Here is a 57671-nt window from a genome sequence, read left to right as displayed (position 1 = left end):
TTGATTTTCTTATATTTCATTCTTTTTTATTTTATACTTTATTAACATTTTTTCTATACCATAATATATTAAAATAAAAGGTAGATTAAGTATTTTTTCCCAATCTACCTTTAAAACTAGTATTCGTGAAATCTAGCCGAACATATTATATCAATTATTACGTTATACATCAAGCAATTCATTTTTGACATATTCATTAATAGTATCTTCTTCACCTTTAAATATTTCTGCTAAGTATAAGATTACTTCTTGTTGCTCTTCTGGAAGATCTCTTATTGTATCTTTGATTGTATCTATAGTTACATCCTTCATAAAATAAAATCACCACCTTAATATTATTGTGGAATATTATATTATATCAAGCTAAAATAATCCATAGTATAAATATTGGAAATTTGCTAATACTATAGTTGCTAATCTTTTATAGCTTGGCAGGTTGCCAAAAGACAGTAAATTAATTAATGTTTGCTGTCTTTTGTTCTTTTTTCTTAGAATTTCCAATATAATAATAGTGGTTGGGTATTCTTGGTTCATGTATATATACTTAAATGGATTATATTTTATGTATGATCCTTATTTTTTATTAAAATTTATAGTAATCTATAATACTATGTAATAATAAACTTTTATTTGGGTAACATTTTCCTTACTCTACAATATATTAATTAATATAATTGGTATTTTCTCCATGCCTTAATTTTTTAGCAAGAATAGACAGAAAATATTATCATCTTTAATGTTTATTTTTTAATATAAAAAGCAGTGGTTAGAGACCTCCTGACTACTGCTTTTGAAATAAAAAACATAATTTACATTAACAAGTTCCATAATACCTTAGATTAATCATATAATAATATACAAACTTTTGTATTTACACATAAACAATAAGTAGATAACTATTTATATTTACAAATAACTAAAAGGTAGACTAGTATGACTAACTGCTATACCTCTACGATCTGGAATTTGTGAAATTCAGCAAAAATTATTATAATACATAATTTTTTAAATGTAGAATAAATTCTTCATGGAGAGACAATCTAGTATTAAATATTGTAATTTTATAAATATTCGTGGAGGGTTAAAATGAAAATATTAAAAAAGATACTATCTCTTGCTTTCATCTCTATATTTTTATTACATAGTATTAACCAAACTACATATGCTAGCCCAAATAGTAGTTCTCAAACTCCGCTTAAAGTAGGTGTATTCTTAAATAGCTTTAATGACCTATTTATCTCTAATGTGAAAAAAACTTAGAAGATATTCAAAAGGAAAATGAAGATAAAGTTCAATTTACTTTTTTTAATGCAAGTGGAAATCAAGTTACTCAAAATGAAGATATTGATAAAGCACTTAATGGAAATTTTGACCTTTTTGTATTAAATCCAGTTAGTACTAATATGGATCAGCTTCAAGATACTCTTAATAAAATAGTACAGAAGAATATTCCATTAATTTTATATTATGCAAAAACTAATCCAATAATAAATTTTATTAAAAACTACCATAATTCTGTTGTTATTGATACAGATATTAATCAGTCTGGAACTCTTCAAGGTAAAATCCTAGTAGATGCATGGAATTCTAATAAAGAAAAATTAGATAGAAATAAAGATAATATAATTCAATATGTTATGCTAAAAGGTCCATCTAATAGTCCAGAAACAATTGGAAGAACTAAATATGCGATTTCAACAATTAATGAATCAGGAATAAAAACTCAGGAGCTTTTGTCAATACCTTGTAATTGGGAAGAAGAATGCGCCAGAACTTCAATGGAATCAAGCCTATTAACACTTGATGGTAAAATCGAAGCAATAATTTCCAATAATGATGCCATGGCAATAGGTGCCATTAAAACGCTTCAAAAATATGGCTATAATAAAAGTGATAACTCAAGAAATATTCCAGTTATCGGTATTGATGGATTGCCAGAAGCTCAAGAATTAATTAATCAAGGCATTATGACTGGTACTGTTGTACAAGATTCACGTGCCCATGCTAACGCAATATATACCATAGGAATGAATCTAATTTCTGGCAACACTCCTCTCAATGGCACAAATTATAAATTTGATGAAAGTGGAGTTACGATTAATATGCCTTATCATGAATATAAACCACAAAAGCAATAGTTGTTGGATTACTCCTAGCCACAGATTCTTATTTACATCCTCTAACCTTGATTATATAATCTAAATTTTATCTTTAGAAGAAAATCATATTATTAAACAGAATACCCTAGATGGAGGATTATAATGTGGATATTAAAAAAAGTATTAGTTATAGTACTATTAATGAATATTACAGTAAAATTCACTAGAATTAGTACATTTTATGATCTAAATTTGAACAATAGAAATATAACCAATGTTGCCGTATTATTATATACATTTGATCCATTTATGTCATCACTTAAACAAAGTTTAGAAAATATCCAAAAGGATAATGCTGATAAAATAAAATTTACTTTTTTTGACGGCAAAAATAATATAGCAACACAAAATGAAACAATAGATTCTATTTCAAAAAATGATTTTGATTTAATTTTAGCAAACTTAGCTGATACAAGTGAAAACTTTGTTGAAGATATTATTCTTAAGGTTAAATCAAAAAATCTTCCAATAGTTTTTCTAGATGTAGATCCAAAAGTAGTGTCAAAAGTTTCTAAATATTATAATAAAGCTGCTTTTATATTGGCAAATTCTGATTTAGCTGGCACTGTCCAAGGTAAAATTCTAGTTAATCTATGGAATATTAATAAAAGTGCACTAGATAAAAATAATGATAACATTCTACAATATGTTCTATTACATGGTGAAGCTAAAGATCCAGTAACAATCGACAGAACAAAATATGCTATTTCAACAATTAATAATTCAGGGATAAACACAGAACAATTAGCATTTGTGAATGCTAATTGGCTTAAGACCTTATCTAAAGATTCTATCGAATCCTTATTTCTTAGATATGATGGTAAAATTGAGGCAATAATTTCAAATAATGATGATATGGCAATAGGGGCAGTTGAGGCACTTCAAAAATATGGCTATAATAAGGGTGAAAAATCAAAAAATATAGCTATTGTTGGAATTGATGGAATTCCCGAAGCAAAATATCTAATTGATAAGGGACTTATGACTGGTACTGTTATTCAAGATCCTAAAGTTTTAGCAGAAGTGTTCTATAATGTGGGAATGAATTTAGTTAACAATTTAAGTCCCACAGAAAATACAAACTATAATGTTGTTGATGGAGAAATTATAGTTCCGTTTCCTTATGAGGAGTATATAAAAAAATAAAGGGCACAGGATTACGCCCATGCCCTAAAAATTACTTTATATCATAACACCAGCATCTCAAAGTTTCTTTTAATTCTAGGCATTTGCTTGCAGGTTTTGAGTTTCAATCCACACACCTTTATTAGCTCCCTCACGTAACACATAACATCTTCAAAATACTTTATTAGCACCATTATAATTTGCTGAACTTTGTAGAAAATAGTTTGTAATTACATATACTTTTTTTATGTTGTACACTCCACCTCATCATATAACTAAATGTATTACAAATAATAAAATATTTTGCGAATGCAATATTATAAAAGAACAAAAATACCACAAATTCATTTCTTTGAATATTGTGGTATATGAATTCCTTTATAATTTCAAAACAATAAAAATCTAAATTACTATACTGTAAATGTTTAATTCCATTCTTCAATCTCTATCCTTTTATACAAATTGTCATTCACATAAATTGCAACTTCATCATGATTCAAACATATCTTTCTCCAAAGAATTTATTAATAATTTATATTATGAGCATGAATCTTAATAGTTACTTATCATAAATATTTCTGAATATTGTAGTATATCAATCCGTCATTAATATTCCTATATAACTAATTAATTAATATCCTAGCTGCTTTCCTACAATAATTACCTTTATTCTATCCTTAATAAACTGCCCTCTAATAATTGTAAAATCATTGCATATTCTATTTGAACTTTTACAATCTACACAATACCCTAAAGTTGTGCATGGAGTATCTTTTCCTAATCTTTTAGCGTCAATTGGAGCGGAGTAACTTCTAACTCTTCTTTCAGCATCTTCTATGTCTTTAACTATTTTATTTATTCCAGTCACTAGAATAACCTGTTTAGGCCCATAAATCATCGGTGCAACTCTACTTCCATTACCATCAATGTTATATAGTTCTCCCTCTTCAGTTAAAGCATTTGTACTACATATAAAAGTATCAGCAGAAAAATTTTGTATATATATTTGCTTTTTTTCTTCACTTGTAATATCTTCTCTGTACTTATCTAAAAAATTATATTTACCTTCACGAAGAAAATTTATAACACCCATTTCAGAAAGTGTCATCGAATCTCCAACACCTACTACAGAATTTTCATCGATAAGCTCTTTTAAAAGTTTTATTAATTCCACCTCATCATTAATAAAAAATCCTGCCATATTACGTTTTTTTAAATTATTTATAGTTCTTTCAATTTGTTTTTCTCTATACCATAAAACATTGTTATCCATTGAAATATATTTTTCCTTTCTATACTAAAGTTACATACCTTTTAATCATAATTTACTATTATAGCATGAATTATAAATATCTTATTGTTTAGATCATTTATAATTATTTCGAATTATATATTTTCCTATTCATTCGTAGCAAAATAGTAATATCACTACTCTTCGCTTTTTCATTAATTAATTTATGAAAGAGTAATATTGACTTTGATAATAAAGAAATCACTTTTGATAAGGCATTAATAAAAGGTAAATTGGGATGGAAATTAGGAAAATTAAAAACTGAAACATCTTATAGAGCTCTATAATGTAAATCTGCTTTATGAAGTACTGTTAATACACCTATTAAAAAAAGCATGATATAATAGCCCCTTCATAAAAGCCAATTCCAATGGCAAGTCCCATACATGCACATGCCCAAAGACCAGCTGCAGTTGTAAGGCCTTTAACTTCATTACGCCCAACTACGATAATAGTACCTGCTCCTTTAAACGGTTATTCATCTAAATTAAATTATTTTTCTCAGTTTACATATTATATATATTTTTGCTATTGTATGCTATCCTAAATACTATAAAAACATATTATGGAGGCATGCTCATGGATAATTCAAATATGATTAAACTCGTTAATCAATATAAAAATGATTCAGAATCTGTTTATAACACATGGCTCACGTATAACGAAACTAGACTTAAAGCATTTAGATCAATAAGACGTGGAGTAATAGATATCATTAATTCTATTAAAACTAATTGTTTCGGAAATGACTTTAAAGGTTCTCCATTAGAATTTGTCCTTAAGTGCATAACGGAACAAAAGCAAGTTTTTGAAGGTGCGGCACACCCTTTTTTTGGAAACCTAAACTTAGAATACCTGATATTTATGAAAATGAAGAAAACAAGAAGATTTTTGGTCAATTTTTAGAATCTTGTTTGTCAGCTAATAATGAGGACAAGTTAATAAAAGAAATTATAAAATTAGATAGTTATAAGATAAAAGGCTTAGGTCCAGCCGTAGCAAATATACTTTATTTCTTGCATCCTACGCTAATGCCTCCTTTTAATACTGCCATGGTAAATGGATTTAATGCTGTTTTTTCTGATAAAAAGAAACCCGGCTCTTGGACTGATTATTTACATATGAGAGAAGTAATTATAAAAACTAATGAAGAACTAAATCCTTTATTATCAAAAGACTTAGGTGCTATTTCAGGTTTATTATTTGATGTAGGTACCGGAAAAATTTCTTTAAGTGAGAATTGGGAAACTTCACTAAACTTTGAGCAAAATAAATTAGAAAAAGCATTAAATAAACACCGTATTGAAGTAGAAAAAAGCACCTCCATATATTCAGGAATATTGCGTTTAGTTGACTTAGCATCATCACTACGCTCTAAACAATATAACTTTTTCCTAGTTGCCCCTGACTCACGCGAAAAAGAAATAATTGCTCAATTAAATCGACCATCATTTAGAAACTTAGAATGTATTACTTTAAGGTATATGTTATTTTCAAAACTATATGAGAACTCTAATTCATTAAGTACCTTTGGTGATGATTATAAAATACTTTTTAAGATTGCTAATGAAGTTAATACTTGTATTTAATACGCTAAAATAATATAAAGGTAGCTAGATAACTCTATATTATTTCTACTGTTGTATAGTATTACCCTTTTACCAGATATGCCAAATATTTTTATTCCATAGAGCAATACATCTTACTCTATTATTCTAATTTTAATAAAATACACCAAAATTCTTTAGCTTTTGTAATAATATGGCTTTTATTTCAAATATTCTTCTTAACTCATTTCTTCACTTACAAATCTTTCTTTTAATATATTTAATGAATTGTCGCTAACGCTGCAAACTTTAACATAACTTTTTTCCTCTTGCTTAAAAATTACATATATAACAGCTTCAATTAAAAATATAGTTATAATCATCATACCATCCCAAATTCCCATCATATTCAATCATCCTTTCATTTTCATATTTATATCCATTAATTTTGTCTTACCTCATGCTTAAATTCAATTATACTAATTCCCCATCATTTGCCCATATTTTCTATGTCTATAGATTGCATCATCTTAGCCATAGATCCATATCCGTTATTTTGCATTTTATTTTCTTTAATATATTTCTGAAAATATTAAGATTTTGAGGATTTACTTGATACTTATATTGAGCTATAACTTTACTACATAATAACCTCCTTTTAATTAGTAATAAGAGCCTCAGCTTCTAGTGCTTCGGCTCTTACTAGTGTTTTACCATCTATTATAATGGACTCTAGTTTCATCAAATCTATCTACAAATTCATTTTTCTGCCCATCTGGATATCCTACGGGAATTAACGCAAAGGGTTCAATATTTTCAGGTAAATTAAACATGTTTGTTATATACTTTATTCTCTCTTCAACAGGTGAGACTCCAACCCAAACTGCCCCAAGCCCTAGATCTGCTGCCCTTAAAAGAAGATTTTCTACAGCTGCTGACATGTCTTGCAGTGAAAAGTCTGGAAATATCAGTCCATCTTTTCTTGATAAAACCACAAATGTTACTGCTGAATTTGCAACAATACCTGAATAAGGGCTTGTACATGCTAATTCCTTCAATATATCTTTATCATCAACTACTAAGAACTCCCAAGGTCGTTGGTTTGCTGCCGATGGTGCTTGCATTGCAGCCCTTAAAAGTTTTTCTATTTTATCATTCTCAACTGTTCTCTTACAATACCTTCTTATACTTCTTCTATTTAAAATTGAATCCACTTCTAAAGACCTCCCATATGTTAAATTTATATTTATATTAATAAAATTATTTTGCCTGCTTTACAGCTTCTAAAAATTCTTCAGCTGAATCCTTAATAACTAGTTCGTCATTGATATAGCCAAAGCTTTTTCCCTTATTTTGGCCACATAAGCCTATACAGCCTAAATATAAATTTTCTTCTAGTACATTGTTTTTTAATAGTTCAACATCTACTCCTGAACAATTTGGACAAACTTTTATCATTTTCTATTCCTCCTAAAATCTTAATGCCCTTAGTTTACATTACAAATATATAACACACAAGTATGCACTTTTAGGTAATTGAAGTTACCTAAAAGTAAGTAATTAGTTTAATAAAAACTTTGTTAACAATAAATTTATTTAATCTTAATAGACCAATTTGAATTTAACTTTAGTTTTGATATACTATTACTATCTAAAAATTATATTTAATAAGGAGAAACTATGATAAGTTATAATGACAAAAAATTTGTTTGTTATTTAGATTTAGCCTTTGAACTAATAAGGGGAAAATGGAAAGCAGTTATTCTATGTAATTTAAATGAAGGCCCTAAAAGATTTCTAGAGCTACAAAGATTTACAGGTGACATTAGTGCCAAAGTATTAACTGAAAAGCTAAACGAACTAGAAGCAGATAAACTTATTGAAAAAAAAGTTTTTGCAGAAATTCCTCCACGCGTGGAGTATTTTCTCACTGAAAGAGGGAAGAAAATTTTCCCTGGCTTAGAAATGATTCAGCAATGGGCAATAGAAACCTTCCAAAATGATGTAATGGTTGAATAATATATTTCCCAATTCATTAAACTCTGATTTCAAAGATAAGAATAGCCTACAAAATGTGCCATAATTTAACACTTTGGTAGGCTTAATTCGCTCTGTGTTAACAATATCTTTTCATAAAAATCAAATTGATGCTAAGGCTTTTAATCAGTCTATTAAGCTTTTAATTTATATTTTATCAGAATCTCTTGCGAGAAAACGTATAATTTTAAAGGCATAAAGTTACACCAGCTCATTAATAAGTTTTACTTTAAAAATAACTATATGATATTTAGATCAAGAAATCAGCAAGAACCAATTGAACCAGATATAATAAGCTAACATGGCTCTATTAAAAATTCACGTTCCATCCTTATACCATATAGTTAATTCTAGTTTAAATTAAAATTTGTTTAAAATATCCTTTCTAGTAAATCAAGTTTATTTAGTTTTCTATTTAAAAAGAGAAAGATTTTACTCTTTCTCTTTTTTGTAATATGATTGTTACTTTCTTAATCCATAAAAAGCTATCTTATAAAGTTCTTCCAAGTCCTCTGTACTAGTTGCTCTTGGATTTGTAGCAGTACATACATCATCAAAAGCATTTTGAGACATTTCTTTTAATACAGCATTGAATTTATCTTCACTTATTTCAGTATCAGTCAATTTGTTAAATGAATCTGGAATTCCTAAAGTTTTATTCACTTCTCTTATATAATCAGATAAGTTTTCAATGCCTAAGCTCCTTTCTATTAGCGCATACTTATTTGTACCCTTTCTGTTATATTCGATAACAGAAGGAAGTAAAATGGCATTTGCTAAACCATGAGTTATTCCAAACTGTCCTCCTATACTATGTGCTAAACTGTGAACAATACCTAGAGATACATTACCAAATGCCCATCCAGCAATATTAGATGCATTATGCATCGCTTCTCTAGCTTCCATATCTTGTCCGTTTTCATAAGCTTTAGGAAGCCATTTAAATACTAATTTAACTGCTTCAATAGCTAATGGATCTGTTAGCATATTAGCAACATTTGAAACATAGGCTTCTAAAGCATGTGACAATACATCCATACCTGTATAAGCAGTAGCATTCTTTGGCATTTTAGCTGGAAGATCTGAATCAACTATTGCAATATCAGGTATTATCTCTGAAGATACAATTGGATACTTTGCATGAGTCTTAGTATCTGTTGCCACAAAGCACCCTGTAATTTCTGATGCTGTTCCACTCGTAGATGGAATTGCAACAAATCTTGCTTTGTTTCTTAGTGTAGGAATTGAATTTGGTTTAATTATATTTTGGAATTCTAATTCAGGATATTCATAAAATGCCCACATACCTTTAGCTGCATCTAGAGATGATCCTCCTCCTATAGCAATGATCCAGTCTGGCTCAAACTCCAACATGTCTTTTGAGCCTCTAATAATTATATCAACTGTTGGATTCGGCTCTACGTAATCTATAACTTTAACTTCAATACCTGATTCATTTAGATACTTTTCTGCCTTTTCAATAAAACCAAATTTCCTCATGGAAGAACCACCAGTTACAATCATTGCCTTCTTCCCTTGTATTTCAGAAAGATACTCCATAGATCCTTGTCCTGAAACAATAGTATTTGGTATTTTAAACATAGAATAACTCATTATTTATCTCCTTCTCCCATATATTTTAATAATGTTTCCCCAGCAAGTCCAAAGTTCTCAGGTTCTACTTCATTAATAATTATCCTAAAGAACTCTTTAGGAATTTGAATAAGCTCACTTAATTCATCAGTTACCTTTTTTATCATCTTTTCTTTCATTTCTTTTGTTTGTGGTGTTATATCAATTTTTATTATAGGCATAAGTCTCAACCTCCTTTTATTGGATTAATTTATATGGTTTAATCCATTAATATTGGTAAATCGATTTACACACATAGTGTATATAATTATCCAATAACAAACAAGTATGCACTTTTATGTAATAAAGTTTCCTAGAGGTAACCTTTAGTTATACGATATTAAATGTATATAAACTTTTTTGTTATGTGCCAAAACCACAATTTAAAGGTCAGAAATTTCATATATGGTTACATAAAAGTAAGTGTTGACATTAAATAAATAATATTTTATTATTACCGTATGAATGATTATTCATTCAAAAGGAGGTCCTTTAATTAAATGGATAAAAAAGCTTTAATTTTGAAAAGTGCGTTAAAACTTATAACTGAAAATGGATTCCATGGAACCCCTGTATCTATGATATCAAAGGATTCAGGTGTTGCTGCTGGAACAATTTATTTGTATTTTAAAAATAAAGAAGATATTTTTGATGAATTATATATTTATGTAAAAGCAGATTATAATAATGCTATTGTAAATGGCATGTATGAAGGCATTAGCGTAGAAGATGAATATCACTTAAAATGGACAAACATGGTTAAATATCTTATTAATAATCCGGCAGAAGCTAAATACATAGAACAATACCTTACCTCTCCAAGTGCAAATAAGGTGTTAATCAAAGATAAACTTGAAAAATGCGCTGAATTGAGAGATTTATATAAAAGAGCTATTATATCTGGTGTTATCAGAAATATTTCTTATGAAACTGTAATAACTACTATGCTCGGTACTGTGAATCAACTATTTAGAATGCATAATTCTGATATTTTAAATATAGATGAAAAAATCATAGAAGAAGTTTTTCATTTATTTTGGATTGGCATAAAAAAATAGATACTTAAAGAAATTCAATATTTATAAAAGTTATTGAGTTTTTTTATTGAAAGCCTGTAAATGAATATTCATTCAGAATTATAAAAATATGCTTACATAACATTTTAAATTTAGAAAATTAAATATATTTTATTCACTAATATAAAAAGGGGGAGAACTGTTTTGATAGAACATAATAATAAGAATTATGTTTGCCCATTAGATTTAGGCTTTGAAATTATAAGAGGCAAATGGAAATCCATAATATTATTTAACTTATATGAAAGTTCAAAAAGATTTTTAGAACTTAAAAGGGCTGCCATAGGTGTAAGTCCTAAAGTGCTAACTGATAATTTAAAACAGCTTGAATCTGATGGCTTAATAAACAAAGTTGTATACGCTCAAGTTCCACCAAAAGTAGAATACTCGCTTACCCAAAAAGGTGAAGACTTAATTTCCGCTTTAACTATAATTCAAAATTGGTCTAAGAAGTACTATTTAAATATTAAATAATAACACCAGTTATTTAATCAACTAAATTATATGTGTTGAAGTACTACTCCTCCCTCACCTTGCCTAAAATAAGAATACTTTACTTGTTTCTACACACTAGCGAATATTCTTCTTTATCATTGATATTACTTCGCTTAAAACCAGTAATATCAATGACCTTAAGGAAAGTTCAAGTTATTTATCATACCGTTCACCATTCATTATCCTAAATCATATTTAAATGCTTTTATTACAATCAAACTTCCTATTATAGACATTATGTAAATCTCAAATTCATAATTTATTCTTTATTTCAAAAGATAATAAGGGTAGATTATCTTTTCTAAAATAAATAGTCTATCCCTATTGTGCTACAAAATTTACATTCCTCCATATTTATTCATTAATTTCTTATCAATTTAATAATCTAACAAATAATTCATTTCGTTAAGCCTTAGCTTTCTAAGTAAGAGAACCACTAGTTGATGCATCAGGCGAAATACATCCTGGCTTAATTCCTACAGGAATTCCTATGTTGTGCACAAATCAAGAAGATTTAAAAGTACTTCTTAAAGCTGCATTAGAAAAAGGCTGCGATGTTATAGATTTCCCTGTTGAAGGTCAGCAGACAAAAAGTTATAAAGAATTTCTATCTATTACACGAAGTATAACCTCAGAAGATACGAAATACCTTGGAATAGCATTAGTTGGTGCAAAGAAGACAATTAGCAAACTCACTGGAAAATGTGACATGATAAAATAGTAAAAGTGTAGAGTGGATATTACATTTCAAATATATTCCACTTTATTAAATTTATATAATCAATTCCATTCTAGGAATGTATAAACTCAATAATCAATAACTTAAGTAAACCTATGATTAGTCCCAAAATTGGGCAATACGTTTTGCATCTTCATAACCTTGTTCTCGACCGCAAGCTGCGATTACAGGTCGTATTCTAGGATCAACTGGGTTTCCGCCAAGTTGTTGTAATGCTTCATAAATTTTTTTGTCAGGTTTCACTAATTCGACTTCAGAACCAGATTTCTGCAAACTTTGAATCTGGTCTTCAATCTTAAACGGGGTTTGTACTGGAAGCCCCACCGATAAAATAAGAACTTTGCTAGCTCCTTCAGCTATATCAGCGTTCTCCATTGAATGAGCTCCACCATCTAAATACTTACGAGAGCAGATAGTAGTTGGCGGCCATACTCCTGGGAGAGAAGAACTCGCAGATGCAGCTTTAATCAATTCAATACCAGAGTTAGATCCCAAAACAACTCTTTGAGATGTCGCAATATCAACAGCCACGATACGCAAAGCCTCCGCCCATTGACAGTCACCTATAGTATTTCTAATACGCGATAATTGTTCGCTCTCAGCCATGGTTTTTGATTCAATGGCCAACTTTCCTATCCTATCAATCCATTCTTTTGGTGTCTTGGAGGAAACAGCTATTTCATCATATTTTTCAAACAGCGAACCAAGATTCCCCGAAGGACTCTCTTTCTGCGATTGATATTTTAGATTTATTAATTTTTCCCAAATATCATCCCAAGAAATTCTTGAGGCAATCACAGCTCCAACTTGGGATCCAGCTGAAGTGCCTACAACCAAATCAGCAAAACGTGTATCAATTCCACCATCAGCAAGACCTGCTAAGTAGCCTGTTTCCCAGCCAATCCCCATACTTCCGCCACCTCCGAGAACAAGAGCCTTTTTGTGTGCAAGTTGGTTATCATTTATTTTTAATACTTCATTCATTGTTATTCTCCTTTAAATATTATTTAATTCTATCTTTATATTTTTTTATTTTATTATTATTTTCTATCTCCTTTCTATATTATATATAGCTTATTTTCTCTATCTGAATCATCTATCTCATAATAGCAAAATGAACATGACAATAGTTTGTCATGTTCATTTATATTTATTTAAAATATTTTCTACACGAATTTTTAAATCTTCTATAACATGTTTAGGTGATAAAACTTCTACCTTATCTCCAAAGCTTAATATAAGTTGCATTATGAATTCATAATTTATATATGGCATATCTATTTTTATTCGATTATCATTAGTTATTTCATAGGAACTAAATTCAATATAATCAATTAACTTATATTCAAGAGAACGATCTATTAACATAGTTACAGTATACCTATCATTAAAGAAATCCTTTTTTTTAAGTTTTTCTTCCGGAATATCTCTAACATTAAAAATAGTATCTGACAATATGATATCCGTCATTCGTGTAAGTTTGAATAATATAAAATCATTTTCTTCTTCACAGAAGCCCAAAACATTCCATGCTGATAATCTAAATATAACAAGATATGGTTCTATATTTCTTTCATAAATACCAGTTTTTGAATAATAACGAAAAGATAGTTCTTTTCTTTCATTTATTGCTTTTCTTATTACTTCAATTTTTTCCTTTAAGCTAGCCTGATGAAATGAAGCTAAGTCAATAATAATGTTGTTAACTGATATAACATCTTCTTGTTTTGGGTTAAGCTTTTCTAAAAGTAAATCAATATTTTTATCTATAAACATGCTTTGTATACTTTTTAGTCCAATTAAAATACTCTCAAGTTCATTTTTAGTTAATACACTTTTATCTAATTTGTATTCCTTAACAATCCCTATTCCACCATCTCCACCTTGAAAAGTTATAATTGGTACTCCAGCTTTACAAATATCTTCAATATCTCTATAAATAGTACGTATCGATACTTCAAATTTTTCAGCTAAATATTTAGCTTTTATTTTCTCACTATTTAAGAGAATTGTTATTATTCCAAGTAAGCGATCAATTTTCAATTATAAACACTCCTTTACATTGAAACGACATTTATTGTGCTAATTTCATTTAAAACTTAGTATAAATTTAACTTAGTTAGACAAATTTTCTATCGATAACTTTTTTATTATCGTTCGTTAATTATAGCACAAATTGTAAATGTTAAATTATTTAATTTTTAAAGAACATCCTAAGTTTATCTCTATATTAGCTAGGACAAATTTAAGATGCCCATTTTTTACACGCCTGCATCACTTCTCAACAAACCATATAATAAACCTAACTATCACTCTCTATAATCATATAAATGAACCAAATTTCTATAGTAACTATTTTTCGTTATATTTAAGGTGCAGCCTTTAATACAATTACTACACTAATCACCAAAGAAAGTGTTAAATAAAAATTTACTTACTAAAGTATCCTGGGTATTGTCTTTCTTACACCCTTGTTGATGTTTTTTTTTGTATAAAATATCACTATATCCTTTTATGAATATTATAATTGTGATAATGCTAGATAAAAGGTCTGTTATAGGTTGAGCGAACCATAGTCCGTCTTGACCAATTACCTTTGGTAAGAAAAATATAGTTAGTGCTAATATCACTGATTGCCTTGATATGCTTAATAATACGGCCGTTTTAGGTTTACCTGTAAGCATCATGAATCCAGCTCCAAATGTAGGAATAGAAACAAGAAAAATAAGCACTGTATATTTTTTTAAGCCATTTATAGAAATATTCACAAGTTCAGGGTTCTGCGTAAAAAGACTAACTGCGAATTTGGGAAATAGCTGCATAATTATAGTACCAACTGCCAAGAATCCAGTGCTAAAAAAAACAGCAAGGGCAAGAGTCTTCAGCGTTCTGTCATAGTTCTTTTTGGCATAATTATAACCGATGATTGGCTGGAAGCCCTGGGCTATTCCATAAACTGGCATCAAAAATAACATTGTAATGGAGTTTAGTACAGTCATTGCTCCAATTGCCAACTCTCCACCATATAAGTTTAAAGAATAATTGCTTACAATTTGTGCAATACTTATGGATATTTGATTAGAAAATGGAACTAATCCAATTAAAAAAATATCCTTTATAATTAAAAGATGTAATTTAAAATTGCTCTTTTTAAGCATTAAGGTATTTTTTAATTTTATCAAATAATAAAGTCCAAGAATTACTGTAGTAAACTGAGCAAGTACAGTTGCAATAGCTGCTCCTTTTATGCCCATGTGAAATACATATATGAATAAGGCATCAAGAAATATATTAAGAATGCACCCTGTAATTGTAATCACAGCTGAAAATATAGGATTACCGTCAGAGCGAACGATAAAAGGCAGAGAAAATCCCAGCATATTAAAAATAGTACCAGCCATGATGATTGTAATAAAATCTTTGGTATAAGATAATATTTCACCGTTTATACCGAGCCATCCTAATATTGAATTTTGAAATATCAGATACAAACTGGTGACCAAAAGCCCTAAAACAATGCTTAGGGATAATGCATTTCCAGCAAAATTTTCAGCTTCTTCTTTATTATCTTCTCCGAGTTTCATAGAGATATTAGAGCTGGCACCCATTGATATAAGAGCAGATAGCGCTACGACAATTAACGTAATAGGCATTGTAAGGCCAATTCCAGTTAAGGCTAGAGTACCGACTTTTGGGATATTTCCTATAAACATCCGATCAATTACTATATAAAGTGAATTAATCAATAAACTTAGTACTGTTGGAACTGAATATTGTATAAGTAATTTTCCAATAGGCTTTTGTTCAAGTTCTTGTATTTTGTCCATTATGTAACTTCTCCTTTAGATATATTAAAGATATATAATATCTGCAATCCCAATATAAAAACCCATATAATATGGGTAAATATTTACTCTTTGTTGGTTTTACAGTTTGATTTATTTTGAGTCAGATCATATAGTTTTTTATCTTCTAGATAATTTTCTAGTACATTTTCAGCTTCTGCCATTACTTTTTCAATCAAACATTTGCTATTTTCATTTAAATTGCAAACAAATAATGAGCCAGTTCCTTCAGTTGCTTTAATAACATCCATAAAAGAAATAGACTTTATGTTTTTACGTAAAACGTAACCTCCATTTGTACCTGGTGTTGACTCGATTAAATCAGCTTTTACCAGCTGAGTTAAAATTTTCGAAAGATATGTAGTGGATACATTAAAGTGTTCAGCCAGAGCACTGACGCTTAATTTCTCACTTTTGGCATTTTCCATCATATATACAATTGTATGTAGCGCATAATTTGTTGCTTTTGTATATTTCAAATCAAAACCTCCTAAAAGACATTATAGAGTCTATTTGTCTATAATAATAAATATAATAGCTGATCTTGTCAATAATTATTTTTCGCCCTTATTTATAATATGCAAAATTAGCTAAACTTAAAATATTGACAAAATTAATTAATGTGATTATAATCGCAAACAAATAAACTCTATAATATACTTAATTCTAAAGTAACTACAAAATGAGGTGGTCTAAGAAATAGTGAGAAAAAACTGTAAGAGGTTTAAAGAATTACTACTTAAATTTCTGTTAATTGAATTTGAAAAGTTTTTAGGTATATTAAAGATATCAAATCGTATCTGATCAAAAATATATATTGAATTATGGGCTTATTATTTTTTGCCCATAGCAAAGGAAAATACAAGGGAAAATTCAAAAAAGTCTAAATTTCCCCTTGTATTTTATTCCATAAAAACTTACATAATTTCCTCTATTGTAATTACATTTTCAAGGCTATGAAGCTTTAAAATATACTCTGAATGATTAATTTTTTCAGGTAATGTTAAAGTCATTTTAAGCCCAATTATATGATTGTCAAGCTCTTTTGCTTTCTTAAGTTCTAGATTAGAAATTTTTGTTCCATCTAATTTTATTGCATTCATAAAGTTAGTAACGCCTGCTATATGCTTGAGTTCAGCATATATATCCAATTCGTTAGACTGAGCTCTATAATGTAAATCTGCTTTATGAAGTACTGTTAATACACTTAATAAAAAAAAGCATGATATAATAGCGCCTTCATAAAAGCCAATTCCAATGGCAAGTCCCATACATGCACAGGCCCAAAGACCAGCTGCAGTTGTAAGGCCTTTAACTTCATTACGCCCAACTACGATAATAGTACCTGCTCCTAAGAATCCAATACCACTTATAACTTGAGCACCCATTCTGCTTACATCATCCTGAATGTGCAATATATCTCTCATGTATTGCCCAGTAATCATAATTAAAGTTGCACCAATACAAACTAATATATGCGTTCTAAAGCCTGCAGGTCTTTTTTTTCTTCCTCTTTCAAGCCCAATAATTCCTGCACAAATTGTAGCAAGAGTAAGCCTTAAAATTATAGATGCAGTATTAACTTCCCTTAAGTAGTTTGTCAGTTCATTTATTGTATTCTCCATATAATCACCTTCATAATTGCTGGTAGCTTATTGTTAATTATAATTAAATAATTCTAAAATCTCATTTTCATTTAACGAATGTATGAATTCTCCTACGGATAAATCATCACCTAAAATCCTATTTATTAGCTCTCTTTTAGAATCCTGTAGTTCTACTATTTTTTCTTCTATGGTTCCTTGAGCAATTAACTTAATCACTTCTACTACATTTTTTTGACCAATTCTATGTGCTCTATCAGTTGCCTGATCTTCAACTGCAGGATTCCACCATGGATCAAAATGTATTACTATATCCGCACTTGTTAAATTCAGACCTGTACCACCAGCCTTCAAGGATACTAAGAATACAGTATTTTCACCATTATTAAATTCGTCAACCATCTTCATTCTATTAATTGATGAAACTGTTCCATCTAAGTATGAAAATAAGAATTTTTTTTCTTTAAGTATTTTGCTTATATTCTTTAATACAGAAGTAAATTGCGAGAATACTAATATTTTATGCCCTTCCTCTATACTTTGTTCCAATAACTCAATTAATGCATCTATTTTCCCACTACTGCCTAAGTAATTATCCATAGTTACAGAAGGATCTAAGCATATCTGACGAAGCTTAGTTATATAAGCTAAAATTTCTATTTTACTCTTGCTAAACTCAAAATCTTCGACTTTCTTTTGAATTAAATCTTTAGTATAGTTAGCATAGGTTTCATATACAGCTTTTTGCTCATCACTTAAAGGAACAAGAAGTCTTTTTTCTATCTTATCAGGTAATTCTTTAATTACATTTTTCTTATATCTTCTAAGAATAAATGGTTTTACAAGTCTATTAAGCTCTTCTAGAATTTCTGGTCCTTCTTCAAGCCTTCTATGATACCTTGTTACAAATTTCTTCTCATTATATAAATATCCTGGCATTATAAAATCAAATATTGACCATAATTCCATTAATGAATTTTCTATTGGTGTCCCAGTCAACGCAAATCTTATTCTCGCCTTTATTTCCTTAACTGACTTAGCACTTAAAGATGATTGATTCTTTATATTTTGCGCTTCATCTAAAATGCAGTAATCAAAATTCATATTATATAATTCTATGTCACGTCGTAATAAATTATAAGTAGTTAAAATTACATCATATTCTTTATATTCATTAATTAATTCTTCTCTTTCTTCTTTTACACCATTGCAAATTGCAATTTTCATCGATGGAGCAAATTTCTTAAATTCATTTTTCCAATTATAAATTAAAGAAGTAGGTGCAATAATAAGAGTTTTTGAATTTGGTTTTGAAAGTAATAAGGTTATTGTTTGTAGCGTTTTTCCAAGTCCCATTTCATCACCAAGTATTCCTCCAAACCCCAAATAATCTAAAGTCCTAAGCCAATTATATCCTTCTTTCTGATATTCCCTAAGTTTAGCTTGAAGCCCATATGGCGGTTGAAATGCTTTATCCCTAATATTGCATAGTCTTTGCTTAAGTTCTTTAATTTCATCACAGCTATTTATATATCTTAATTCTTTATCCTCTAAATAATCTTCAAGATAAGCTCCCTTATTAATTGGAACATTAATAAGGTTCTCGTTTAGTTTTTCTTCCAATAGTAAATTATCTATAAGAGTCAATGCTTCTTTTAACGCTTCATCTTCTAAATCTAAAAATTCTCCATCCTCAAGCTTATAGTATTTCAAATTATCTCTAAAACTTCTAAGTACTTTTGCAGTTTCTTCTGGAGATATATTAGAAATTTTAAATTCGAATTCAAAGTAATTAAATTTACCTTTTCTAACTTCTCCAACAAAATCTGATTTCTTAATATCTTTTATTCCTTTAAATCTCTCAGAATAAAATACTTCACCATACCTTTGAAGCTTTTCTATTTCATATTTAAAGAATTTAAAAGCGTCATCATCGTCCCTTAGGAAATATAATCTTCCATTAATTTCTTCAAATCCAAGACTTTTTAATACCCCTAAAACTTCATATTCTTTATTAGTATCTCTGTAAATAATTTTATCTTTGTATTCTTCAAAAAAATTAAATTCATGTCCTTCATAGGATACCTTAAACAATAGTGAAATATCCTTCTCTTTATCAAAATAAAATCTGAAGTTGACAGGGGCAATTACAACTTTTTCTCTAATATCCTTAGATAAAACTAAATCACTTGTTACTTTCTGGATCGACGGTATTAATTCCTTTAAAATCCTACTTTCATTAGCTTTATTAAAACTCACTTTATTAGTAGCATTAAAGATTTTTAAATATGGAGATAATCGCTCACATTGTTCTATTGAAGGAATATATATTGAAGTGCCAAATAGAAATACATCTTCATTTTGAGTTAATGCTTCTGGTATCCCATTAGGAGCCTCTAAAATTATATTTCTATTCTTGCTCAATAAAGCAAAAGGAATAGGCATATCTCCCTCTATTATTTCAGATTCCAATATTCTATAAAAGAATCCATCGCCTAAAAAAACTCTATTCTTTTTTATAATATATAAAAATTCTTTAAACATCATATCAGGGATTGTTATAGTCTTTCCTTCTATTAATTTATCCTGATAACGTCTAAAATTTCTATCATGATCTGCTAAATTTTTTATGCTATTCATGAATTTTATTAATCTTCTGTCCTCATAAGAAAGGCATTGAGTTTTTATATCAAAAGTAAATTCTTTCCCATACTTAATTGGCACTTTGTTATAAACGCATGTTAAAAACTGATTAATGTCTTTAACTATATACATTTTATTGCTTTTTCTTAATCCTATTTTAAACTCCACCTGAAGCTTAGATGACCAATTATTTTTATTAATAATAATTTCAAATTTTAGTTTTTCCTTATCGGTATCCCCGACAAGTAAAGATAACAAATCATCATTAGGCTTCTCCTTAATTCTAACTTTGTTATCTTTAAGAGATAGACTGCTAGTTATCTTTCCTCTTAATTCTTCATCTTCATCAATATTTCTTAGGAATGTATAAAAAGTAGCTATTATATGCTTGCAACAGTAATTATCACGAGAAAATTCGTTTTTCTCAAAATCTAAACAACTACAATGAGTCCCTATAATTTCTTTAGTAGCATTATCAATTTCAAGCTTGCATGAATATTCACTAAGAAGGCTTTCTGAAACTACAGCTGAGTTTATTTTTATGTAGTCTCTATCTACCTTAACATTTATTTCTCTTAACAAATCATTTTTCAAAACACGTTGACCTTTTGTAAGAGATGAATTTGTTATATTCTTATTAAAACCCTCTAGTAAAATTTGTTTTATCAATGTTTATCACCTACATTTTTATTTTTAACTTCTTTAATTCTTTTAATTAAATCTACACTGATATATTGAGATTTAGAGACTCCTTTTCTAAAATATCTTATTTGTTTATAGTCACGGCCTTCAATGTTTATATCTAATATATCAATTCTTTCCGCATTAAATATAGTAGGATCATTTTTTCCTTTTAAATATATATGTACTTCCATTTCATTAGGTGAGATTATTTAAATTAATAATTTCAAAATAACCCCAATGCCTCCTTTTAAAATTATATTTAGTTATTATTTTTAAATTCTTCAATTGCTTCAGCGATTTCATTTAGATATTCCCATCGCTCGTATTTATTGTCTAATTCCTTCTGCGCTTCTTCTTTCTCATGCATTAATTCATTTAGTTTTCCATAGTTTGAAGCATTCTTTGCCATATCCTTTTCTAATGAATTAATTTTTTCCTCAAATTTAGCAATATCATCGTCTATAGTTTCATATTCCTTCTGTTCTTTAAAAGTAAATTTAGGTTTATTATCTTTAGTTTTTTCTTTAAATCCCTTTCCTTTATCTGCCAAAGACTCATTATTGCTTTTATCACTTGAATCAACAGATCTACTTTTTTCAATTTCTTTTGAAATCAAAAAGTCACTATAGTTACCGTTATATTCTTTAATATACCCATTTCCTTCATAAGAGAATATTTTTGAACAAATTCTATCTAAGAAATATCTATCATGAGATACAACAATAATTACTCCCATAAATTTATCTAAAAAGTCTTCTAAAATTTTTAAAGTTTCAATATCCAAATCGTTAGTAGGTTCATCTAATATTAGAAAATTAGGTGATTCCATTAAGACTCTTAAAAGATGAAGTCTCCTTCTTTCTCCTCCAGATAATTTTTCAATGGGGGTATATTGCATAGTGCTATCGAATAGAAATCTTTCACACATAGTAGAAGCCATTATTTTAGTTCCATCTTCTACTGGTATGTATTCTCCGCCTTCTTTAACATAATCAATTACTCTTAGCTTTGGATCCATATTACTGTTATCTTGTGCAAAACATCCTATTTTAACTGTATCACCAATTTCAATTTTTCCATTGTCTATAGAAAGTTTATTTCTAAGAATATTAACCAAAGTTGTTTTTCCAGCTCCATTTTCTCCAATGATACCAATTCTATCATTTCTCAAAAATATATAATTAAAGTCTTTAATTATAACTTTATTTCCAAATGACTTAGATATATCGTATAATTCAACTACTTTTTTCCCCAGCCTAGAACCAACAAATGATATATCTACATCTTCCTGTCTTTTAATGCTTTCTTCGCTTACTAACTCGTCAAATCTTTGAAGTCTTGCCTTTTGCTTAGTAGTTCTGGCTTTAGCACCACGTCTAACCCATTTTAATTCGTTCCTTATAAGAGCGTTTTTCTTTTCTTCTTGTGATTGTTCTACTTCAATTCTTTCAATCTTTTTTTCAAGGAAGGCAGTATAATTTCCTGGATAAGAATATAGATTTCCTCTGTCCAATTCAATAATTCTATTTGTAACTCTATCTAAAAAATATCTATCATGGGTAATCATTAAAAGAGCACCTTTCCTAGAATTTAGGAATTCTTCAAGCCATTCAATGGAATCTGAATCTAGATGATTAGTAGGCTCATCTAGTATAAGAAGATCACATGGTGTTATAAGCGAACAAGCAAGTGCTATTCTCTTCTTCTGTCCTCCAGATAAATTTCCAACCTTTTCAGAATAATTCTTTACTCCAAGTTTATTTAAAATTGTTTTTGCTTCACTCTCCATATCCCACAAACCTAATGAATCAATTTGGCTTTGAGCTTTAAGTAATTCATTATTTAAAGAATCAAATTCTTCACTTTTGCAACTATTAATTTTATCTAATAATTCTTCGTATCTTCTTAAAAGTTTCATTTCTTTAGTGTCACCTTTAAATATTTGCTCTAAAACAGTTGCATCCTGATCAAATAACGGGTTTTGGTCGAGATATTCAATTCTAACACTCTTTCCCTTTACTATGTTCCCATCAAAAAATTCCTCTCGCCCAGAAACTATTTTTAAAAACGTTGATTTACCAGCGCCATTTATTCCAATTAAACCAATTTTATCTCCATCATTAATTCCTAGCGAAACATTATTTAATAATATTTTATCACTATAATTCTTGCTTATATTTTCCAAAGTAATTATATTCATTAATTTTAAACTCCTTTATGTGATTATATACATACTATTTTAACATAGGATGCCGATAAACAGAAATTTAGATTTTAAATTAAATATATATACCCTTTAAACAAAAAAAGACTATCTATATAATATAGATAGTCCAAAAATAACATACCTTGTTTCAAATAATTGCTGTATATATTAATAATTCACTTATTTTTTAGATTTTGACTTGATATCTCATATTTTTCTTCATTATCTTCTGTATTATAAAAAGCATTACAACCAATCAATAAGGCACAAACAAAAATTACTATCCCTAGCATATTTATTCCCCCTTTAATATGGATCTATTTATATTTTTATTATAGCACAATCTTCATGTAAACGATATATAAATTTGTTTTTTTACAGCATTTAAATATTAAATTGAGTTTTTATAATCCTCTATTTTAAAATAACAAGACGCAACGGGATAATTGTATTTCACATACCAATAAAGTCTTAAGGAATTTGACTTGTATAAGCTCCGAGTAATATAAAATTCATCCTTTATAAAATTATTTATTTTGTATTACCTTATAGATTAATATAAACTTGGCTGAATTTAATTTTTGAGAACATATATATTAAAATTTTTATGGAATATAAAAAACTTATTTACTACTTAAATTTTATTGTTTCATTCTTTTTGCAGAATTTTCAAAATATTATTGACAAAGCTTATATATTTTGACTATAATTTATACAAACCTATATAATTTAAAAACTGTGAAGAGGAAGAGTACATATATTATTGAAACAAAGAGAGAGGATATTTGCTGGAAATTCTCATGATATATATATGGAATGTAGCCTTGGAGTTTTTAATCGAAATCTTAATTTTTAGAGAGTAGAATTAAACGGATTGTCCACTGTTAAAAGGACAATAATATCGGTTGTTTAACCTGTATTATTAATAAGTGTGTATTTAATTATACAAAATTAGGTGGTACCGCGGTGATTATCTCTTCGTCCTATATTATTTATAGGATTGGGAGTTTTTTTTTACACAAAAATAATATTTAGTCCTATGTTAAATAATAAAATCGAACTTTTTTATTTAAGCAATAAACTTTAACGAAATATTCTAAGATATTTATGTAAGGAGTGATTCTTTTGAAATATAACGGTGCTGATGTAGTTATTAAATTATTAGAAAATGAAGGAGTTGAATATATATCAGGCATTCCAGGTGGCTTCAATCTTCCACTTTATGATGCCTTATATAAAAGCAAAAAAATCAAACATATACTTGCACGTCATGAGCAGGGAGCCGGATTTATTGCGCAAGGTATTTCAAGAAGTACAAATAAAGTTGGAGTATGTTTTGCAACTTCTGGCCCTGGAGTAACTAACCTTCTAACTGCTATTGCAGATGCCAAACTTGATTCTATTCCTCTTGTTGCAATAACAGGCCAGGTTCCGCTATCAGCAATAGGCACTGATGCTTTCCAAGAAGTTGATGCTTACGGATTAACAATTCCAATTACTAAGCACAATTTTTTGATTAGGAATATAAATGAACTATTTACGGTTATAAAAGAGGCATTCAAAATAGCTTTAGAAGGAAGACCCGGTCCAGTACTTATTGATATTCCTAAAAATATTCAAACTGAATTTATAGACTTAGAAGACTTTCCTTCTGAAATTGCACCTGAAACTCTGCCAAAGAGGGAATTAATAAAAAGCTCTACGCTTTATTGTATCGCTGAATTAATCAATAATTCAAAGAAACCTATAATTTATGCAGGCGGAGGTATAGTTAATTCAAACGCATCAGCGAATTTATATAAAATCGCAAAGAAAAATAGTATACCCGTTTCTTTAAGTCTTATGGGGCTTGGTGCTTTTCCTTGCGAAGATGAGTTAAGTATTGGTATGCTTGGTATGCATGGTGCACCATATACAAATTATCTTCTAAATGAAGCTGATTTAATTTTGGCTCTAGGAGTAAGATTTGATGATAGAGCTACAGGTAATATAGAAAAATTTTGTCCTAACGCTTCCATAATTCATATTGATATTGATCCTTCTGAAATAAATAAAGTTAAGACCAGTAGTTTATCTATGGTTGCAAATGTTGACGACTTCTTAGAAGACATACTTCCGCATATTGCAAGTAAAAGTCGAAACACTTGGAGGGAAAGAGTTAAATGTTTTAAATCTAAATATCCCCTCCCTTCTTATAAAAACACGTTGCACCCTGCTAATATAATTCCTTTTGTAGGGAACATGGTTCCTAGTGACGCAATTATTACTACAGATGTTGGTCAGCATCAAATGTGGGTAGCTCAAAGATATCCATTTAAATCGCCAAAAGCTCTATTAACTTCTAGTGGTCTTGGAACTATGGGATTTGGACTTCCAACTGCTATAGGAGCTGCATTGGCTAACAAAGATAAAACTATAATTTCTTTTTGTGGTGATGGATCTATTTTAATGAATATTCAAGAACTAGCTACTCTTACAGACTTCAATCTGAATGTAAAAGTAATTATTTTAAATAATCATCATTTAGGACTGGTACGTCAGCAACAACAGTTATTTTATAATGAACATTATATAGCATCTCAATTTATATCAAATCCTAACTTTAAAATAATTGCAGAAGGCTTCGGAATACAATCTTGTGATTTGGGAAATGAGGAGAAACCTTTAGAAAAATTAAAAGAATTGTTAACTATAGATGGGCCTTGTGTAATAAATATACCTATTGAAGAAACTGAAAATGTACTTCCAATGGTTCCTCCTGGTAAATCAAATATAGAGATGATTGGTGGTGAAAATTAAATGATTAATACTAATTTTTATCTTATAGAACTACATGTTAGAAACCATTCTGGGGTTATGAGCCATATAACTGGACTTTTCGCTAGACGTGCATTTAATTTAGAAGGAATTTTATGTGCGCAAATAGGTGATGGTTCTACAAGCAAAATGTATTTACTTGTTAAAAATGATTCTGTATTAGATCAAATAATTAAACAATTAGAAAAACTTTATGATGTTCTTGATGTTTCAGTACACCAAGATTATGATCAATCTGTATTTGAAGATTTAAATAAAGTCTTGAAGCTTAAACAAGAGGATATTTGAGAAACGATAGCAGATATTGAATTACATCTCTATTTAATATAAAAATCATGACATATTTCATAATCAAAATGTGTATAAAAACCTTAATCTATATGTATATGTCATAGTTGGATTATATACTCAAAAAATAAATTACAAGGTATATTTAAAAAAGGCTAATACAATTTGCATTAGCCTTTAATGTTTAATTGTATTATTTATTTAGAATACTAGCAACGCTTTAACATTAATTAGTAAATAATTAAATAAAATTATTATAAGTCAAAATCCTTATCTATACTAATTTAAATCACTATATTCTGTCGCGCATTTCATAAATTTATTGGCAGTTTGTTGTGTAAATTCAACCTTAACTATATTTTATAAAATGTTTATATTAAGTTAATTAATTTGACATAATGTTGTCACACTTACCACTTATAATAAAAACATAAAGTCGATAAAACTTTTTTCATAAATTTACCCCTATTAAATATATAACACAGTATTTAGGATAATTTGTTCCCCTAAACAAGTTGTCCTTTTTATTTTATATTGCAGAACTCATATATTTACACAAATTATAATTTTATCCTATAATGATATTGTAGAATGGTTAAAACATTATTATAAAACTCCTATTAAAGATGATTTCTTCCCTAAGTAAGTTATCTTTTTTTATTTTACGTCACTAATTTATTCACATTAACTTCATAAATAGTAAAGAATTATTTAATATTTGTAGTTTATAATAGTAATTGTAAAATAGTTAAAACATTATTATTTTACCCCCGTATCGGTAAATGTATTTTACCTTTATAAAAACGACCTGCTCCCCTAAGCAGGTTGTTTTTATTTCTTTAATTGTTTACCAAATCTTAATTTTATTTAAGGAAACCTTTATATTAAATTAACATATTTAACATAATTTTGTAATAATTATTTGTTATAATAACATTGTAAGATAATTTCTTACTAATTATATATCCTTCTACTTAAAAAATATAATAATCATTTAGGGATAGCTTGTTGTACCAGCCAAGTTATCCCTTTTGTTTTGAAATTATCTATTCGTCATATCTTCCAAACTTTAGTCTATTCTTTAGTTTTAATAAATCGTTTATATTAAATTAACATTTTTAACATATTTTTGTAACAAATATATATTATACTGATTAATGTAAGATAATTTCTTATTAGTTCTTTATCTTTTCTACATTAAAACTACACTAATCATTTACGGATAACTTATTTTTTCAGATAGGTTATCCCTTTTATTCTAGCCAAATTAATATATTGACTTTTTTTACAATTTTTCCTACAATCTTATTGTAAAGTGGTTAAAGCATTATTATAAAACTCCTATTAAAGATGACTTATTCCCCTAAATAAGTCATCTTTTTTTATTTCCTTGCCAAAGGCTGATTTACTTTCAATAGTTTAACATCTGTAATTGGGCTGCTTTGCGTAAAATTTTCTTCCTTTGAATATTTATAAAATACTTGTAGTGATTTAATAACAGAATTTATATAAGTAGGCTTTCGTTGCGCTTGCTTTAATCATGCTACATAAGATTTAACATGTAGCGTTTTTACGTCCTCTATCTTTGTTATCTTATGTTTATTTTCTAGATACTTTATAAAATTTAAATTTTTACTTTTGTAAGTTATTATTGTCTTTCTGCTATAATTTTGTATCTCTAACTCTAGTACAAATTCTTCTAAAATATTTCTTAGTAACAAAAAAATACACATCTATTAACATAGAGATGTATTCCATAATCCAACCTATTTTTTTACTCTGCACCTCCTCTGAAGCCACTATTTAAACCAAAACAATTAGAAAAACTTTATGCTGTCCTTGATGTTTCAGTACACCAAGATTATAATCAATCTGTATTTATGGATTTAAATAAAGTCTTGAGGCTTAAACAAGAGGATATTTGAGAAATTTTAATTACTCCTCCCACATACCTTAAAGTAACAATATAATATTGCATATTAATTTTAAAATTTATTAAATATGTACTATTGATAAAATTCATAAAAAAAATAATAAGTAAAACCAACTTTTAATACGAAAACAAAAATAAAGATAATAAACAATATCTCTACTGTTTATTATCCTCATTAAATGAATCGTTCTATAAGAAAGTTTGTAATTATCTTGGGAGTATAATGTTAGCATTGTGTGAATTAATATTAACATATTTTTATAATTTATACAAGACTATTTTTATCTGTTTTATATACTTTTTTTTAAAAGGTTATTATATAAAAAGCTCTTCTAAAATATTTTTTTATGCTAAAAAAGCCAATGTAAATAACATTAGCCTTTAAAGTTTGGGTAATATATTAAATGATTTAGTTCTTTAATTTATAGATTTAATTAAATGAGCCTGATAAATACATACCACCAAAAATAAAAAATATTGCTAATACTGCAGCTAGCGCTAAGCGTAATGGGCTTACTTTTTTAACTTCACGAGAATCATCATTATCTCCTTCTGATGATTCTTTTCCAGATAGCACATAATTTGCGTATTCAGAATTTTGACTTATGTATAATTCTTTATTTTCTGGATTCTTTTTAGCCATATTTTTAGCAAATTGAAAATCGCTTTTTATCTTATTTTTAAAATCTGAATCACTTAATTTTTCAGCTTTCCTTTGTAAAATTCCACCTAAAATAGCTAAAACAATTCCTACTGCTAGAGCTACTGGAATAGCAAACTTAATATCCTGTTCATAATTTGGATTTGCAGCTGTAGGAATCATAATTATTAACATAGCAATTGAACATATACAAATCCAACAAAACGCTTTTAGAATCGCCCCTAATACGCTTAAAATAGTAGCACGTATGCTCCATTCATATGTTTTATAACGTACGTTTACAAAATACATATAATACCCCCTAATTATAAAATTACTTGATATTATATCATTATTGCAATATTAATGCAATTTATGAATTTTTTACATTCAGTAACAAAACTATAATAAGACCAATATGTTTAACATTTGAAACATATTGGCTTTATATCTTCTTAATCTTAATAATATTTGCTTTATCCACCAATTAATTCATTCTTAACATACTCATTAATATTTTCTTCTTCGCCCTCAAATATTTCTGTCAAATGTAATATTATCTCTTGTTCATCTTCAGGAAGATGTTTTATTGTCTCTTTGATTGTATCTATATTTACATCTTTCATAAAATAAAATCACCGCCTTAATGTTGCTTTATTTCTAAATCTTTTAGTACAGCTTTTTCTTGATTATATGTTACTATAAATCTTTGTTTATTATCTTTAGATTATGTTAATATTTCCTTAATATAATATTACAAAAAATTAAAGGTACAGACTTAGCACTCGTTCTACTTTCTTTTAAGATTCTCATTGCAGTTTCCATCAATCCATTCATGCCTCCTCTTTTATTATCCAATATCAATTTCTTTACAGATTTACATTTAATGTTTCAATAAAGACTTTGCTTAATTAAGGAAACTCTAATAATTCATCATAAAGATCTTAATTTCATTGAAATGTAGATAAGCTTATATACAAATTACTTATTGTATTTTCCCATTTGACATTATAACGCATTTGTTTGTAAGTTATTGTCTTTATGTGAAAATAAATTTAGATTTATATCACCAATTATTCTACATATTCATTCATATAAAGTGCTTGTTCGAAAATAAATAGACTACAAAATAACTCATAAGAAATATTTATTTAATTATTTGATATAATATTAAATTTCTTACAATAGAGATAAATAACTAGCTATATACGATGAAATTAATTATACTCACCTTTAGTGCTGTTTTCTAAATATAATGAGAAAATAGCACTAATTCATTTCTCGAGGGCATGATATTCTGAACTAATACTTTTTATATCCAATATTAATTATTGCTTTTGATTAATCTAACTGATTTTGTTATATTAATCTCTTTGTTTTTCAATATCTTTAACCACATATAACTAATAAAAACTATAGTATAGCTGCTTAACCTTACCCAATCTATTTCCTTTTCATTTAAAAGTATAAGTAAAATATGGAGATATGTTAAAAAGTAAAACAAATACGCCCATCGCTGAAGCCTTTTCCATTGCTTCCCTTGCATTTTGCGCCTTATCTTTTTAAATGAAGTTATAAATAATGGTATCATCACAATAAATCCTATAATTCCAACCCCTATATAACTTAAATATAATATTGGAAATGTGCCTTCGCTAATAATCTTTGGAAGTTTAAGTATTATGAATCGAATACAATATACTATTCCATGAGGCAATAACATAATAGATCCTATGATAGCTAATTCTGCTCTAATACTGCGTAGTTTCTTCGTTATTGTCCACTTTTGATTCAAAGCCCCTGCATACATTACTAATATGAAAAACGATACTGATATTAACCCTCTTATTGAAGTTTTTTCAAGAGTTAGAATAACCCCTTCAAGCTTTGCATCAGATGTTATTCTTAGTATTTCATAAAATGATGTGATAATTGCAATACCCACTGCCAGTGAATAATATAAATAATAATGTTTTTTAATAGACGATGTAAAAAGTAATGATAGAATCGTTACTAGAATTAATGTACAAATAAAGATCATATTTCTACTCCTTATAATTATTAATGATAATGAATATCATTAATAATTATATTTTATCATGGCTATTACGTCAATATTTAGCAATCTTTATTTTATCTGATAATTTAGAAATAAAGCCAAATTAAACTATAATGAATTTTCTTGTATATTGACTTAAAGTTAGTATATATAGGTTTACCATTACATTGAAAAAGAGATAACCATAATCATTATAGTTATCCCTTAATCTTATTTCCTATATAACTTATATTATTCTACCATTCAGCTTTTGTTCCATCATAATTTTTCCAATTTGGATTAGACCAATTAAGACCTTCCATAGCAACTTCTTTTACTTTATTTTCATCAATAATAAGTCCTAGACCTGGTTTTGTTGGTAAATCTACAAAACCGTCTTTATATTGAATAAGGCTGTGCCCTTGAGTGAACACTATGTCTAAAGATATATATTTATTTACTAAAAACATATACAGAATATAACTCTAATTAAGATAACTTTAATGATAGGAGAATGTAAATAATGTTTCTAAAAGTAGAAAATTTAAAGAAAAGCTATAATACAGGTGATGTAACCACTACTGTCTTAAAAGGCACAGATATAATTTTAGATAAAAGTGAGATAGGTGTAATACTTGGACCTTCTGGTTCCGGAAAATCAACTCTTCTTAACATTATTGGAGGAATTGATAGATGCGATTCAGGTATGGTTTCAGTTGATAACATAGATATTACTAAACTAAATGACAATATGCTTACAGATTATAGGCGAGAAAATATCGGCTTCATATTTCAGTTTTACAATCTGATCCCTAATCTTACTGTAGGTGAAAATATAGAAGTCGTTTCAAATATAAGCAAGTCACCACTTAACGTTGATGAGGTCTTAAAAGCCGTAGATATGCTTGATAAAAAGCATAGATTTCCAAGGGAACTTAGTGGCGGTGAGCAGCAGAGAGTTTCTATTGCAAGAGCTATAGTTAAAAACCCTACGCTTTTGTTATGCGATGAGCCAACAGGTGCCCTTGATTTTTCAACCTCAAGAGAAATATTAAAACTTCTTCAGACGATAAACAAAGAGTTTGGCACAACAATACTTATGATAACCCATAACACAGCAATTAGTGCTATGGCTAATAAGGTTTATAAGGTTAGAAGTGGTGAAATCGTAGAGAGCATAGTTAATAGTATAGCCATGCCAGCGGAAAGGATTGAGTGGTAATGATTATTAATAAAAAAATTAAGCGAACGATGCTAGAAAGCAAATCACAATATATTGGTTCATTAGTGCTTATTGTTTTTAGCTGTCTGCTTTTTACAATGTTTAACTTGGTTTCAATAAATCTTACGAAACTATCATCTTCATTTGAAAAAGATTATAAGCAAGAAGATGCAAATTTTATAGCCACTAAAGAAATAAACGATCTAGAAGCCTTAGAAACAAAATTTAATATGAACATAGAGAAAACAAAGTCTTTTGATTACTCAGTATCACAAGATAAAACCCTAAGACTATTCAGCGAAAATAAAAAGGTTAATATACCTGCTGTGATTGAAGGAAACGCTCTAAGCAGCGGCAATATCCTCATAGATCCATCCTATGGAAAAGCTAATAAATTAAATATTGGAGATAGCCTTAAAATTAATGATAAGAACTTTATATTATCAGGTTTTATGTCTCTTCCTAACTATATCTATCCACTAAAAAGTGAATCGGATATAATGAATGATCCCAAAAGTTTTGGAGTGGGTGTTGTAAGTAAAGAGGATTTTAATAATTTAAATAAAGGAAATATCTCTTATGCCATAAGATTTAGTGGTAACAGAAGTAATATAGATAATAGGATATCAGAATTTAAGGATTATCTAAAAAGTAGGAATATCATTCTTCTCAGCTGGATAAACATAAGCGATAATCCAAGAGTTACATATTTTACAGCAAAGCTTTCCGGTATTGATAAAATGAGTTCTTCTATGCCTATGGCTGTGCTTCTATTAACCTGCATATTAACTGGTATAGTTATGTTTAGAATGTTAAAAAGAGAAGCCGTTATCATAGGGACTCTTTATGCTATAGGCTATAGAAAAAAAGAGATTATGAGGCATTATCTCCTATATCCCATGTTCATTTCACTTGTAGGCGGTATTATAGGAACTATGCTTGGATTATTAACCTTAAGACCTATGATGAATTATTATGTGTCATTCTTTAATATTCCTGTAGGTTCATTAAACTATGATATAAGCTATATTATAATAAGTATTTTACTGCCAATATTCTTCTTAGTAATCTGCAGTTATCTTGTAATTAATAAATCCCTCAAAAATTCCCCAGTGCAGCTAATGAGAGGTAGCACAGAAAAGAATAAGATTGGCTTCTTAGAAAGAAAAGTAAACCTTGAAAGATTCAGTTTTAATACTAAATTTAAAACGCGTGAACTCCTCCGAAGCATACCAAGAAGTATATTTCTGTTACTTGGCATTATTATGTCAACAATGCTGCTACTCATGGGCTTTGCATCAAAGAGTTCAATGGATTCCTTATTAAAAAGATCTTTTAATGAAGCCTTTAAATATAATTATCACTATGTATTTAACTCTCTCCAAAATGGCAAACCAGAAAATGGCGAAGCTTTCTTGGAAATCCCCTTTGCAATGAAATACGATGATAAAACTACTTTTACAGTATATGGTGTAGATCCTGATTCTAAATATATTTCCTTTAAAGATAAATCAGGCAATATATTGAAGTCTGATCAAATCATTGTTACAAGACCATTGGCTGATAAATTTAATATAGCTCCAAAGGATACTCTAAAGCTTATAAATAGATTAGATTCAAAAGAATACACAATAGCTGTTGACAGTATTGCTGAAACTTTCGTAGGCCAATATATTTATATGCCACTAGATGATCTTAATGATATGCTTGGTTTACCTTCAGGCAGCTACATTGGGTTATGGAGCACAGAAAAAATAGATATTCCTGAAAATAAGCTATTAACAGTTGTAACAGTGGAGGATATGAAAAACGCCTTCGATATAATGACAAAGCCACTTCAAGCTGCAATTGGAAGTATAGCTTTTATTTCCTTTATAATAGGTCTTATTGTAATATACGTTGTTACTTCTCTTACTATAGAGGAGAACAAGGATAATATTTCTCTTTTAAAGGTTCTAGGTTATAGAAAGAATGAAATCTACTCGTTAATTTTAAATAGTTCTAGGTTTATAGTAGTGCTTGGCTATATACTAGGAGTCCCTCTCCTACTTGGTTCCTTAACCGCATTGTTTAAATCAATGACAAAAGAGATGAGTATATCATTCCCTGTAACTATTGACTATATCTATGTTCTGGTTGGTTTCGTCATAATATACTTAACTTTTGAACTCTCAAAGTTGTTAAGCAGGAAAAAGATAAATAGAATTTCAATGGCTGAAGCACTAAAGTCTAGGGTAGAATAAAAACAATATGCAATTAGATTTATCCGCATAACTCCTAAAAAGATAAGATTCTCTGTTACTCAGTTGCCAAAATGTAAATCACTCACTCAGGTTAGTTTTTAGATCATTATAAAAGTTTAAATCTGAAGTTTCATAAAATTAAGAAACTTCAGATTTAATTATAATCAGCTCAATGCTGATTAAGAAAATATAAATATCTTTTTATTATTAATATAAATGGCAAGTCACTATATGATCATTTTCTACCTCTTTTTCTATTGGTGTAACTTCACTACATATTGGTTTAGCATATGGACATCTAGTATGAAATCTACAACCAGAAGGAATATTCATTGGGCTTGGAATATCTCCTTTAATAATATTTATATTAGATTCCTTTGCTTTTATAGGATCTGCTATGGGTATAGATGATAAAAGTCCCTTAGTGTATGGATGAAGTGGATTCTTATACAAATCATTACTTCTTCCCACTTCAACAATACTTCCTAAATACATAACTCCAATTCTATCAGAAATATGCCTTACCATAGATAAATCATGTGCTACAAAAAGATAAGTTAAGCCCATTTCTTTTTGCAAATCCTCAAGCATATTAACAACTTGAGCTTGTATTGATACATCTAAGGCTGATATTGGTTCATCACATAATACAAAGTCTGGGTTTGTTGATATTGCTCTTGCAATTCCAATTCTTTGACATTGCCCTCCACTAAATTCATGCGGAAATTTATCCATATCATCTTTCTTCAAACCAACCATTTCAAGGAGACTTTCAATTTTTTCTTTTCTTTTTAATTTACTTAGTTTCGTATGTAAAGTTAGAGGCTCTTCTATTAGCTCTTTAACATTCATGTAAGGGTTGAGTGAGGAATACGGATCTTGGAAAATGATTTGCATTTTTTTATAATATTGTTTCATTTGTTTTTTATTTAATTTTGCAATATTATTCTCTTCAAAAAATATATCGCCAGCTGTTGCATCGTAAAGTCGTGTTATTGTTCTGCCTAAAGTAGATTTTCCACAACCAGACTCTCCCACCAATCCGAAAGTTTCTCCTCTTCTTATATTAAAGGAAACTCCATCTACAGCTTTTATAAAATTATTTTTATTAATTCCATTTTTAACTGGAAAGTATTTTTTTAAGTCTTTTACTTCTATTAATATATCACTTAGCTTTCCCATCCTCTTTCTCCTCCTAATAAATTAATAGTCTGTATTAAATAATTGCTAACTCAAAGTATACAATAAATCATTTAGCAAAAAGGCACATGCTTCTATGTGTTTCACTAAAACTGTTGTATTCAGGTATTTTATTAAAACACTCTGCTTTTGCAAATTCGCATCTTTCTGCAAACGGACATCCCTTTGGAGGATTTAAAAGAGAAGGTGCTGAACCTTTTATTGGATTAAGCCTGGCTTTTTCATCATCTTGAATCTTTGGTATAGAATTTAGTAACGCTTTTGTATATGGATGCTTTGATGAATAAAATATCTCTTCCGTTGTTCCTTCTTCCATTATTAGACCTCCATACATGACTGCAATTCTATTACATAAACTAGCTACAACTCCAAGATCATGAGTTATGAGAATTATAGACATATTATTTTTCTTTTTAAGTGATTTTAAAAGTTCTAATATCTGAGCTTGAATAGTTACATCTAGAGCCGTTGTTGGCTCGTCTGCAATTAAAAGTTTAGGATTACATGCAAGTGCCATTGCAATTAATACTCTTTGCCTCATGCCTCCACTGAATTCATGGGGATATTGATCTATTCTTTTTTCTGACATTGGTATTCCCACATCATTTAGGACTTCAATGGCCATTTTTCTAGCAATCCTTTTATTAATACCTTTATGTCTAACTAAAACTTCTATGATATGATCTCCTATTTTTTTTAATGGGTTTAACGCCGTCATAGGATCTTGAAATATCATAGCTATTTCTTTTCCTTTAATCTTTCGCATATCCTTAGCCGATAACTTAAGTATATTATTGCCATCAAAATAAACTTCTCCTGAATCTATCTGTGCATTTTGAGGAAGTATGCCCATTACAGATTTCATTAGAACACTTTTTCCACTCCCAGATTCACCAACAATACCCAAAATATCTCCCGAGTTTATTTGAATACTCACCCCTCTTACAGCTTCTATTTTATTATTTTTACTGTAAAAGTTAGTCTTTAGATTTTTTACTTTAAGAAGAGCTTCTTTACTCATAATACTACTTTTCACCTCCAACCATTCTTGGTTCTACAATCGCTCTAAGAGTATTTCCAAGCTTATTAAATGAATATATTGTAAGAATTATCAATAATCCTGGCAATATTGCCATATATGGAGCACTTTGCAGATTTGCTTGTGCATTTTGAAGTAAATTCCCCCATGAAGACATTGGTTGCTGAATTCCAAGACCTAAAAAACTCAAGGAAGATTCAGTCATTATAGCTTCGGCTATACTTGTTGTTGAAGCTATTATAATAGTTGGAAATACGCTTGGAATAATATGTTTGAGTATTATTGTTCTTGAAGATTGACCAATAGAAATTGCATATAACACATATTCCCTTTCCTTTACTGAAAGTGTTTCTGCTCGTACAAGTCTTGCAATCTCCATCCAGGTAAATAGACCTATTACTATAACTATGGTTTGAAGTCCTGGTTTTAAAAATATACTAATTACAGTTACAAGTATCAACCAAGGAATAGATGATATTATGTCAACAAAACGCATTAAAATATTATCTATTATACCTCCCAAATATCCGCTCATTGTACCAATAAGAACTCCTATTGAAGTAGAAATTATCATTGCAAGGATTCCAACTATAAGTGATACTCTACCTCCATATATAGTTCTAGTTAAATAATCTCTTCCAAGTTCATCAGTACCAAATAAATGACTTAAACTTGGCGATTGCAACATATTAGTTGTGTCTGTCGCATCAGGGTTTATAGGTATTAAAAATGCAAATACTGAAATAAATACTATAAAAATCAGAAAAACTACCGAAAAAATAGCACTCTTTCTATTTTGAAGTTCATTTTTAAAATTCTCTATTCGTCTATTTTCCATATAATTTATCTTGCACTCCTTATCCTTGGATCTATTAAGCTGTATAATATATCAGATAATAAATTTCCTAATATAACTAGTGATGAGGATAATACCAAAATTGCCATAATAACAGGATAGTCCATTCCCTTAATAGCTGTTATAAAATACGGACCAACACCAGGCCATCCAAAAACAGTTTCAGTTATCATCCCCCCTGTTACGAGCATTGGTAGCGCCATTCCTATCTTTGTAATTATTGGAAGCAACACATTTTTACATACATGTTTAAATAATATTTCGTGGTTACTTCCACCAAATGCATCCTGAACCGTCACATAATTTTTGGATATTTGACCTATCGTTGATGATCTTACGTACCTTGTAAGCCCTGGTAGAAAAGCCATAGTTAAAACAATACATGGCATTATAAAATGAACTATAAAATCTGAAAAAGATTTATCCTCACCAATAGTATTCATCCCTAATATAGGAAATATTGCAAGCTTATATCCGAAGATAAATATAATTATCATAGCAAACCAAAAAGTTGGTACTGCTATACCTATTGAGCAAAAGCCATCGATTATTTTATCTATAAGTTTATTTTTATTTGCTCCAGCTATAAGACCAAGAACTATTGAAATTACAACAGCCAGTAAGTACGATGGCAAAACTAATATTATTGTTGCTGGAATTCTTGCAACTAAATCATTAGCTATATTTTCGTGATTAACTATTGAATATCCAAATTGTCCGCTTAATATTCCTTTAAGCCATAGGAAATATTGAACATAAGCTGGTTTATCAAATCCATATTTTGCTTTTATTAAATTTACAGTTTTCTCTGGCATATTAGGTGTTGCCATTGCATCAATTGCATTATACGGAGCTAACTTAATAAACGTAAAGCAAATTATTGAAATTATTAAGAGCAGTGGAATTGCCTGAATAACTCTCTTTAATATATATCTAGCCACTACATTGTCACTTCCTTTATTAATAAATTACAAATGGGAAATAATTATTTGTTATTCCCCATGAGCTTAACCTGTAATAATTCTTATTTAAAATGCAATTTTGACATATCTTCAAACGTATATACTGGAACTAATGCAGCATCTTTTACTCCATCAACATCAGAGCTCATAACAAGTATTCTCTTATTTTCAAGAATTGGATAGAAATACGCATCATCTTGAATTCGTTTTTGGGCGTCATTATATATTTCTTTCCTCTTTGCCTCATCTTTTTCTACTCTTCCAGCATTAAATAAATCAACAAGTTTATTATCATCAAAATGACTGTAGTTGTGTGAACCTGGTATAAATAATGAATTAAAAGTATCAGGATCTATTCCCATAATATATCCCCCAAGGAACATATCATAATCACTATTTGGATCTTTCATTTTTTGTGTTATAGCCGCATCTTCTCCTCCTGCAAGCTCAACATCTATTCCAACTGCTTTAAGATTTTGTTGGATTATAGCAGCCTCTTTTTGGTATGGTACATTATTTCCAACATATCCAAGTTTAAGCTTAAGTCCAGAAACCCCAGATTTCGCTAAAAGTTCTTTTGCTCTATCTTGATTATAATCATATTTTTCTACATCATCTGTATGATATTTACTTTCATTTGGAAGGAAAGTATACGCTTCTTTAGCATATTCATCTGATCCAAAAGCAGCGTTTATCATATCTTTTCTATTAAGTGCATAGAATATAGCTTTTCTTACCTCTTCATTCTGAAGTTTAGGTGATTTAGAATTCATTACCATATAAGCAATTCTACCTTCATCATATGTGTAAGTTGATAATTTATCACTTTTTAAATCCTTTAAGTCAGCTGATTGGACAACTAGAGCATTTATTTCTCCCTTTTGAATAGAAAGCTTTGCAGTATTTGCATCTGGTATAGTCTTAAACACAATATTTTGTATCTTCGGTGCCCCTAAGAAATAGTCGCCATTTTTTACAAATTTAACATACTGACCAGCTTTGTATTCCTCTAATTTATAAGGTCCAGTCCCTACTGGTTTTGCATTCTTTTCACTATTTTCAAAATTTGTTTCACCTTCATATATATGTTTAGGCATTATAAAAATATCCCCTAAAAGTTCCATTGCTGGAGCACTAACTTCTGGAAGTATGAAATTGACAGTATAATCATCAACTTTTTCAACTTTTACTGGTTTTCCATTAAATATTAATTGACTATATGCCCATCCAGCATTCTTTTCCTTTAACATCTCATTATATGTGAAAACCACATCATCAGCTGTAAACTTAGCACCATCGCTCCACTTAACATCTTTCCTTAACTTTGCTGTATATGTTAGTTTATCTTCCGACGGCGTCATGCTTTCTGCAAGAAAATACTCAACCTTATCTGCATTATACATATAAAGTGGTGAATATAATGCTTTTATTTCCATTAATCCATAACGGTCAGTTGTCGTTACTACATTTACTGAATTACCTGGATCTCCATCAATTCCGTATGTAAATGTATCAGCTTTTGAAGCGCTTGCCTCAGTTTTAGAATTACTGCTTGTCTTTCCACACCCACTTAATATAGATATTGCAGTAATTCCTACGATTAAAATTTTTGATAACTTTCCTATTTTCACTTATTTTCCCCCTTAATTATGCTTATAAAATCCCCTTGCAATAGCTTTATAAAAACAACTACATGATTAGAACAACAAACTTTATGAAGCTATGCTTTTCTTATTCATTGTGTATCTACATAATTCATATAGGCTTACTAGGTTTATATTCCGATTATATCACTCAGAATTCCTTTGTCAATATATTTTTGCCTCTTTTTCAATTTATATCCACATAATCCATTAATAGCCATTTTTTTATACATGTTCTAAAAATTTAATTTTGCAGAGCTTATATTAGACCACCAAACAATGCAAATCAAATAATTTTCTGAAGATTATACTTATATTTACCGTTTATTATATCCACATTCTTTGTACATAAAAAAAGCGCATATTCATCCGAAATAATGCGCTAATCATTATATTATATTTCCATTTCCTTAACGTTATCAGCTATTATTAAATCAGCATCTGTTATTCTTACTACTTCATCAACAGTTAAACCTGGTGCAATTTCCATTAATACTAATCCTTTATCTGTAACCTTCATAACCGCTTTATCGGTAATTATAAGATCAACACATTTTGCAGCTGATAAAGGTAATGTACATTTTTTTAGTACTTTGGGATTACCTTTTTTATCATTATGGCTTAGCGCAGCTATTACATATTTCGCTCCTACTAAAAGGTCCATTGCTCCTCCCATACCTGGCGAAAAGACTCCTGGTATTTTCCAATTTGCAATATTACCTTCTTGATCTACTTCTAAAGCACCCAATGCAGTTATATCGACATGTCCACCTCTTATTATTGCAAAAGATAAATCCATCTCAAAGGTTGAGGCTCCTGGTAGTAAAGTAATTGGAGATCCACCTGAATTAGCTAGGTCTGGATCAGATTCTCCTATCTTTGGAGTTGCCCCAAACTTCAATGCGCCATTTTCACATTGTAGTGTTATTTCCATTCCTTTTGGCAAATAATTTGCAGCCATGTTAGGTATACCAAACCCTAAATTAGCAACCATTCCTTCTTTAAATTCTTTTGCTATTCTTCTTGCAATTATCTCTTTACTATTCATCATTATCACCCCTATCTCATTTTATTAGTTCTTGTCCATAAATCTTCAAAATATTTTCTTCTCTCTTCAAAAGAATCACCTTGAACTATTATATCTACTAATATACCTGGTGTTCCAATGCTATCAGGAGAGATTTCACCTACTTCTACAATTTCATCTACTTCGGCTATAACTAAATCAGCAGCAAGCGCCATACTTGTATTTGTTCCTTTTGTTGTTCCTCTATATACAATATTTCCAAATTTATCAGCCTTATAGCCTTTAATTAACGCAACGTTTGCCTTTATAGCTGGAAATACTAAATATTCCTTTCCCTCTACAATAAGTTTATCTCTTCCTTTTTCAATTTCAGTGCCAAGTCCAGTTGGTGTTATAACTGCACCAAGCCCAGCACCACCAGCTCGTATACATTCAACTATAGTCCCCATAGGTATGAATTCTACTTCTAATGTACCTGCATTATATTGTTCTTGCGCTTCAGGACAAGTCCCAATATGTGAACCTACAAATTTCTTTATTTGTTTATTTGCTATAAGCTTACCAACATCATGAGTCTCTCCTGGTTGAGCTGATACAGCTTGAATAAGTGTAAGATCTTTAACGTTTGCATTCGCTAATGCGTCTATCATCTTTAATGGAGCACCAACTCCCAAAAAACCTGCTGTCAAGATCCTCATGCCATCTTTAATATTTTTTACTGCTTCCTGCACTGTCTTAATCTTTGTCATTTCTCTATACACCTCCGGAATTTTTATAATATGCTATTGATTATTAAAGAAAATTTATGATTTAAGACCTACTACCCCTTTTAGAAATTTAATTGTTATAATAATATTATTATTTATGGATTTATATTCCAATTAAGTGCAAAAACAGAAAGATTAACGTCTAATAAGTTTTATAAAATATTTATAACATATGGGAGTATATAAGAATTACCATTTTGAATTTATATAGCATAATTCTCTATAAGCTTATTAAATAAAATAATTGACTTGAATTATACTGAGTTTTTGAGTAAAAAAATAGATGTGAATTAGTATAATTTTTCCTAATTCACATCTGTTCTTATAATAATATTTAATCCACTAAACCCGCATGGTTCCTATAAATTATAAAAATCTCTGTTGTGCTTTGCACTTTTTAATAAATGTATATTGTTAACTTTTTTTATTTAGAAAATTCTTTATTTGAAAACAGTTTCATTTAAAGATGCGTTTATTTAAATCATTAAAAACTCATTTATTCTTAAAAAGGTTTAAATGTTTATTGGAATCTTTTTAAGAATAAATGAAGTTTAATTAAAATTTTAGTTATCGCTTAATATATCTTCAATTATATTTTTTAAGTTTTTACCCTGTTCAAAATCTTGATCTAATGCAATAGACTTCTCTGTATACTCTAAAGCCTTATCAATTTGTTGTAAATTATAATAACAAAGTGCAATTTCGTAATTTGTTTCTGGACATTCACCATAAAACCCTAGCGAAGATTCTAAAAGCTTTAGTGCATCATTATCATAACCAAGATAACCTAATATAGAACCAAAATAATATCCTAAGTCGCCTTCTTCACCAATAGGGAAATAGTATTCCCAAACTTTATTGATTGCATCAGCAAGTTCATCTTTAGGGAATTCTTCTTCATTTTCTATTCTTTCAATTAAAATATTATATAGCTCAAGCAAAGTTCTTGAATCCCATACTGTAAATCTTAGAAAAGTCAAAAGTTCCTTAGTGGTCAAGGAGTTACTCAAAGGCATAATTGCTTTTTTCATTATATAGAAATCATCTGGCCCTACACTTTCTATAATTTCATTGTAAGCCATTGAAGTTTCAATAAAATCATTATCACTACTACTTACCATAAATAGAGACACATTTACGTTTTCGTGTTCATATATACTATGTATTGCTTTTCCGCCGAGTTCTTTAAAATATAACTCTATAGCATGAAAATTTACCGTCATAGAAATACATCCATGCTTTGATAAAAATGGATGATAATTTTTATCCATGCTTTCTTCATTCTTATAACCTTTATCAGCGGATATTAAAATCACGTCATCATTAAACAACTTTCTTAATCTTGAAATACATCTTAATCCAATTATAGGCATATAGAATGCTGTATCCTCTAAAGAATTTTTGTAATGCATCAAAACATCATTTAAATTCTTATCTTCGTAATAACTATTCCCATCAATTTTTTTATCTGTATAATAATAATCTAATCCTGCAAGAATTGATTTATCATTAGAATCTCCTTTTTCGTCTGGAGAAGTTATTGTTATTACTCCTTCATAAATCTCTCCGTTATTAACATAAAAAGTATCTTGTGGAAGACTGTCAAAAGTATAATTAGCAAATAGAATTAAAGGATTTTTCATTTTCCTTTTTGCTAATACTTCACCACTATGTCTAAGTTTAATTTCATCATCCTTAGATATATCAAAAGTTGCACAATCAAGTATTCCAGCTTCGAAATAAGGAGTTAAAAAGCTATGATTCTGCCAATATTCAATATTTCTTTCAGCAAAATCTGTTACTATGTATTTAAACTTTATATCTTTTAACGAAGAATTTTCAATCATATGTAAAAATCTTTTTAGAAACGTATAAGTAAATCGTCCAACTCCTGCTGCAAGCTCCATAATATATATGACAGTGTTTTTATCTACATCCTCTCTTGCAACATAGTCTCGCAAATATCCAAAGACAGTTTTAGCGTATTGGTTTGCGATATACGGATTGGTTGTTATATATTGTGGCACAATACCTTTAATCCAAGCCTCTGGACCTTGGTTTGCAAAGAATTCTGTCTGCAATTTCCATAACATTGACTGTGATAAAGGCTTTTCAGCTTCAACTATAGCTCCTGAACTCTCGTTAACTTTCGAATTTGAAGCTTTAGTAATATTATATTTTTTATTTTTTTCTGACAAAACAATTCCTCCCTAAAAGTAAAGTTAAAAATTACTTTTACTAAAATATCATTAACAGAATGATTATACTATTCTAATTAATTTATGTATATAGATAAACCAACTATAATGTATACTTATGCGTATACCTCACCGAAATGAATAATATACTTTCATTCCAGTTTCTAGGTAATTCTGATGGCCTCAAAAAATCATAATCATTATTTCTAGTTGGGGTATATTTCACCCGTATGGCACAGATAAAACGTAAATTTCCAAATAAAAAGGCTACGTAAAAACGCAGCCTTTTTGTAGTCAATATTTGACCTAAAATTATTTTAACTTGTTCTTCTTTTGATTACAGAATTTTACCGGATATTCATTTACTTGCCCTCGGCGCACTTTTTGTACTCTATAGTTTTTTCAACTGGTTTAACTATGGATTTATCTTGCCACCTACCTTGCCTGTAACGTATTACGCTTGCTATAGCCGTAATAGTCCAAGTAAGTCCACTAGTTACCCACACACTCCAAACTCCTAGAAAAGGAATCATAGCTAGTCCGCTTGAAAATCCAACTCTTCCAGCCACTTCAACAAAACCGTTAATCATAGCATAAAATGCATCCCCTGTACCATTGAGTACACCTCTTGTAACGTAAATCATTCCAAGAGGAAAGTATGCACAACTTGTAATCCTTATTGCCTTATCTCCAAGATTTATTACTGATTCATCTTTAACAAACACTTCCATTATAGCCTGTCCACCAAATTGCGCTGCAAGAAATGCTAAAAGGCTAAATCCAGCTACTATTAAAATGCTTTTGTGATATCCTTTTTTTACCCTATCCAGTTTATTAGCTCCCATATTTTGACCTGCAAATGTAGACATAGCTGCTCCTAATGAATTGAAGGGCTGCTGTATTAGCTGTTCTACTCTACTAGTAGCAGTAAATGCTGCAACAGCTGTCTCTCCAAATCCATTTACTACACTCTGAAGCGCTACTAGTGAAAAAGCAATCAGTGAGTTTTGAGCTGCTACGGGGACTCCTATCCTTATGCATTTAGTTATGATTGATTCACTTATTTTCCAGTGTTCTTTTTTCAATTTAAAATATGGATTTTTGATCAAGGCAAAGACCAAGCAGCCAATTGCTGCACATGCCTGAGAAATGACAGTAGCATAGGCAGTACCTGATACGCCAAATCCAAATTTTAGTACGAAAATTAAATCTAAGACCACATTAATTGCACAAGAAATAATTAAAAAAACTAAAGGTGTACTTGAGTCACCTAATGCTCTAAGTATGGCAGCTATAGCATTATAGGCAGCTACAGCTATCATTCCTCCTGATGCTATTCTCAAAAAAGCTACAGAATCATTTAAGATTTCAGGTGGTGTATTCAAAAGCTGTAAAACTTGGCGTGCAAAAACAACTCCTAATATACTCATAACAACACCAGATGCGCCAATCACATAAGTTGAATTGGCAATGGCTCTCTTTACTTGTTCTTCCTTCTTAGCTCCAAAATATTGAGAAATGATTATACCTATACCAACAGACAATCCCAAGCATACAGAGAAAAAAAGAAAACTTAGAGATCCACAAGCACCTACTGCTGCTAAAGCATTAGCACCAACAAACTTTCCTACAACTATTGAATCAATCAAGTTATAAAACTGCTGAAATACATTGCCTATAAGCATTGGCCAAGTGAATTTTATAATATGGGAAACTTCATTACCTTCAGTCATATCATGTACATATTTTACAGACATAATTTAAAACTCTCCTTCTTTTGTTTACTTCAATATTACATGGATTTGATAAATTAAGCTGGCAATATATTAACCCAATATAGACATATATTGCAGTGCATGTTATATTTCTTATGATAAATTTAATTTAAGTGTATATTATTTTACAATCGCTCTTCTTAGAATTTTGTAAGGATTATGTTTCTATCAATATCTTGTAATACCATTGAACTATCTACATACTAATTATATATATTAAATATTTGGAGGTCTTATATGTATCCTTTTTTTGAAGCAAATAAATCTGGTGATCAAAACTTTTTTAGTTCAAAAATATTAGAAAATTTCAGTTTCCCTCCACATTTACATCCATATGTAGAAATAGCTTATGTTATTGAAGGCTCTATAGAAGTTACAATAAACGATACTCCATGCTGCCTTAAAGCTGGTGAAGTTTCTATCTGCTTCCCTAATGATATACATACTTTTAATAGTGATGGATTTTCAAAAATTATTCTATTTATTTTCTCACCAGATCTTACACGTAGCTTCTTTGGTATACGAATGGACAAAACACTGGAGAATCCATTTATGTCAAAAAATATTGTCGATGATGGGGTAAGTTCTCTTTTATATATGCTGCATAACGAATATACAAGTTCTAATAATAAATATGTTATTAAAGGGCTTTTATACACCATACTTGGAAAACTTGATTCGCATTGTACATTTAAAAAAAGCAGCACTTTTTATAACAGTACAATGCAAAATCTACTTAAATATATTGAGATTCATTACCATGAGAAAATTTCACTAGATAGTATAGCTAAAGATTTAGGTTTCAGCAAATTTTATCTCTCAAGAATTTTTTCAAATAAGATTGGCTACCAATTTAATGATTACATAAATAGATTGAGAATAAATAAAGCTCAAAAACTCCTTAGCGAAACAGACATTCCAGTTACAGTTATAGCTTTGGAATGTGGCTTTGAAAGTCAGCGAAATTTTAATAGAATTTTCAAAGAACTAACTGCTCTTACTCCTACAAAATTTAGAACAGGTATATAGATATCCAACTTTAAAACTAAATTTATGTGATAACTTATCGAAATCATAAATATTTTGATTCCGAAAAGCTATGAAAATATCGTTGAAGGTTCTAAGCAGCAGATTGTACCCACTTTAGCATGCTCCAACTTTCAGTTTGACAAGCTAAAATGGAACAACCTACAGCTAAGAACCTTTAACAGCTCATTTTCAAATGTTTTCTCCACAAATATATTTATGATTTCTAGCTAAAGATAATCATTTATATATAGTAAATATGGAAATATGTTCACAGAATAAGTCTAATTAATAATTGGGATATCTATGGATAACCCAACTATAATCTATACTTATTCGTATGCCTCACCGAAATGAATACTATACTTTTGTTCCAAAAAGCTACGAAAGTATCGCTGAAGCTTCTAAGAAGCAGGTTATATTCGCATAAAGTACAGTAATAGTTTAGTTGTACTGAAAAGTTTTTGTGAAAGAGATTTTTGAGAATATTTTCAATTGCCTTGGTATAATAATTCATTGCTAGTTTGGCAGATGATTTCAGGCGTTTTATGAATGCTAAAGAATAAAAAATTAAATCTGAAATCTTCCAAATGCAAGAAAACTTCAGATTTTGTTTTAGGCCTATTTAAGTTTTATTTATTAGAATATGAGAAGTTACATTGTCAACGGTGCTATTTTTCAACAACTCCATTTGATGAGTCAAACTTTAAAAAGCGTGTTCCTTGAAAAGTTAATGTTCCCCATTCATGTTCTGGAACATTTTTGAAGACACGTCTTCCAACTGTAAATTTAATTTCGCTTCCGGTGTCTAACTCAAATTCTAAAATTAACTTTTCAGTAGTTGTCATAACTCCGTTGTTGTCTGTATTTGTACAAGTTTCTCTTTTTTTCTTAATTAATTTTGCCTTAGTGGATATAATTGGTGAGTTTTCATTTTTAATATATTTACTGATGTTTATAAAAATTATAAAAGCCACAAAAACAAAAAATATTAGCTGAAATCCAATCATGATTAATCCACTTCCTATCCTTCTAAAATTCTATTACTTTAGCTTAAATTCAACATTTTATTTATCTTAACTTGGTTTACTAACTTATTTCTTTAATACTTATCGTTTTATACCCATTATATCATAAACTTACATAAATTAGCCTATTAAGCATTATTTATGCTAAAATAAAGTCAATATTCAAGAAATTTTTACGGTAAACTTTAATGAATTAAACTTCTGTTTATAATACATATTTTCTTAAAAATTAAAGCTAAGATTTTTAAATGCAAAAAATCTCAGCTTATTAATTATCAAATCATTTATAAATTTCCTAATACCTTTTGAATTTCTAACTCTGTCAAAGGCCTATACTGGCCTTTCTCTAGTGATTTGTCTAAAGCTAGTCCACCAATTGAAATTCTTTTTAAATATACAACGTAGCAGCCTACAGACTTTAACATACGCTTTACTTGATGCTTGCGTCCTTCTGAAATAGTTAGATATCCCGAAACGACTGGCTGTGTATGATGATTTGAGTTTATATTGTTCACATTATTGGTGGCCATTTCATGTTTAAGATCTTCATATATGCCAAACCTATCTACTTCAATTCTTGCCGGCTTAGTTAATATTTTACCCTGTCCAATATAAGTTCCCTGCTCTAATTGATTCTTATCTTCTTCGCTTAAAGAACCTAACGCCCAAAAGAAATAAGTTTTTTCAACATGCTTTTCTGGATACATTACCTTATGTTCAAATTCTCCATCATTTGTAAATAACAATAATCCTTCTGTATCCTTGTCTAACCTTCCAACATGAAATATTCCTTTTGTACCAGCTTCGCCTAAAAAATCAAATACGGTCTTATGAATCTCATCAGTTTTTGCAGTAATACAACCTGCTGGTTTGTTAAACATGTAATATAATTTTCCAGCATATTTAACTATCTCATTAAGATACTCAACGACATCACAGTTTTCATCAATTTCCATTGCAGGCTCTGTAACTATCTCTTTATTTACCTTTACCATACCTTCTTTAATGTAATTTCTGACACTTTTTTTGCTTCCAACAGCTGATTCTGCTAGAAATTTATCTAATCGCATATATCGTCACATCTCTTCCTTTGTAAAAACTCCATAAACATTTTAAAACATATAAATCTTTTATTCCAATTTGATCTATATAGATTATAACATCTTTTTCATTAATTATTTACTAATTTAAATTTCTGCCATGGAGCTATTGTATCAATCAAAAACAATTCTTCCTCTGAGATTCTTCCTACTACATTTGATTTGCCAGAGTTTTTCATAGGCTTTTTAGCTATCTGCATTTCTCCTGCATAATGTCCATATAATGAACTTTCTATAATAATATCTCCTCTTCTTATATCTGGAGTATTAAATACTTCAAAATTGTGGTCTTTATATTTAACTCTGCTTTGAGTTGATCTTATTAAATAATCAGATACATCTCCTCTGTTAAAATGAAATTCTTCAAGAACTATTTTCTTCTCTGTTTCAGGTGCATTTTTATTTATCTCACAATTTAATGTCAAAACATAAGGATCTATTTCGCTTAATGCTTTTAATTCTTCTTTACTAGCAAAGGCATTTGCAATAATTACATCATCTATTAAGTCAGATGTCCATAAATGCTTTGCTTGAACTGTTATTGGAGGATCTCTATGAATTTCAAGAGTGCATAATCCCTCGTTTACAGGCCATGGACCATGATCTGCACTGTGAGATGAAATAAATGCTGCTGTTCTGATTCCTAACGATTTGAACTGCTTGCTGGTTTTTATAAAATGTTCGTAGCTTAATCCTGTATATCTGTGTGGATAAAAATTATGACAGCCTAATATGTTATCTGCATTTGGCATATAAGAGAATATATTATCTATATATTTTGTCCCATTGCTCATGTTTAATTCTATTTTTAATTTCTTACTTGTAAATGACATAATAGATTCCTCTAAACCATTAAATCCAAGATCAAGTCTTATACCATAAAGTCCTAGATCCTTAAAAAAATCTAAATTCTTATAATCAATTCCAAGTTCATCGAATACTTTAGGACTTATATCTGCTATTACTTCCATATCATTTTCATTTGCACATTGTATTATTTTCTTGAAATTATTGATTATTACTTCTTTACTTCCATCAAATGATAAAAGACATGTAAAAATTCTTTTAAAATTATATTTATATGCCAATTTTATATAATCTTCTATTTCATTTGCACTACTGTGCATGGGATAAACTGATATTCCTAGCCTTCTCATTAAAAATTCTCCCTTAATTAAAATTTTTATTATAGATAAACAACATATAAAGAATACTCCTTATTTCGGAGCGCTATATGCATAGATTCATGTCTCACCTGGTCTATCTATATTTTCTTATAGATTTTCACTGACAATCATTTTAAATATAGTGTTTCTCTATTTAATTGATGTGATTTATTTATTATAAAACATACCATTAAAAAATATTTTATCGTCTAAAATTGTTATATTAGTTCCATATTCGTTAGTAATCTTTTCAGATCTTCCACCTCCAACTGGAATTTTATAAAGATTTTCATTATCTGAATAATTCACATAATAGACATAATCTTTGCTTGCATTTATAAAAGTGGCTTTGTCATTAGATAACTTAGCTTTTCCTGTTCCATCTCCGTTTACTTTATATAACTTATCACTATCTGATTTGTTGCTATAAAAAACAGTATCTCCACAAACAGTCATAAATAAAGTTTCATCATCACATACTTTTGTATTCTCACTTCCATCTAGTCGCATTCTATAGATTTTATATGCATCAGATATATTAGTGTAATAAATCCATCCATTGCTTACAGTCATATCCTCTGTAGCTGTGGAATTAAGTCGTATTCTACAACTGCCATCTAAAGATATTTTGTATATATTATTTAGATCAATTGAATGTGAATTAGTTCTTTTAACATAATATATCCAATTTCCTTCTACAAACATATTTCCTACTGCTTCATTTGCTATGCAGGTGTCCTCTGTTCCATCTTTTTTAACTTTATTTATACTGTGATGAAAAGCATCTTTCCAATTGCTATAGTAAATCCAGTCGTCTACAAGATTAAGATTCCATACTCTATTTGGAATTAATTGTGTATTGTAACTTAAATCACATAAATCCTTCCTAGGCGGATCATTTTTCCTTATTTTGTACAAATAGTCAGGAGCTGCTCCATAGACGTCTCCAACTCTATTTATATAATATATATAATCATTATCTTCTACAGCCATTCCATCATTTACAATATTGCCTGATGAATTAGAAATTTTTGAATTATCATTTTTAGGTGCATTTGAGCTGTTGTAGCAAGTAAAATTAAAATTATATATTTTGTCATAAGAACCATACGAATTTGGGTCAGCTCCATTAGATGAAGACTTTTTTACAAAAATCATAACTTTATATTTATCCTCAGTTAAGGCCTTAGTATCTTCTATTGTAAATTCATTGTATGCAGGAATTGGATTTGAATATCCATCAGTTAATTCTGTGTAATCTTCATTTTCACCTTTAGCTATAAATACTCTATACTGCACTGGATCATAATTGCTGTAGTCAGAATAGTCTCCATCATACTTAGAACTCATATTTATCTTGATAGTGTCACCACTTAGCACTGGATAATGATCAACTCCTGCATATTCGACATATGGATTTTGCTTTTCAATCGATAAACCTGAAATTGTACCAAAATCCGTATGTGGGAAATCAGTTTCTGTTGTATCAGCTTTTGCACTTGTACTACATGTCATAAAAATCAATGATGTAATAGTAATAACTAAGAATAATCTATTAATAACTTTTTTTGACATCTATACATCCACCCCTGATTCTTTTTATTTTATAAAATATTTATTTACAGCTCTAAGTGATGCATCTGCAACTTTCTGACTATTAAGTCTATGCATCATCATCTTTGCATCACCATCATCGCACTCAACAGTCGTTTCCATAAGTACTGCGGGGCACCATGCTGATGATAACACTGCGAGATTTGGCCTATCTTGAAGTGGATATGTGTTAGTTTTTATGGTGCTAGACACTTCTCTCATGAGTATTGTTGCAAATTCTCTTCCTGGTTTTGGAGCAGTAGAATTATATAATACCGTAGTTCCCCTAAACATATAAACAGACTGCATGTTAACATCTAATGGAAGTGAATTATTGTGTATACAGAAAAATAAATCCGCATTCAAAAGATTTGCTGGATCCGTTCTATCTAACAATCCTACATTTCTATCATCATCTCTAGTTATATATATACGATATCCTGCTTTTTCAAGGTTTTCTTTTACTCTTTTAGATATATCCAAATTTAACTGCTTTTCATAAGTAAAATTGGCTGTTGCTCCAAGCTCTGAGCCTCCATGGCCAGGGTCAATAATTATTATTTTCGAGTTATCTTTAACCTTTTCTTCAAATGTAACATCTATAAATGTCTTAAACTCATATTTATTGTCCCCTAAGGAAGAATATCTCCTTTTTACAGGATTAATTTTAACATTAAGTTTTCCAGAAGTCTCAATATCAACTTTTACTGTATTATTATCAAGTTTATCTAGCTTTATATTCTTTATATACTTATTATCTTTTAAAACTGAATTGAAGTTATCAGTGCCACCAGTAACATTAACCTGTGAAATAAGTATTTCAACTTTATTTCCATCAATGCTTTCAGAATACTTAGGCTCCACTGTATATTTTCTAATATCTCCGGCCTCAGATTCTGAACATGAATAGGAAACCGGAATTCCTAAAGCTCCTTTATGTTCAATTTGATAATATTTAAAAGCATCTTGTTGTAAGTCATAAACTTTGCTATTGCTAGCTTCTGTCGTAGTAGTAGTTTCTTCTGCATTACAATAAGAAACAGGTAATATGAAAGTACAGACTAGTAAAATCACAAAGACTATACATTTAAATTTTTTCATAAATATTTACCTCCACTACATTTTTTCTGTATATCCTATATAGACTTTTCATTCTATTTTTTCATAAATTCCTCTGCACTATTCATTTAATTACATAATATTTAATTTATTTTACTTTTCATGAATTACCTTATACATTCTTACCATTTTCTCAATGAGGCTATTTTCAGACATGGCAGTCATTAATTGATCTTGTGCATGAACAATAAGTAATGTTATTTTAATCCCTTTTCCATTTATCTCAGCTTGAATCAATTTTGTTTGAGTATTATGAGCTAGTCGCAGTTCTTCCCTAGCCTTTTTTAGTAATTCTTCCGCTTTATCATAATTTTTATTTTCAGCTTCATCAAGTGCTTCAAAGGCATATGCTCTTGAGTCACCTGCATGTGTTATTATCTCAAATATTTCTTGCTCCATGTAGATCATCTCCTAATATTATTTATTAAATTGTGGTAAATACTTTCTGTTTAATGTGCATAAATCCTCAAATAATTTAATTGCAATATCTATTGATGGGACCAGTGGATTATTGGCTAGAGCCATTATAGCTTGATTTGCATCCCCATGTAATCCAGCTTCTATTGTTGATATTTCATAAAATTTTACACTGTGAATCAAACCTAGAATCTTTTCTTCTACAGGTCTTGTCAAAGATAATGGAGTTGCCCCTCTCTTATCTACTAAACAGTTAACTTCAACAACGGAGTCGTCTGGAATTCCTTTAATAGTCCCATTATTTTTAACATTTATTGTATGAATATCTTTTTTATCATTGTATATTGAACTTATAAGTGATACAGCTGCATCCGAATAATATGCTCCACCTCTTTTTTCTAACTCAGGTGGTTTAACGTCTAAATTTTTATCCTTATATTTTTCAAATAAGCTTGCTTCAATTTTCTTTACCTGTTCTGCTCGTGTCCCAATAGTTTTGGCTGCATCTTTTTCTTCCTTCAACAATCTATCTGTCATATAGTAATATCTATGATACGGACATGGTATCATTCCTAAAGCATCTAAAAATTTCTTTGGCCATTTTAAATCTGATATATTTTTCATTGTAAGTTCTGCACCATCTTTTAATTTTTCTATAACTCTATCAGTTACATTTATGCCTTTATACCATACATTTCGTCCCCATACTAAGTGATTAAGTCCTACATATTCTATGAAAACATCCTTACTGTCAACATCTAGCATTGAAACCACATCCATTTTCATGTGTATTGGAACATTGCATAATCCTATACATTTAATATCTGTATATTTCAATACCGTTTCTGTTATAATTCCTGATGGATTAGTAAAATTAATAAGCCATGCATTAGGACATAGTTCTTTTATATCTCTCGAGATATCTAAAATTACAGGAATTGTCCTAAGGGCCTTTGCAAATCCTCCAGGTCCAACTGTTTCCTGACCTAATACGTTATACTTTAAAGGAAATCTCTCATCTCTTGCCCTTGCATCTAATCCCCCAACCCTAAATTGTGTAACTACAAAATCAGCATCATTTAGAGCCTCTCTTCTATCTAATGTGAGGAAGATCTTAATATCTAAATTGGCTTTTTTACACATTCGATTTGCTAGATCTCCTACTACACTAAGCTTTTCTTTTCCTTCTTCTATATCAACTAAAACTATTTCTCCAACTGGAAGTTCATCTTTTCTCTTTATAAATCCTTCTATTATTTCTGGAGTATAACTACTTCCTCCTCCAATTATTACAATCTTTAACTTACTCATCTTGCGCCTCCAACTTGATTTAGTTATGCCGCATTTGTATAACACTGCATAACTAATTTAAAATTAATAATAATTTTTATTAACCATTTTCCATACCTTCTTTAATTAATTTCTTTTCATATGCTTTTAAGAATGGAAAATATAAAGCAGTTACAATAGCTATATTTATCAAGACTAAAATTATTGCTCTCCAGTCTCCACCAGTTGCTAGATAAGCACCAATAGGTGCCGGCAATGTCCATGGTGCTAAAATCACTGGTTTAGATACTAAATTTAAAGTCATAGCAAAGTATGATACACAACCACAAATTAATGGTCCAAGAACAAATGGTATTATTAATAATGGATTTAACATAATTGGAGCTCCAAATATGACAGGCTCATTAATATTGCAGATTCCTGGGATTAAGCTTGCTCTAGCGATATCTTTTAAGTATCTTGATTTAGAGCCTAACATTAGTATTACAAGCCCTATAGTTGCTCCTGATCCGCCAATCCATACAAACCATTGAAAAAATGGCTCTGGTGCTATATTAGGAATAGGCTGTCCAGCTGCTTGGGCTGATACATTAGCATCAAGCATTGCTAACCATATAGGTCTTGCAACAGTACCAACAACAGAATCTCCATGTATTCCGCAGCCCCATAGAAGTGTAATAAGTAATATTGGAACTAATATTCCAGGAAGTGAGTTTCCTGCAGTTACCAAAGGTGTAAATATACTTAACACAAATTTCTGAATATCAAAATTCAATAAATCTCTTATGATCCATATTGGAACTATAATGAAAGCTGCTGGAATAAGAGCCGCAAAAGAATTAGCAACTGATGTTGGGACTTCTTTTGGCATCTTAATAGTTAGATTTTTTTCTTTGCATACTCTAAAGATTTCTACAGCAAAAATAGACATTATAATAGCAGTAAACATACCAGATCCGCCTAAACTAGATAACGATAACATCCAGCCGTTAGGATCAATATTTAATGGAACATTTGTAAGCAGGAATGCTGCAAGACCTAAGCTTCCACCAGATAAAGGATCTAGTTTATATGACTTTGCTAGATTATATGCTATTCCAAAAGATGCGTATAATGCCATTATCCCCATACTTAAGCGATATGGAAACATTATCTGATTAACATATGGCGCCACTAATTGTTTTAGCCAATCATTAGGTGGAACTGCAATTACTAAGAAAAAACTTCCTATTATTATTAGTGGAATAGTAGATACTATTCCATCCCTAATAGCTTTTAAGTGCCTCTGCTCAGATAATTTAGTCATTGGTGGCAATAAGTACTTTTCTAGCCAATTAAAAAATTTATTCATATTTCCTCCTTATCCTTTATTATAATTTTTACTCACAATAGCTCTTTATTTGCTTAAGAACTCTTGCTCCACCAAGAGGGGTATATCCCATTGGCTCAATGCCAGTTACTTCAATGCTATATTCTTTCGCCTGATCTTTAAAACCATTTAATCTATGTCTTACCTGAGGTGCAACTAAAACCAAATCATACTTATTTTGCTGAATTTCATCCTCAAAATCGCTAGTTCCAACTGCCTTAATTTCTAGCTCAAAGCCCTCTTTATCAGCTTCCTTTTTTATTGCTTGTACAACTATTGCACTAGACATTCCCCCAGAGCAAACCATTAAAACTCTCATAATAATATCCCCCTTCAATTATCAATATATTTAAATGCCGCTTTACAATATATGTATTTTATTATTATCCCTATTATTACCTGCTTTTGTTTTTAATTTAATAAAATTTCAAAAAAGTTATTTATACTTGAAATTTTGTTTCACAAAACAAGAAATATGATATTACGCGAAAGAATATTAACAAATAATTATTGACAATTGATAATAATTATTGTTAACATAAATTAAGTACTTTGGAAAATATATTTTTTAAATCCATGTACATTAATTATATAAATATTATTGATACTTTATAGATCACGAAAGGCGGTAAAATCAATGAAAGAACTTCATAATATAGGGTGGTATGCTAATAAAATATCCCCCAAACTACCCAAAGATGCATTTAAACCAGTACCTTCAAGATTGTTTGGAGGACTTGCATATACGTTTATTATAATTTGTGGAATACTCACAATTACTCTATGTAAATTTAATAATCTTATAAACTTTTTAATATCTTTAGTTTTAGGCTTTAGCTTTGCGTCTATAGGTTTTCTTGGACATGAAATTTTGCACGGCACTGTTGTAAAAACACCTTGGCTAAAAAAACTCCTTGGCGGAATAGCCTTCTTGCCATTAAGCATAGGTCCAACCATTTGGATTAAGTGGCACAATATGAGTCATCATGCTAATACTCAACACGAAATAAATGATCCAGATGCTTGGATGAGCTTTGATCAATTTAACAATAGATCCTTTATAAAATACATTTATAAGCTTCCTTTGTGGTTTCGTTCTCTATTTAGCTTCACAGCATTAACTATTTCCTTTACTCTTCATGGAACTCGTATGTTCTTTATATACGTTAAAGACTTTAAAAGACAAAAGGGTATAAAACTATGGATTCAGTTTATACTCCCTTGGATTATATGGATAGGCTTATTCTTCTTAGTTGAAACTGATAAGTGGATTTTCTCATATTTAATTCCATTCCTTATAGGGAATTTTATTGTAATGTGTTATATATCAAGTAATCATAGGTTAAATCCTCTTGTACCTATAAATGATCCTTTAGTTAATAGTCTTTCAGTAACAGTTCCAAAATGGCTTGATGTGCTCCATTTTAATTTTTCTTATCATACAGAGCATCATCTATTTCCAGGAATGAATCCCAAATACTATGTTCTAGTAAAGGAAGAGATATTAAAACTATGGCCAGAGAGATATCATCAAATGCCTCTTAGCAGCGCTTTAAAGCTTCTCTGGAAAACTCCTAGAATCTATTATAATAACGAGGAACTAATAGATCCAAGAAACAAACGCATATATACTTCACTAGAAAAAGGATTAAAACCTAATAAAATTTCTTATCATAATCTATAGATAAAATTAGAGATAATTATAGATAAACCAACTAAGACCTGAACTTATGTGGCAACTTACCGAAATCATAAATATTTTGTTCCGAAAAGCTATGAAAATATCGCTGAAGCTTCTAAGCAGCAGGTTGTATCCACTTTAGCATGCTCCA

Annotated in this window: 50 protein-coding genes, 3 pseudogenes and 1 other annotated feature (1 of these 54 running past the window's edge); of the genes and pseudogenes, 15 read left to right on the top strand and 38 right to left on the bottom strand. The window is 29.4% G+C overall.

The window, feature by feature from the left end:
- Positions 1-4 carry the 3' end of a superoxide dismutase gene (locus T483_RS0115145; RefSeq protein ID WP_026887624.1) on the top strand. The gene continues 656 nt to the left of window position 1, outside the view, so the window shows 4 of its 660 coding nt (coding positions 657-660); its start codon lies beyond the left edge, outside the window; its stop codon occupies positions 2-4.
- A 158-nt stretch (positions 5-162) separates the two neighbouring features.
- On the opposite strand, the gene T483_RS31645 is transcribed toward T483_RS0115145, so the two are convergent.
- On the bottom strand, positions 163-312 hold the full coding sequence (locus T483_RS31645) for a hypothetical protein (protein ID WP_196244883.1): 150 nt from the start codon (positions 310-312) through the stop codon (positions 163-165).
- A 774-nt stretch (positions 313-1086) separates the two neighbouring features.
- Between T483_RS31645 and T483_RS29200 the strand changes: the two are divergent.
- Together T483_RS29200 and T483_RS0115130 are read left to right on the top strand one after the other, a co-directional pair.
- Positions 1087-2138 (top strand): annotated as a pseudogene (locus T483_RS29200) (galactose ABC transporter substrate-binding protein).
- A gap of 123 nt (positions 2139-2261) precedes the next feature.
- Positions 2262-3305: a galactose ABC transporter substrate-binding protein gene (locus tag T483_RS0115130; RefSeq protein WP_026887623.1), complete on the top strand. Its 1044-nt coding sequence runs from the start codon at positions 2262-2264 to the stop codon at positions 3303-3305.
- A gap of 610 nt (positions 3306-3915) precedes the next feature.
- Here the strand turns inward: T483_RS0115130 and T483_RS0115125 are convergent.
- Both T483_RS0115125 and T483_RS30540 read right to left on the bottom strand, forming a co-directional pair.
- Positions 3916-4557 carry a lactate utilization protein gene (locus T483_RS0115125; protein WP_026887622.1) on the bottom strand — a complete coding sequence of 214 codons (642 nt, stop codon included), beginning with the start codon at positions 4555-4557 and terminating at the stop codon, positions 3916-3918.
- Between the two features lie 298 nt (positions 4558-4855).
- A pseudogene (locus tag T483_RS30540) lies at positions 4856-5046 on the bottom strand (MgtC/SapB family protein); the annotation flags it as partial.
- Between the two features lie 108 nt (positions 5047-5154).
- Here T483_RS30540 and T483_RS32180 point away from each other — a divergent pair.
- A complete protein-coding gene (locus tag T483_RS32180) occupies positions 5155-5481 on the top strand; it encodes a hypothetical protein (protein WP_242841872.1) in 327 nt (108 codons plus the stop codon).
- Between the two features lie 8 nt (positions 5482-5489).
- Positions 5490-6164, top strand: a complete 675-nt coding sequence (locus T483_RS29195; RefSeq protein WP_242841871.1) for a hypothetical protein — start codon at positions 5490-5492, stop codon at positions 6162-6164.
- A 197-nt stretch (positions 6165-6361) separates the two neighbouring features.
- Here T483_RS29195 and T483_RS31640 read toward each other — a convergent pair whose 3' ends face one another.
- The 3 genes from T483_RS31640 to T483_RS0115105 all read right to left on the bottom strand — a co-directional run bounded on the left by T483_RS31640 (position 6362) and on the right by T483_RS0115105 (position 7580).
- A complete protein-coding gene (locus tag T483_RS31640) occupies positions 6362-6529 on the bottom strand; it encodes a hypothetical protein (RefSeq protein WP_035790225.1) in 168 nt (55 codons plus the stop codon).
- A 303-nt stretch (positions 6530-6832) separates the two neighbouring features.
- The gene (locus T483_RS0115110; protein WP_026887621.1) at positions 6833-7336 is read right to left on the bottom strand and encodes a nitroreductase family protein; all 504 of its coding nucleotides are present in this window, start codon (positions 7334-7336) and stop codon (positions 6833-6835) included.
- Positions 7337-7382: 46 nt separating this feature from the next.
- Entirely contained in the window at positions 7383-7580 is a 198-nt protein-coding gene (locus T483_RS0115105; protein ID WP_026887620.1) for a hypothetical protein, read from the bottom strand.
- Positions 7581-7802: 222 nt separating this feature from the next.
- Between T483_RS0115105 and T483_RS0115100 the strand changes: the two genes are divergently transcribed.
- Positions 7803-8141 carry a winged helix-turn-helix transcriptional regulator gene (locus tag T483_RS0115100; RefSeq protein ID WP_026887619.1) on the top strand — a complete coding sequence of 113 codons (339 nt, stop codon included), beginning with the start codon at positions 7803-7805 and terminating at the stop codon, positions 8139-8141.
- Positions 8142-8621: 480 nt separating this feature from the next.
- On the opposite strand, the gene T483_RS0115095 is transcribed toward T483_RS0115100, so the two are convergent.
- Together T483_RS0115095 and T483_RS0115090 are read right to left on the bottom strand one after the other, a co-directional pair.
- On the bottom strand, positions 8622-9773 hold the full coding sequence (locus T483_RS0115095) for an iron-containing alcohol dehydrogenase (protein WP_035790221.1): 1152 nt from the start codon (positions 9771-9773) through the stop codon (positions 8622-8624).
- Complete coding sequence (locus T483_RS0115090; protein ID WP_026887617.1) at positions 9773-9973, bottom strand: tautomerase family protein; 201 nt, start codon at positions 9971-9973, stop codon at positions 9773-9775. Before T483_RS0115090 ends, T483_RS0115095 begins: the two co-directional genes overlap by 1 nt.
- Before the next feature lie 318 nt (positions 9974-10291).
- Between T483_RS0115090 and T483_RS32475 the strand changes: the two genes are divergently transcribed.
- The 3 genes and pseudogenes from T483_RS32475 to T483_RS29185 form a co-directional block, all read left to right on the top strand.
- The gene (locus T483_RS32475) at positions 10292-10849 is read left to right on the top strand and encodes a TetR/AcrR family transcriptional regulator (RefSeq protein WP_026887616.1); all 558 of its coding nucleotides are present in this window, start codon (positions 10292-10294) and stop codon (positions 10847-10849) included.
- 162 nt (positions 10850-11011) lie between these two features.
- A complete protein-coding gene (locus tag T483_RS0115080) occupies positions 11012-11341 on the top strand; it encodes a winged helix-turn-helix transcriptional regulator (RefSeq protein ID WP_026887615.1) in 330 nt (109 codons plus the stop codon).
- 463 nt (positions 11342-11804) lie between these two features.
- Positions 11805-12083: pseudogene (locus tag T483_RS29185) on the top strand (DUF2000 domain-containing protein); the annotation flags it as partial.
- A 117-nt stretch (positions 12084-12200) separates the two neighbouring features.
- On the opposite strand, the gene T483_RS0115070 reads toward T483_RS29185, so the two are convergent.
- The 8 genes from T483_RS0115070 to T483_RS0115035 form a co-directional block, all read right to left on the bottom strand.
- Positions 12201-13085: a patatin-like phospholipase family protein gene (locus tag T483_RS0115070; protein WP_026887614.1), complete on the bottom strand. Its 885-nt coding sequence runs from the start codon at positions 13083-13085 to the stop codon at positions 12201-12203.
- Positions 13086-13241: 156 nt separating this feature from the next.
- Positions 13242-14144, bottom strand: coding sequence for a helix-turn-helix transcriptional regulator (locus T483_RS0115065; RefSeq protein WP_026887613.1), 903 nt, complete (start codon positions 14142-14144; stop codon positions 13242-13244).
- 356 nt (positions 14145-14500) lie between these two features.
- Complete coding sequence (locus T483_RS29180) at positions 14501-15928, bottom strand: MATE family efflux transporter (protein WP_242841870.1); 1428 nt, start codon at positions 15926-15928, stop codon at positions 14501-14503.
- An 83-nt stretch (positions 15929-16011) separates the two neighbouring features.
- Entirely contained in the window at positions 16012-16425 is a 414-nt protein-coding gene (locus tag T483_RS0115055; protein ID WP_026887612.1) for an RrF2 family transcriptional regulator, read from the bottom strand.
- Positions 16426-16863: 438 nt separating this feature from the next.
- Entirely contained in the window at positions 16864-17571 is a 708-nt protein-coding gene (locus tag T483_RS0115050) for an MgtC/SapB family protein (protein ID WP_026887611.1), read from the bottom strand.
- A gap of 33 nt (positions 17572-17604) precedes the next feature.
- The gene (locus T483_RS0115045; protein WP_026887610.1) at positions 17605-20862 is read right to left on the bottom strand and encodes a DEAD/DEAH box helicase; all 3258 of its coding nucleotides are present in this window, start codon (positions 20860-20862) and stop codon (positions 17605-17607) included.
- The gene (locus tag T483_RS0115040) at positions 20859-21068 is read right to left on the bottom strand and encodes a hypothetical protein (protein ID WP_026887609.1); all 210 of its coding nucleotides are present in this window, start codon (positions 21066-21068) and stop codon (positions 20859-20861) included. Before T483_RS0115040 ends, T483_RS0115045 begins: the two co-directional genes overlap by 4 nt.
- A 68-nt stretch (positions 21069-21136) precedes the next feature.
- Positions 21137-23077 (bottom strand): ABC-F family ATP-binding cassette domain-containing protein, encoded by a 1941-nt coding sequence (locus T483_RS0115035; protein WP_026887608.1) that lies wholly within the window; start codon positions 23075-23077, stop codon positions 21137-21139.
- A gap of 735 nt (positions 23078-23812) precedes the next feature.
- Positions 23813-24072, top strand: a binding site (T-box leader).
- Positions 24073-24208: 136 nt separating this feature from the next.
- On the opposite strand from T483_RS0115035, the gene ilvB reads away from it, so the two are divergent.
- Together ilvB and ilvN are read left to right on the top strand one after the other, a co-directional pair.
- Entirely contained in the window at positions 24209-25882 is a 1674-nt protein-coding gene (gene ilvB, locus T483_RS0115025) for a biosynthetic-type acetolactate synthase large subunit (protein ID WP_026887607.1), read from the top strand.
- Positions 25883-26188 (top strand): acetolactate synthase small subunit, encoded by a 306-nt coding sequence (gene ilvN, locus T483_RS0115020; RefSeq protein WP_026887606.1) that lies wholly within the window; start codon positions 25883-25885, stop codon positions 26186-26188.
- 2363 nt (positions 26189-28551) lie between these two features.
- Here the strand turns inward: ilvN and T483_RS0115015 are convergent.
- The 4 genes from T483_RS0115015 to T483_RS0114995 all read right to left on the bottom strand — a co-directional run bounded on the left by T483_RS0115015 (position 28552) and on the right by T483_RS0114995 (position 31269).
- Positions 28552-29073, bottom strand: a complete 522-nt coding sequence (locus T483_RS0115015) for a hypothetical protein (RefSeq protein ID WP_026887605.1) — start codon at positions 29071-29073, stop codon at positions 28552-28554.
- Between the two features lie 164 nt (positions 29074-29237).
- Positions 29238-29387, bottom strand: coding sequence for a hypothetical protein (locus T483_RS31635; protein WP_196244881.1), 150 nt, complete (start codon positions 29385-29387; stop codon positions 29238-29240).
- 698 nt (positions 29388-30085) lie between these two features.
- Complete coding sequence (locus tag T483_RS0115000) at positions 30086-30802, bottom strand: ferric reductase-like transmembrane domain-containing protein (protein ID WP_026887604.1); 717 nt, start codon at positions 30800-30802, stop codon at positions 30086-30088.
- 254 nt (positions 30803-31056) lie between these two features.
- Entirely contained in the window at positions 31057-31269 is a 213-nt protein-coding gene (locus T483_RS0114995; RefSeq protein ID WP_026887603.1) for a hypothetical protein, read from the bottom strand.
- 53 nt (positions 31270-31322) lie between these two features.
- Between T483_RS0114995 and T483_RS0114990 the strand changes: the two genes are divergently transcribed.
- Together T483_RS0114990 and T483_RS0114985 are read left to right on the top strand one after the other, a co-directional pair.
- A complete protein-coding gene (locus tag T483_RS0114990) occupies positions 31323-32021 on the top strand; it encodes an ABC transporter ATP-binding protein (RefSeq protein WP_026887602.1) in 699 nt (232 codons plus the stop codon).
- Entirely contained in the window at positions 32021-34264 is a 2244-nt protein-coding gene (locus tag T483_RS0114985; RefSeq protein ID WP_026887601.1) for an ABC transporter permease, read from the top strand. Before T483_RS0114990 ends, T483_RS0114985 begins: the two co-directional genes overlap by 1 nt.
- Before the next feature lie 207 nt (positions 34265-34471).
- Here T483_RS0114985 and T483_RS0114980 read toward each other — a convergent pair whose 3' ends face one another.
- From T483_RS0114980 to T483_RS0114940, 9 genes are all read right to left on the bottom strand, one after another.
- Positions 34472-35446 carry an ABC transporter ATP-binding protein gene (locus T483_RS0114980; protein ID WP_026887600.1) on the bottom strand — a complete coding sequence of 325 codons (975 nt, stop codon included), beginning with the start codon at positions 35444-35446 and terminating at the stop codon, positions 34472-34474.
- A gap of 67 nt (positions 35447-35513) precedes the next feature.
- Positions 35514-36485: an ABC transporter ATP-binding protein gene (locus T483_RS0114975; RefSeq protein ID WP_026887599.1), complete on the bottom strand. Its 972-nt coding sequence runs from the start codon at positions 36483-36485 to the stop codon at positions 35514-35516.
- Between the two features lie 4 nt (positions 36486-36489).
- Entirely contained in the window at positions 36490-37341 is an 852-nt protein-coding gene (locus tag T483_RS0114970) for an ABC transporter permease (RefSeq protein ID WP_026887598.1), read from the bottom strand.
- Positions 37342-37346: 5 nt separating this feature from the next.
- A complete protein-coding gene (locus tag T483_RS0114965; protein WP_026887597.1) occupies positions 37347-38300 on the bottom strand; it encodes an ABC transporter permease in 954 nt (317 codons plus the stop codon).
- Positions 38301-38383: 83 nt separating this feature from the next.
- The gene (locus T483_RS0114960) at positions 38384-39952 is read right to left on the bottom strand and encodes an ABC transporter substrate-binding protein (RefSeq protein WP_026887596.1); all 1569 of its coding nucleotides are present in this window, start codon (positions 39950-39952) and stop codon (positions 38384-38386) included.
- Between the two features lie 406 nt (positions 39953-40358).
- Positions 40359-41012 carry a 3-oxoacid CoA-transferase subunit B gene (locus T483_RS0114955; protein WP_026887595.1) on the bottom strand — a complete coding sequence of 218 codons (654 nt, stop codon included), beginning with the start codon at positions 41010-41012 and terminating at the stop codon, positions 40359-40361.
- Positions 41013-41023: 11 nt separating this feature from the next.
- Positions 41024-41740 (bottom strand): CoA transferase subunit A, encoded by a 717-nt coding sequence (locus T483_RS0114950; protein ID WP_026887594.1) that lies wholly within the window; start codon positions 41738-41740, stop codon positions 41024-41026.
- A 581-nt stretch (positions 41741-42321) separates the two neighbouring features.
- Positions 42322-43956: a tetratricopeptide repeat protein gene (locus T483_RS0114945; RefSeq protein ID WP_026887593.1), complete on the bottom strand. Its 1635-nt coding sequence runs from the start codon at positions 43954-43956 to the stop codon at positions 42322-42324.
- A 362-nt stretch (positions 43957-44318) separates the two neighbouring features.
- Positions 44319-45713, bottom strand: a complete 1395-nt coding sequence (locus T483_RS0114940) for an MATE family efflux transporter (RefSeq protein WP_026887592.1) — start codon at positions 45711-45713, stop codon at positions 44319-44321.
- Positions 45714-45968: 255 nt separating this feature from the next.
- On the opposite strand from T483_RS0114940, the gene T483_RS0114935 reads away from it, so the two are divergent.
- Positions 45969-46760, top strand: a complete 792-nt coding sequence (locus T483_RS0114935) for an AraC family transcriptional regulator (protein ID WP_026887591.1) — start codon at positions 45969-45971, stop codon at positions 46758-46760.
- A gap of 668 nt (positions 46761-47428) precedes the next feature.
- On the opposite strand, the gene T483_RS0114930 is transcribed toward T483_RS0114935, so the two are convergent.
- The 9 genes from T483_RS0114930 to T483_RS0114890 form a co-directional block, all read right to left on the bottom strand.
- On the bottom strand, positions 47429-47767 hold the full coding sequence (locus T483_RS0114930) for a DUF2500 domain-containing protein (protein ID WP_026887590.1): 339 nt from the start codon (positions 47765-47767) through the stop codon (positions 47429-47431).
- A 302-nt stretch (positions 47768-48069) separates the two neighbouring features.
- Positions 48070-48855 carry a pseudouridine synthase gene (locus T483_RS0114925; RefSeq protein WP_026887589.1) on the bottom strand — a complete coding sequence of 262 codons (786 nt, stop codon included), beginning with the start codon at positions 48853-48855 and terminating at the stop codon, positions 48070-48072.
- 101 nt (positions 48856-48956) lie between these two features.
- The gene (locus T483_RS0114920; protein ID WP_026887588.1) at positions 48957-50042 is read right to left on the bottom strand and encodes a DUF871 domain-containing protein; all 1086 of its coding nucleotides are present in this window, start codon (positions 50040-50042) and stop codon (positions 48957-48959) included.
- 177 nt (positions 50043-50219) lie between these two features.
- Positions 50220-51626 carry a DUF5050 domain-containing protein gene (locus T483_RS0114915; RefSeq protein WP_026887587.1) on the bottom strand — a complete coding sequence of 469 codons (1407 nt, stop codon included), beginning with the start codon at positions 51624-51626 and terminating at the stop codon, positions 50220-50222.
- A gap of 24 nt (positions 51627-51650) precedes the next feature.
- Entirely contained in the window at positions 51651-52745 is a 1095-nt protein-coding gene (locus T483_RS0114910; protein ID WP_026887586.1) for an N-acetylmuramoyl-L-alanine amidase, read from the bottom strand.
- A 111-nt stretch (positions 52746-52856) separates the two neighbouring features.
- Positions 52857-53162, bottom strand: coding sequence for a PTS lactose/cellobiose transporter subunit IIA (locus tag T483_RS0114905; protein WP_026887585.1), 306 nt, complete (start codon positions 53160-53162; stop codon positions 52857-52859).
- Positions 53163-53180: 18 nt separating this feature from the next.
- On the bottom strand, positions 53181-54491 hold the full coding sequence (locus T483_RS0114900) for a 6-phospho-beta-glucosidase (protein ID WP_026887584.1): 1311 nt from the start codon (positions 54489-54491) through the stop codon (positions 53181-53183).
- A 79-nt stretch (positions 54492-54570) separates the two neighbouring features.
- The gene (locus T483_RS0114895; RefSeq protein ID WP_026887583.1) at positions 54571-55821 is read right to left on the bottom strand and encodes a PTS sugar transporter subunit IIC; all 1251 of its coding nucleotides are present in this window, start codon (positions 55819-55821) and stop codon (positions 54571-54573) included.
- Positions 55822-55849: 28 nt separating this feature from the next.
- Complete coding sequence (locus T483_RS0114890) at positions 55850-56158, bottom strand: PTS sugar transporter subunit IIB (RefSeq protein ID WP_026887582.1); 309 nt, start codon at positions 56156-56158, stop codon at positions 55850-55852.
- 318 nt (positions 56159-56476) lie between these two features.
- On the opposite strand from T483_RS0114890, the gene T483_RS0114885 reads away from it, so the two are divergent.
- A complete protein-coding gene (locus T483_RS0114885; protein WP_026887581.1) occupies positions 56477-57523 on the top strand; it encodes a fatty acid desaturase family protein in 1047 nt (348 codons plus the stop codon).
- The last annotated feature ends 148 nt before the right edge of the window (positions 57524-57671 follow it).

This window comes from Clostridium beijerinckii HUN142 (assembly GCF_000621745.1).
In the GTDB taxonomy this organism is placed as follows: domain Bacteria; phylum Bacillota; class Clostridia; order Clostridiales; family Clostridiaceae; genus Clostridium; species Clostridium beijerinckii_A.
This window is presented reverse-complemented; position numbering and strand designations above follow the sequence as displayed.

Excerpts from the sequence above, each read along its gene's own strand:
- T483_RS31645 (WP_196244883.1), bottom strand. The coding sequence starts at position 312 with ATGAAGGATGTAACTATAGATACAATCAAAGATACAATAAGAGATCTT.
- T483_RS0115130 (WP_026887623.1), top strand. The coding sequence starts at position 2,262 with ATGTGGATATTAAAAAAAGTATTAGTTATAGTACTATTAATGAATATT.
- T483_RS0115125 (WP_026887622.1), bottom strand. The coding sequence starts at position 4,557 with ATGGATAACAATGTTTTATGGTATAGAGAAAAACAAATTGAAAGAACT.
- T483_RS32180 (WP_242841872.1), top strand. The coding sequence starts at position 5,155 with ATGGATAATTCAAATATGATTAAACTCGTTAATCAATATAAAAATGAT.
- T483_RS31640 (WP_035790225.1), bottom strand. The coding sequence starts at position 6,529 with ATGATGGGAATTTGGGATGGTATGATGATTATAACTATATTTTTAATT.
- T483_RS0115105 (WP_026887620.1), bottom strand. The coding sequence starts at position 7,580 with ATGATAAAAGTTTGTCCAAATTGTTCAGGAGTAGATGTTGAACTATTA.
- T483_RS0115100 (WP_026887619.1), top strand. The coding sequence starts at position 7,803 with ATGATAAGTTATAATGACAAAAAATTTGTTTGTTATTTAGATTTAGCC.
- T483_RS0115095 (WP_035790221.1), bottom strand. The coding sequence starts at position 9,773 with ATGAGTTATTCTATGTTTAAAATACCAAATACTATTGTTTCAGGACAA.
- T483_RS0115090 (WP_026887617.1), bottom strand. The coding sequence starts at position 9,973 with ATGCCTATAATAAAAATTGATATAACACCACAAACAAAAGAAATGAAA.
- T483_RS32475 (WP_026887616.1), top strand. The coding sequence starts at position 10,292 with ATGGATAAAAAAGCTTTAATTTTGAAAAGTGCGTTAAAACTTATAACT.
- T483_RS0115070 (WP_026887614.1), bottom strand. The coding sequence starts at position 13,085 with ATGAATGAAGTATTAAAAATAAATGATAACCAACTTGCACACAAAAAG.
- T483_RS29180 (WP_242841870.1), bottom strand. The coding sequence starts at position 15,928 with ATGGACAAAATACAAGAACTTGAACAAAAGCCTATTGGAAAATTACTT.
- T483_RS0115050 (WP_026887611.1), bottom strand. The coding sequence starts at position 17,571 with ATGGAGAATACAATAAATGAACTGACAAACTACTTAAGGGAAGTTAAT.
- T483_RS0115040 (WP_026887609.1), bottom strand. The coding sequence starts at position 21,068 with ATGGAAGTACATATATATTTAAAAGGAAAAAATGATCCTACTATATTT.
- T483_RS0115035 (WP_026887608.1), bottom strand. The coding sequence starts at position 23,077 with ATGAATATAATTACTTTGGAAAATATAAGCAAGAATTATAGTGATAAA.
- ilvN (WP_026887606.1), top strand. The coding sequence starts at position 25,883 with ATGATTAATACTAATTTTTATCTTATAGAACTACATGTTAGAAACCAT.
- T483_RS0115015 (WP_026887605.1), bottom strand. The coding sequence starts at position 29,073 with ATGTATTTTGTAAACGTACGTTATAAAACATATGAATGGAGCATACGT.
- T483_RS31635 (WP_196244881.1), bottom strand. The coding sequence starts at position 29,387 with ATGAAAGATGTAAATATAGATACAATCAAAGAGACAATAAAACATCTT.
- T483_RS0115000 (WP_026887604.1), bottom strand. The coding sequence starts at position 30,802 with ATGATCTTTATTTGTACATTAATTCTAGTAACGATTCTATCATTACTT.
- T483_RS0114995 (WP_026887603.1), bottom strand. The coding sequence starts at position 31,269 with ATGTTTTTAGTAAATAAATATATATCTTTAGACATAGTGTTCACTCAA.
- T483_RS0114990 (WP_026887602.1), top strand. The coding sequence starts at position 31,323 with ATGTTTCTAAAAGTAGAAAATTTAAAGAAAAGCTATAATACAGGTGAT.
- T483_RS0114985 (WP_026887601.1), top strand. The coding sequence starts at position 32,021 with ATGATTATTAATAAAAAAATTAAGCGAACGATGCTAGAAAGCAAATCA.
- T483_RS0114980 (WP_026887600.1), bottom strand. The coding sequence starts at position 35,446 with ATGGGAAAGCTAAGTGATATATTAATAGAAGTAAAAGACTTAAAAAAA.
- T483_RS0114975 (WP_026887599.1), bottom strand. The coding sequence starts at position 36,485 with ATGAGTAAAGAAGCTCTTCTTAAAGTAAAAAATCTAAAGACTAACTTT.
- T483_RS0114970 (WP_026887598.1), bottom strand. The coding sequence starts at position 37,341 with ATGGAAAATAGACGAATAGAGAATTTTAAAAATGAACTTCAAAATAGA.
- T483_RS0114955 (WP_026887595.1), bottom strand. The coding sequence starts at position 41,012 with ATGAATAGTAAAGAGATAATTGCAAGAAGAATAGCAAAAGAATTTAAA.
- T483_RS0114950 (WP_026887594.1), bottom strand. The coding sequence starts at position 41,740 with ATGACAAAGATTAAGACAGTGCAGGAAGCAGTAAAAAATATTAAAGAT.
- T483_RS0114940 (WP_026887592.1), bottom strand. The coding sequence starts at position 45,713 with ATGTCTGTAAAATATGTACATGATATGACTGAAGGTAATGAAGTTTCC.
- T483_RS0114935 (WP_026887591.1), top strand. The coding sequence starts at position 45,969 with ATGTATCCTTTTTTTGAAGCAAATAAATCTGGTGATCAAAACTTTTTT.
- T483_RS0114930 (WP_026887590.1), bottom strand. The coding sequence starts at position 47,767 with ATGATTGGATTTCAGCTAATATTTTTTGTTTTTGTGGCTTTTATAATT.
- T483_RS0114925 (WP_026887589.1), bottom strand. The coding sequence starts at position 48,855 with ATGCGATTAGATAAATTTCTAGCAGAATCAGCTGTTGGAAGCAAAAAA.
- T483_RS0114920 (WP_026887588.1), bottom strand. The coding sequence starts at position 50,042 with ATGAGAAGGCTAGGAATATCAGTTTATCCCATGCACAGTAGTGCAAAT.
- T483_RS0114915 (WP_026887587.1), bottom strand. The coding sequence starts at position 51,626 with ATGTCAAAAAAAGTTATTAATAGATTATTCTTAGTTATTACTATTACA.
- T483_RS0114910 (WP_026887586.1), bottom strand. The coding sequence starts at position 52,745 with ATGAAAAAATTTAAATGTATAGTCTTTGTGATTTTACTAGTCTGTACT.
- T483_RS0114905 (WP_026887585.1), bottom strand. The coding sequence starts at position 53,162 with ATGGAGCAAGAAATATTTGAGATAATAACACATGCAGGTGACTCAAGA.
- T483_RS0114900 (WP_026887584.1), bottom strand. The coding sequence starts at position 54,491 with ATGAGTAAGTTAAAGATTGTAATAATTGGAGGAGGAAGTAGTTATACT.
- T483_RS0114895 (WP_026887583.1), bottom strand. The coding sequence starts at position 55,821 with ATGAATAAATTTTTTAATTGGCTAGAAAAGTACTTATTGCCACCAATG.
- T483_RS0114890 (WP_026887582.1), bottom strand. The coding sequence starts at position 56,158 with ATGAGAGTTTTAATGGTTTGCTCTGGGGGAATGTCTAGTGCAATAGTT.
- T483_RS0114885 (WP_026887581.1), top strand. The coding sequence starts at position 56,477 with ATGAAAGAACTTCATAATATAGGGTGGTATGCTAATAAAATATCCCCC.